This window comes from Chitinophaga sp. CF118 (assembly GCF_900112615.1).
Lineage (GTDB): Bacteria > Bacteroidota > Bacteroidia > Chitinophagales > Chitinophagaceae > Chitinophaga.
Genome location: NZ_FOMK01000002.1, coordinates 980,415 through 1,038,085 on the forward strand (window position 1 = coordinate 980,415; position 57,671 = coordinate 1,038,085).

The following is a 57,671-nucleotide window of genomic DNA, read 5'->3' on the forward strand; positions in this document are numbered from 1 at the left end:
CCCGGTGCTACTAAAATAGCGGCTAAAACTGTTGTAGTAACAACTGCAACGGCAAAAGCCAAAGAGGAAAAACCCGTGAAAGAAAAGAAAGAACCAGCTCCCAAAAAAGCAGCTGCAAAAAAGACTAAAGCGAAAGCATAGAATCAGGTAGTTGTACCCTACCTTTGGACATAATTCCGGGGCTGACTAGCTTTTAGTCAGCCTCCTATAGTTTTACCAATAGCACCACATGTCCAAAAATTTCACCCTCGGTATAGAAGAGGAATATATGGTTATGGACCCGTCCAGCCGCGAGCTGAGGTCACATGAACAAAAGATTGTTGAACAGGCACATAAAGTACTGCCAGACAAGGTAAAGGCCGAATTTCACCAGGCCGTAGTGGAAGTAGGTACCCAGGTATGCAACAATATAGAGGAAGCCTGTGCGGATGTTATGCTCCTTCGTAAAACCATCACACAGATTGCTGGCGATCTTGGCTTTAGCGTGGGCGCTTCCGGTACACATCCCTTTTCCAAATGGGAAATGCAGCTGATCACAGATCATCCCCGGTATTCCGACATAGTGAATGAAATGCAGGATGCTGCCCGCTCCAATCTCATTTTTGGATTACATGTACATGTGGGCATGGAAAACAGGGAAATTGCCCTGCACATTGCTAACTCGGTCCGTTATTTCCTCCCACATATATTTGCGCTGAGTACCAATTCTCCTTTCTGGGAAGGCAGAAATACAGGCTTCAAATCATTCCGCACAAAAGTATTCGATAAATTTCCCCGTACCGGTATTCCGGATTATTTCGGGAGCATTGAAGAATATGATCGTTATATCGAGCTGCTCGTAAAAACGAATTGCATAGATAACGCTAAAAAAGTATGGTGGGACCTTCGGGTTCATCCCTTCTTCAATACAGTGGAATTCCGTATTTGTGATGTTCCATTAACTGTACGCGAAACCTGTACCATAGCTGCGCTGTTCCAGGCACTCTGTGCTAAGATCTACAAACTGCGTATGCAGAATCTCAACTTCATCATTTACAACCGGGCACTGGTTAACGAAAATAAATGGCGGGCTTCCCGTTATGGTATTGACGGCTATCTGGTAGACTTCGGTAAGGAAATGGAAGTGAATACCCGTTCACTCATTTATGAGTTGCTGGATTTTGTAGATGATGTGGTAGACGAGCTGGGCAGCCGCGCCTATATAGATCATACCCGTTATATCCTCGACAATGGTACTGGTGCGGATCAACAGCTGGCAGTATTTAATCAGTCGAAAGATCTCATCTCAGTAACAGATTTTATTACATCAGTTTTCCTGAAAGATTGCTGATTATTACCTTTGCAGTATGACACCTACGAAACAGCACTGGAAAGTGGCAGTACTGGACATGTATGAAGAAGTACCGAATGAAGGTATGCGTTGCATCAGGGAAGTCCTGACGCAATACGCTAAAACACATGCCCTGCAACTGGAGTTTCACGAATTTGAAGTAAGGGTGAAGGAACAATTTCCTGACCTCTCCTATGACATTTACATTTCTACCGGTGGTCCTGGCAGTCCGTTGGACAGCGAGGGCAGCAACTGGGAGCTCCACTATTTTTCACTCATGAATGATATCATGCAGTGGAATAAACAATCCGATGAGAAAAAGCAGATCTTACTGATCTGTCATTCTTTTCAGCTCATGTGCCGTTACCTGGAATTAGGGACTGTATGCCGTCGCAGATCTCCTGCCTTTGGCGTTTTCCCGGTACACAAAACCAGCGCAGGCGAAACCGAAACTGTTTTCAGCGAATTACCCGAACCATATTACATTGTAGACAGTCGCAACTGGCAGGTGATCCAACTCGATCAGCAAAAACTGGAAGATGTAGGAGCCCGCGTACTGGCTATTGAAAAGGAAAGGCCGCATGTTCCCCTGGAACGCGCTACTATGGCTATCCGCTTTAATGAATATTGCATAGGTACACAATTTCATCCCGAAGCTGATGCTGCCGGAATGCGGATGTACCTTCTGCAACAGGAGAAAAAGAACCAGGTGATCACCAACTATGGTGCTGAAAAATACTACAGCATGCTGGAACAATTATCCGATCCGGATAAGATCATGCTGACACGCGAATCCTTCATCCCGGCATTCCTGGACAAAGCGATCTTTAATCTGCCATAAAGCTTCGACATTCATTTACAATTATGATCCCTTCACTGCGAACATATTATAACCAGTATTTTACTCAACAACATTATCAGGATTTCCTGAATGGTATGGCGAAAGAAGCTGGTGAAGCACCTGCTTTTAAAGTAGCTGAAACACCCGTGTTCGTTCCGGGACAACTGACGGCTAAACTGATCCAGGCGTGTGAGGAAATAGTAAACGTGATTGTACAACCCGACTTTAAAACCCTTACCAGTGGCGCGATCCCCGCTGATATGAATGTTCCGGATGAAAACGATCATCCTCATTTCCTGATCATCGACTTTGCGGTATGTAAGAACGAACAGGATGTACTTACACCTCAGCTGATAGAACTACAGGGATTTCCTTCTTTATATGCTTTTCAGGAACTGATGGCTCGTCAGTTCCGCGAACAGTTTAATATACCCGGTACAGTTAGTAACTACTTTAACGGGATGAATGATGATTCCTATTTATCACTCTTACAACAAGTGATCACAGGGCCGTACCAGTCCCATGAAGTAGTCTTACTGGAAGTAAAACCACACGAACAGAAAACGCGTATCGACTTTTACTATACTACACATAAGCTGGGCATTGCTACTGTATGTATTACAGATCTTATACAGGAAGGTAAAAAGCTCTTCTACTTGAATAATGGTAGTAAAATACAGATCAAACGTATATACAACCGGGTTATCTTCGATGATTTGTTACGTCAGCAGGAAACCCTAGGTGAGCATGTTGATCTCTTCCAGGATCTGGATGTGGAATGGATCACACATCCCAACTGGTTTTACCGTATCAGCAAGTATACCATGCCTTTCATACACAGCGAATTTGTACCCGAAAGCTGGTTCCTGCATCAATTACCTTCCCTCCCGTCAGACCTCGAAAACTATGTCCTTAAACCGCTCTTCTCCTTCGCCGGACAAGGAGTTGTGATAGATATTACTCAACAAGATCTTGATAATATCACCGATCCGGAAAACTGGATCATTCAACGTAAAGTACAGTATGCCCGCGCTATCGAAACTCCTGATGGCCCCGCCTATTGTGAGATCCGTATGATGTACCTCTGGCCGGATGGTGCTGAACGTCCGCTGTTGGTCCATAACCTCGCCAGGATCAGTAAAAGTAAAATGATAGGTGTTACGAAAGATAAATCAGATACCTGGGTGGGGGGAAGCTGCGCTTTCTTCGAAGCTCCGTAATCTTTACATGGATTGCATTGATCAATAAATACACTGCATCTGCCTGTTTAGTTTTTTAATTTGGCTTTAGAATATGATTATAAATTAGATCATTATTATACTTCACCTGTTTTCACGGCAGATAAGGTGTATTTATCGATCAATTGCAATCACATTCTATCTGGAGTTCGTAATGCGCACTATATTTGTATTGGGTTATGTTATATTATTTTGCAACTGCCACAGCCGTTTCGGTTTTCGAAAGTTTTATCAGGTCCAGCAGATAGTTGACCAATTCGTGGATGTTACTGTAGGCCGAAAATTGATAGGGTCTACGGCCTCCGTCGAGGTCAGACTGGTTTCTTGCCAATGACCATTCACTGTTCGCCAGTCCGGTTGTCATAAAGGGGATTAATGTCGAGAAAATATCCGTTGCCTTTTGGTAGTCCGGCAAATGCTCTTTTACATCGGCAATAATGTCATCACATTTTGCAAATGATTTGGTGGTTCTTACAAAATGCAGCAACACAAAATATTCGAAACATTTCGCGGTGAATGCTATCCGGATTGGCGGTCTTGAGGTGAGGGCCTGCTCAAAGGTATCGGCTACATTTGCATGGCCATCAAGATCAAAAACTATCCAGACGAAATCATAGGGATCGTCCTTTTTGGCGGCTTTCATCTTTGCCTTTGCCTCCGTTACCAAACCACGCGGCGAATGATCTTTTGGCTTATATATTTCGACGTTGATCGCTGCGAATTGCCGTCTGTATTCTTCTTTAGTAGTTAAACCCTTAAAATAAAGTTCTTCCGTTTCTCCTTCACAAAGTATCAGCCCGCGTTTCAGAAAGGAAACCCTGGGTCTTGGTTTTCTGTAGTAGCCCATCTCAAAACTTAAAGTCAAGGTTATAATCAGAAATAACTGGTATGCCGCCGAAGCGACCATTCATATACCACTTATCCAATGGAATGTCTTTTCTAATGCCTGTGATATCCGCTACAGAATAATAATGGCTACAACCCTGATATTCTTTTTCGGAAATCCAGATCTGGTCTCTCCGGAACAAATTATTATCCAGCAAGGAAACATCATGGGTAGCAAATATCAGTTGTGCATTATTTGGGTTAGTCTTAGGCTCATTAAAAAGATTGATCAGCGCTCTGGTTAGCTTAGGATGCAAACTTTTATCCAGTTCGTCAATCAATAAAGTCTGACCATCTCTTAATGTTTCAATGATCAATCCGCCGATAATAATTAATTTAAGCGTCCCGGTAGATTGATCCGTTAGTTTTAGTTCCGTCAATCCGACTTCTTTATCCGAATCAAAAAGCTTATGACTGGTTCCTGCCTGGAATTTATACCGGTCAATAAAAGCACGTTTTTCGACTTCGCTCATGCCTTCCGGCAAAGTGTCAGGGTCAATTTGATTATCCCGGAAAATAAATGATTCAATATTGATATCGGCAGCCTTAATCAGCTTTGTTAAATTATCACTGAAAAGTTTGTGATTTTCGCTACCAAGGCGTGCGCTATACAAATGTATTAAGGTGTTCTCTATTGATGAATCATGATCCAGGTAGGAAAAAAGTAACTGCGAGAAAAACTGAAAAGGATAATAAAGCGACTGCAATTTCTCTGAACCAACTTTAGAAAGATAAAGTTGGTTTTCATAAAGGGTATGTTCAATATCTTTCTTCCGGCCGGTTAATCGATCACCATACACAATCTGCATACCTTCCCGTTCGAATAATTTAGCACGTTGCGTCTTCGGATAAAAATGTAATTTTTCATACTGGATCGCCGTTTCCGTATAGCCAATCTCGTAGCGGTATTTAATATTATCCTCAGCGATAAATTCAATTTTAAATTCGACTGGCTCCGCCAGATTTTTAACGTCTAATTTGTATGGCTCATACTCAGGTATTTTTGACCCTACCTTATTCCGGGACGACGTTATAACCAAATATTGTAATGCAGTTATCGCCTTTAGCAAATTGCTTTTACCGGACGCATTGCGCCCATAAATTATAGCCGAACTTAAAACGTGAACATTGTTTTTTAAAACGACAGCATCCTCATTTCCACTAGTGGCCTTATCCGCAAGTAGACTGAAAACCTGCCAATCTCTTACAGATCTGTAGTTCCGAAACTCGAATTGTAGTATCATATACCTAAATTATACATAAATATGCATATTATCTACAAATTTCATAACAATTTCGGTAATTATAAGGGATCTATTCTAAAATCCTGATGCAAATCGAAAGCTATAAGGGGGTTAAATAGGGATTTACTTGCAAATGAAAGTTAGGTACTCATGCAACAGTGTGCCTTTATTAAAGTCAGTTGAATAGGGATCTACCTACAAAGGAAAGGGCTCTGAAGCATTCGCTTCAAAGCCCTTTCCTTTGTAGGTAGACTACAGAGTTAAATTATATAGCATATTGCTACAAACACAAGGCTCTTTTACCGGAGCCATATTGTTAGTAGCAATATGTTCTTAAATTTCTGAGTTATTATTTACCGAACTTCTCCTGCCATGCCAGTACTCCGCCGGTCAGGTTCTTGATGTTCTGAAAACCCATTGTTTCCAGCACCATAGCTGCCTGTCCGCTACGGGCACCACTACGGCAATACACGATTACTTCTTCATCGCGCAGTTCATCAATCTCATCTACCTGCATAGCACGGATATCACCCAGGGGAATCAATATTCCTCCAATGTTGAATTCCGCATGCTCATGAGGTTCCCTTACATCAACAATATGCAGCTTTTCGCCGCTATCAATACGTTTTTTCAGAGTTTCTGCTGTGATATTTTCCATCACTTTAAGTTTTAGTGTAAATGATTGTTTATTAATTTTCCTCTGCCGGTGCCGCAACTTCTGAATCCTTTGAAGGTCTGGTATTTGATAACCAGATATCTATACTTTCTCCCGCTCTCACTTTGTTCGTTTCATTCAGATTATTCCTCGGCATCGGGCTTTGTTTTGTTACATAAGCATTCAGTGTATCACCTACGCCCGGATCTATTAACACCGTACCTATTGAAAGGTTGCTGGCACTCAATGTTTCTTTTGCTTCCAGGAAGGTAAGTCCTATCAGGTTAGGAGCCGGATTTTCTGTACTACCGGTACCACTGCTCAATACCAGGGTAATATTACTTCCTTCCGGAATCATTTTTCCCGGTTTCAGCACCTTACCATTCAGCAATTGCTGTAATACGGTATTGGTAGCAAAATCCGGTTTATAAATAGTATCTCCCACATTCAGCCTAAGACTGCGAAGCATCATTTCAGCACTGCGGAAGGTAAACCCTTCCAGGTCTGGCATGGCTACCATAGGAGGTACTACTTTATTGATAGTCAGATAGATAGTGCGACCCACCTTTACGGTAGCTCCCTTTTCAGGTGTTTGCTCCCATACTGCCAGTGCAGGTATACTGTCTATATATATAGAGTCTCTCACATCAACATTAAATCCTTCCTTCTCCAGGATCATAGTAGCCTCCTGTACATTCTTTTTATATACATCAGGCACTGTCAGTGTATCTCCATGCTTGGTGATTACACCCAGCGATAAGAAGAACACCAGCCCCAATAGGAGAATTGACCCCACTGCCACAGCGAGATTAAAGCCAAAGGAGCGTTTTGTTATTGATTTCAACACAAACTTTATTTTAACTTTTAATTGATCTAAGGAAGGCATTTATAGGATATGAGTTGATGTAAAATTAAAACCTTTTCAGGCAGTCTTCAATTAATGTGCCGTAAAACTCCTGGAGCGTTTTACCTGCGGCCCTAACCATCTGGGGAACGATGCTGTTCTCTGATTGTCCGGGCATTGTATTGACTTCCAGGAAAAACAGGCGCTTACCGGATTCTTCCCAGATAAAGTCCATCCGCACAATACCACGGCAATTTAACCTGTTATACAGTTCTTCCGCCGTTTTACCAATGAGGGTAGCTACTTCTTCCGGCACTTCTGCGGGAGTTACCTCCTTAGACATACCGGGTACATATTTCGCCTCATAATCAAAGAATTCTTTACTGCTGATGATCTCTGTCAGTGGTAATACAGTGAATTCGCCATCTACCCGGTACAATCCGCAGGTGATTTCCCTTCCTTTCACAAACTCTTCTATCAGGATCTGCGCATCTTCATTAAAGGCTTTGGTGATAGCATCCTGTAATTCATCTGCTTTATTCACCTTAGACATGCCGATGCTGCTGCCTCCTTCTGCTGGTTTTACAAATACCGGCAGTTTCAGTTCCTGCAGGATAGCTTTTGTATCGTAAGGTTGATCTTTGAATATATGTACTGATTTTGAAACGTTTACAACGTTTAATGCAGCCACTACCTTGTTACAATAACTTTTATTAAAGGTGAGCGCAGAGGTTACCATACCACAGCTGGTAAATGGAATACCAAGCATTTCAAAATACCCCTGTAAACGGCCATCTTCGCCCGGTGTACCATGAATGCCGATGAATACCGCGTCGAATTTTACCTTTTTACCGTTGATTGTCAATGAAAAATCGTTCTTGTCTACCGCAATTGCTTGTCCGTCAGGGCCTATATGAGTCCAGCTCTCTTCATAAATAACTACCGGTCCGTCAGGGCCTTTATCAGCCCAGCTCTTTTTGCTGATTTCTATCTTATATACATTATAGATATTACTGTCAATGTTTCTTTCAATTACGGCCGCACTTTTCACGGATATTACATATTCTCCGGAGTACCCGCCGGCTACAAGGGCGATGTTCTTTTTCATATGTTATTTAATAATAAGCGGCTAAAGTTAATAGAAAATTGGGGGATGTCCAGTTTTTTTGCTTCTAAAAGCAAAAGGGAGAAGCGGATTTTCTCCACCTCTCCCTTTTTTGCTCCGGCATGCGTTCCGATTTACATCGATGACCAGTTACCGGGAAAATTCCTTAAGCTTCCTGTAATTAAATGTGTAATTTTTCTTTCTTAGCCAACAGTTCGTCCACAGTTTCCTGGTACATTTCATCCGGAACACAGCAATCTACCGGGCAAACGGCAGCGCATTGAGGTTCTTCATGGAATCCCTGGCACTCAGTACACTTGTTGGGAACGATATAATAATTGTCTACACTGACAGGTGCATTACGTTTTTCGGCATCGATGCTAGTTCCATCCATAAGCACATAAGTGCCCTTAATAGTGGTTCCATCGGACATCGCCCACTCTACGCCACCCTCATAAATAGCGTTATTTGGGCACTCCGGTTCACACGCACCACAGTTAATACATTCATCTGTTATCTTAATTGCCATGTTATAAACTTTTTGTTTAAGTGGTAAGCCATTAATTTTGTGACAAAAATAGAATTTAAAAAGCTAATTATATATACATTTTCATGAGTAGTACAGAAAAAGTAGCAGCACTGGTTCGATTGGGCCAATACCTGGCAGGAAATGATCAGGCGCTTCAGATCGCTAAGGATAAGGCTTCCCAGGCAAACGGATGGTTCACTCCCGAGTTCATAGATTTGGCTTTGCAAAATATTTGCCGTTATTATCTGGATGAGTCTAAGCTGACCGCCTGGCTACAATCCTATTCCGGGAATGGTACCGTACAAGCGCCACGGTTAGTGGGGATTGTAGCTGCCGGCAACATTCCGCTGGTTTGTTTTCACGACTGGCTCTGTGGTTTCCTCAGCGGTCATAAGGTACGCCTCAAGCTCTCTTCCAAAGATGTAGTACTGATGCAACACATTCTTGACAAGGTCAACGAATGGTACCCCGCATTTGCAGAACAGACCGTGGTAATGGATATGCTGAAGAATTGTGATGCCTACATCGCCACCGGTAGTAATAACTCTGCCCGTTATTTCCAGTACTATTTTGCCCAATATCCGAATATCATCCGCCGGAACCGGACTTCCGTAGCCATCCTGGATGGTACCGAAACACCGGAAGAGCTGACAGCCCTTGCAGATGATGCTATGCTCTACTTTGGCCTTGGCTGCCGGAATGTGACCAAAGTATTTGTTCCGGAAAATTACAATTTTGAACCACTCCTGAAGGCTTTCCGTAAATATGATTACCTGGCAGATTATCATAAGTTCAAGAATAACTATGATTACAACCTGGCCCTGCTCCTGCTAAACAGCAGTCCTTATATGACGAATGACTGCTTGTTGCTTCACGAATCGCCATCCCTGTTTTCGCCAATCAGTATGCTGCATTATAGCTATTATACGGATTACGCAACCCAGGCACAGGAATTACAAGGGCATGAAGACCTGCAATGTCTTGTAGGTCATGGCTTTACCCCTTTTGGTACAGCCCAGCAGCCCAGTTTGTATGACTATGCAGATGGAATAGATACGATGAAATTCCTTGTGGATCTGACTAAAGAGTAAATAAGGCGTTGAGAACTGATGGGTTAATCTTTTGGGCCAGGAGTATAACGGTATTCATCCTTTATGCCAGGAATTGATGGGGGTAATCTTTTGGCCAGGAGCATAAAGGTATTCATCCTTTTATGCCAGGAATTAGTGGAGGAACCTTTCGGGTTTTGATGTTTATAACATTTTGTCTGATTTTAACGTTATTCTGACAGTAGCTATGATATCCTGTCATACCTTACATAGCTACCTATTAAGATGATATTAACTTTTCATATAAAAATGTGTTAAAGTAATAGGAGCGGACGCCAACGGATTCATCCGCGCCCTTAAATTTGTATGAGAGGCATGTAAATTGATACCATTCCTTATACATTAAACACCCAATAACTTAAACATTTACAGTATGAAATTCAGGCAAATCGCGGCAACTGTTCTAATCAGCGCGGCAACTGCAATTGCCAGCATATTTGTTTACAACAGATATCAACCCAGGCTGGCAGGCCCTTATCAAAACGGATCGGAAAACATCCCTGTTAACTATGCGAGCTATATGCCCGGCGCGGAAGTGAAAAACGCTACTCCTCCTACGGACTTTACCCTGGCAGCGAAAACAGCGACTCCAGGTGTGGTACACATCAAAACAAGGATTAATCCACGGGAAGTGAATAACAACCTTCAAAGAAAGAGATCCGTGTTACAGGACTTTTTTGGCGATGACTTTTTCGGGGAAGAATTCCAGGGCGAAGGTGGTGGACGTAAATATTATGTTCCGGGACAAATGGCTTCCGGATCTGGTGTCCTGATCTCTGACGATGGTTACATTATCACCAACAACCACGTAGTAGACGATGCCGATGAAATAGCAGTTACACTCAACAATTATAAAACTTACAAAGCAAAGGTGGTTGGAACAGACCCAAATACAGATCTGGCAGTGATCAAGATTGATGCAAAGAGCCTGCCCTACCTGTTATATGGTAATTCCGACGAGGTAGAAGTGGGACAATGGGTATTGGCAGTCGGTTATCCGCTGAACCTGGAAACCACCGTTACAGCAGGTATCGTAAGTGCCAAAGCTCGTACCATCGGTATCAATAAACAAGCAAGGCGCAATGCCATCGAGTCCTTTATTCAAACCGACGCGGCCGTGAACCAGGGTAACAGTGGTGGTGCATTAATCAATACCGCCGGTGAACTGGTAGGGATTAATTCTGCTATTGCCTCTCCTACCGGTGCATATGCTGGTTACTCCTACGCCATACCGGTGAACCTGGTAAAGAAAGTGGTGAACGACCTGATGAAGTATGGTAATGTACAGAGAGCTTATCTCGGCATCCTGTACCAGGACCCCAGCTCAATTCCTGAAGAAAGATGGGAAGAAGCAGGTATCAGAAGAGATATTAATGGTGTAGTGGTGAATGGCGTAACAGAATCCGGCGCGGCAGCAGCTGCGGGAATCCGTAAAGGAGATGTAATTACCGGAATCAACGGGATTGTGACTCCTTCTATTCCACAGATGACAGAACAGATTGCCCGTTACAAACCAGGTGATAAAATCAGCATCAACTACCTGCGCGACGAAAAAGAATATACTACCAACACTGTATTGAAAAATGCAGATGGTAATACAGATATCGTTAAGAGCACCGTACTGGATGCTTTGGGCGCAGACCTTTCCTCACTGGATAAAGGCAATGCGGCCAAACTGGGAATTCGTGGAGGTGTATATGTAGAGAATATCAGCAGTGGTATCCTGAAAAAACAGACTTCAATGAAACCTTCATTTATCATCCTGAAAGCCGGTGGAGAAACCGTTGCTTCCCTGGAAGATCTGAAGCGTGTACTGGCAAAACAAAAGAAAGTACAACTGGAAGGAGTTTATCCTCAATTGAACGGGGTCTATTACTATAATATAGACCTTGCCAATGGTGAAACCTTCTGATAAATAGTCTAAGGGTTTGACTTAAATGCTTCAGTAAAGGCTTTTAGTAAGATCAAAGATATAAACAACAAGGTCCGGCAATACGCCGGACCTTGTTGTTTATATCTTAAAGCGAAAGTCATCAGCAAGGATTTATCGCTTGAAAAAAGAGAGTGTTGCCGGACTTTGTTGTTTATATCTTAAAACGAAGGAGATCAAAAGTTTAAATAAAGTATCGGGGGTATAAGTTACCTGAATAAGAAAAGCCTGTATTTTAAGTACAGGCTTTTCTTTTATAAGTTGATCACACCTTTCAGTTGTGCGAAGAATTCATCTTTTTTCCTGGATGATATCGGGATATTCTTCTGATCGCTCATCACTACCGCAGTACCCAATCCCTTGATAATCTTAACGATGTGGTGAATATTGATCAGGAATGATTTGTGTACCCTGTAAAAACCCTTGTCTGACAACATTTCCTCATACTCTTTCAGAGACTTGGATATAAGATGTGAAACATTGTTGATCAGCTGTATTTTGGTATAACTGTCAAAAGCCTCACAGTAAATGATATCTTTCAGATCAATTACATTATATCCATCGTTTACAGGTATTACTATCTTGGAGAAAGCATTATCATTATTCTTTACGTAGTCTTTTAGGATAGATGCCAGTTCATTCAGTCTTCCCTTTTTACTCTTCTTCACCTTTTCCAAAGCATCTTCTACCTCACTAACCTTGATGGGTTTGAGCAGATAGTCAAGCGCGGCAAATTTAATTGCCTGTAAGGCGTATTCCTGGAAGGCAGTAATGAAGATAACTTCGAAGTTTAGCACAGGAAACATTTCCAATAACTGGAATCCATTATGTGGCGGCATCTCAATATCCAGAAATAGTACGTCTATCTGGGTATTTTTCAGCATTTCCGCCGCTTCCTGAATATTCTGCGCCTCCCCTGCTACTGTAACATCCTTACAGTAATTTTCAAGAATATTTCGCAAAATGTGGATGTTGCGAACTTCATCATCTACGATCGCAGCTTTTATATTACTCATAACATCTTAACAATGGGAATCAGAATTTCAACCAGAGTACCCTCCTTATTGCCGAAACCGAACTTAAATTTATCAATAATTTCTAACTTTCCAATATTTCCATTAAAAGATTTTATAATCTGCAACCGTTCGCGGATCACGCTCAAAGCTGTTGATTCGTGTTTGATCAGCCTGCTACTTTTAATATTATTAGCACGCTCCCATCCTATTCCATCATCATCCACAGAACAATACAGCATATCGTTCTTCAGTATCAGCTTCACTTCCAGCCGGCCATGACCATTTTTTGGAGCCAACCCATGTTTGATCGCATTCTCCACAATCGGCTGTATGATCATAGGCGGAATATAGATAGTATAATCTTTTAATTCGTCGTCCAGGATAAACTGATAGGTGAAAACATCTGCAAAACGGATCTTTTCCAGCTCAATATACCGGGTCAGGAAAGCAATCTCCTCCTCCAGTGAGAGGAAGGACTTACGCGAATTATTCAGCATCTGGCGCATAAGGGTGGCAAAATCTGCCAGGAAATTGAGCGCCTGCTTCTCTTCCTTCTCCATAATCAGGTGTTGCACCGAATTAAGGGAATTAAAGATGAAGTGAGGATTCATCTGGTTGGTAAGGGCTTTCGCCTCCAGTTCTGCAATACGGCGATTATATTCAGTTTTACGCTTTTCCCCTTGTTTTATACGCCGTACTATATACCGTAAAACGAAGAACACCAATGATACTGAGAGTAAGATCAGGATACCGCGGGCCCACCATTCCTGGTACCAGCGGGGCAATATTGTAACCGTAATAGCTATCGGTTTGCTCCAGTCACTCTTGTATTTCCTTGCTCTGACCTGTAATTTGTACGTTTCCGGCTGCAGGTTTGGGAAAGGCACAATGTTGGTCATAGTGGTGATCCAACCGCTGGAGGTATCGCTGGAAAAGTTATACTGGTATTCTACCAGCTCAGGCAGATCGTAGGCGATAGCGCCGAATTCCACTTCAAGAGAAGCTTTGCGCTGGTAAAGATGCACAAAGTAGTCTTTATCCGGGCGGAAGGTACTATCCCCATACTTTACACTATTAAGGTAGATTACCGGAGGAATGGTATCTACCGGCATGTTCCTGTCGCTAAAATAACTCAGCCCGTTGGAGGTAGCTATATACAGCATGCCCTGCTCATAATATACCCCTCTTGTATCATCACTCATCAACCCATCATTGGAAGTGATATTACGGATCAGCTTTTTTGTGTTGACATCTATTACAGATACACCTTTGTTGGTAGCCACATATAACCTGCCCACTCCATCATAGTATAACTGCTGACAAATATCGCTCACCAGGGTATCTGCCGTGCTGAGATGTTTAATCACCTGGTTATCCTTCAGCACATAAATACCCTGATCACTGGTTCCTATCCAAAGATTACCATTGATCCATTTAAGGTCTTTAATGCTTTGGTGTAATGCTATATCTGTTCCTGGTATAACCAGTTGTCTCATGCTATCGGTACCATAAAGCAGCCCCGCATTTGTACCAATATAATAAGCAGAATCATTAATACTTGTTATAGAAGTAACCAGTGCATCCGGAAGCCGGGTACTGTATTCTTCTGTAATTAAGTGATCTTTTGATACTACCCTTATCTTTCCGTTGGTACCAATGTCTACATCCTTTAATGTTTTGATAGCTTTTAACAGGGTAACCTTATGATGCAGGGTATTAAAAGTAAACAGGCCATTATCAGCCCCTATCAGCATCTCATTATTTTTGTAAGGCAGGATACTAAGAATGCTGTTACGGCCACTGGTACTATCCAGATTGAACTGCCGTACCACATTATTGCTGTCTATCGTATTCAGCATTCCTCCATTTTGCCCTACGAGCAGGGTACCACTCTTAGGATCTTTATAAATACTGAAAATGGAGTGAGAGTAAAGACCGTTGGTATTATCGAGGTAGTTAAAATAAAAGTCTTTGTAGGGGATATTATATACTCCGTCTCCGAAGGTAGTGATCCAGATATTGCCATCCCTGTCTTTAAGCAAAGAAGTGATGTAGTGGTTATCCAGGAGGCGGGTGAGTTTGCGTTCACCTTTAAAGAAGTCTTTCAGGTAATATAATGCTCTTGGAGTACCTATCCAGAGGTTATTATTATCCAGGCAGATATTACTGATCTCGTCGTGAATTCCCCAATCGGCACCATTAAAGAAGCAGATGACATCTTTAACATGATAAGAGTATAAAGAATTTTTTATGATGATAACCGGGCTTTTGTACACGCGGGAAACGAACTCAGTATCATCCAGCGGAAATGGATTTACCGGTAAAATCTTTTGATCAGAGTTATTGGGATCTTTTAGTGTGCTGAGGTTAAAGTAAGATTGTAGGGGTGTAAAAATAGCATCGTTCCGGAGGAAATAGAAGAGATCTGTTTTGAGTGCACCCAGTTTATCATATTTGGTTTCCTTGTCATTATACTGGACAATGTGATTATCAGTATTCAGGAACCAGATGTAACGCGCACGGTCTTCAAACATGTACTGCATGTACTGGCCACGGGGATCCAGTGCCAGCGTAGAATCATTAGTGCCTTTATGAATAATGTATTTGCTGTAAAAACTGGGAAGACCGTTAAGAGTGGTGAACCAGACTCTCCCTTTAGAATCTGAATGTAATTTTACAACATCGTTGTCGGTGAGGCCATCTTTTTTAGAGTAATTGCGAAAGCCTTTCCCATCAAATTTACTTACGCCGGTGGGAGTAGAAAACCAGATAAATCCTTCTTTATCCTGTACAGCGGAGTATACTGTAGCATTGGCAAGACCGTCCTTTACATTATAATTGCGAATCAGCAACCCCTGAGCTACGACGTTGCTAACGGAGCAGGCAACTAATATCCACCATAAAAATATGTAACGGGCTCCAAGCATCATCTATAAAGATAGGATTTTGTGCTTTGTTAACTTAAATTAAGTAAATCAACATTAACAATTGATTGTTAAGATCATTATTGATCAGGGAGCGCTGACAAACAAAAAAGAACTGCCCGAAAAGTTTGTTCGTTGCTATAGCTGATATGCTATAATACAACATTTTTTACACACTTTAAGGGCAGTTCACTGATATCTTAATATGCCCTGGCAAATAATACCCGTTGTACTGAAGGTTTCCCTGTCAATATACAAGTACCATCTTCCTGCGGATTATTCAGAGGAATACAGCGGATAGTAGCCTTTGTACGTTCTTTGATCTGATCTTCCGTTTCAGCGGTTCCATCCCAGTGAGCAGAAATGAATCCACCTTTTTCATCGAGCAAACGTTCAAATTCTTCAAATGTATCTGCACGGGTGATGTGAGAATCACGATAAGTCTGCGCTTTATCAAACATCTGCTGCTGGATTTCTTCCAGTAAACCACTGATCTGTGTAGCCAGTCCGTCTAACGACAAACTTGTTTTCACCTTTGTATCGCGGCGGGCAACTTCAGCTACATTATTTTCCAGATCTCTTGCACCAATAGCAATACGTACGGGCACACCCTTCATTTCATATTCCGCAAATTTCCAACCCGGACGCTGGTTATCAGAATCATCGTATTTAACACGGATGCCAGCTTTTTTCAGGTCGGCAATAATTGCATGTACTTTTTCGTCTATTTTAACTTTCTGATCATCTCCTTTATAAATAGGAACGATTACTACCTGTAAAGGAGCAATACGTGGAGGCAGGATCAAACCGTCATCATCACTGTGGGTCATTACCAGTGCTCCCACCAGGCGGGTAGATACACCCCAGGAAGTAGCCCATACGTAATCCAGGGTATTCTCTTTATTGGAGAATTTCACATCGAAAGCTTTAGCAAAGTTTTGTCCCAGGAAATGGGAAGTACCTGCCTGCAAAGCCTTACCATCCTGCATCAGTGCTTCGATACAATAAGTTTCCACTGCACCAGCAAAACGTTCCGAAGGAGATTTTACACCTCTGATAACAGGCATAGCCATATAGTTCTCAGCAAAGTCCGCATAAATTTCCAGCATCAGTTCAGCTTCTGCAATTGCTTCAGCTGAGGTAGCATGAGCGGTATGCCCTTCCTGCCAGAGGAATTCTGCAGTACGCAGGAACAGACGGGTACGCATTTCCCAGCGCACTACATTCGCCCACTGGTTAATCAGCAGCGGCAGGTCGCGGTAAGACTTAATCCAGTCCTTATATGTATTCCAGATAATTGTTTCTGATGTAGGGCGAACGATCAGTTCTTCTTCCAGTTTAGCTTCGGGATCTACGACCACGCCACCGGTTTCAGGATCGTTTTTCAGGCGGTAATGCGTTACAACGGCACATTCCTTTGCAAAACCTTCCACATGGGCAGCTTCTTTACTCAAAAAGCTTTTGGGGATGAAGAGGGGGAAGTAGGCGTTCTCATGACCAGTGTCCTTGAATTTCCTGTCAAGAACATCTCTCATACCCTCCCAAAGGGCATAACCGTATGGTTTGATTACCATACAACCTCTAACAGCAGAATAATCTGCCAAACTACCCTTTAAAACTAAGTCATTATACCATTTTGAATAGTCTTCAGACCGGGCCGTAATCTCTTTACTCATTGTTATTATTACTAAGTTATTGCAACTAAATACCTGAAGTAAGCCAACTCAACATTGGCCTAATATTTGCATTAAACATATTACCAAAAGGTAAAATGCCACAAACCTACATGAAAATCAGAAACGTACAAATTCTTTGCTGAAATATTATAAGTGGTCACGTATTATTGTAGCATTTATCCTTTCTTTACGTTAAAATACTGTAAATTTACTATAGAAATCAGGCTAAAAATTCCTTAAAATGAAATCAGCTCCTTACCTTGCCGCGTTAACGCTGCTTATCCTAAGCAGTTGTTCCTCAGCATATAAAACCACGCAAACTCCGGATGATGTTTATTATTCTCCGAGAGTTCAGCACACTTATGCTTCAGATAACAATAATCAGAAGAACGACAACGTTTCCTCATCAGATGCAGATAATCAGGGAGACGGATCATACGTAACTTATGATGATGAAGATCAGGGTGATTATTCACGCCGCATAAACCGCTTCAATAACAGTGGTTATAGCGGAAGTTATTATAACGACGGATACTACGGTTCTCCTAACGTATACTCAGGTATGTATGCAAGTCCATACTACAGTTCCTTTGGTTACGGTTACGGATATCCTGCCTACAGCAGTTTCTGGGGTCCATCTCTTAGCATTGGCTTAGGGTTTGGCTATGGTTACAGCTCATGGGGCTACAGTTCATGGGGTTACAACCCGTGGTACTATGGTTATAGTCCAATCTACTATGGCGGTTACTACGGTGGCGGCTATTATGGCGGAGGCGGTTATTATGGGCATGGCGGAGGCTATGGTTATGGTTACCCTTTAAGAGGCCGTCGTACACGTGATGCTTATGGTTCCAACACCGGAGGTTCTTCAGGTGGCCGTATTGGTGGCAGCTCCGGCAGTTACAATCCTGGAGGTCGTGTTGGTTCATCCGATTATCGTCCATCCAGAGTTTCTTCTGGTAATACTGATAACAGCGGAGGTCGTGTAGGCAGCGGTTCTAACGGTTCTTATCAGCCTTCTAACGGTACTTATCAGCCAAGGCGTGTTTTCACTCCGTCATCCAGCGAAAGACCATCTAACGTTGGCGGACGTACAAGTGAAGCTCCTTCAAGAGTATATCAGCCTCAATCTCAGCCTCAGCGTAGCTATCAGCCTTCTTACACACCTAGCAGAAGCTCTGGTGGTGGTGGCGGTGGTTCATATGGTGGCGGCGGAGGTGGCGGAAGCCGTTCCGGTGGAAGCAGAGGCCGCAACTAACTACTAATTTGATCTGATCATTGATATTCTTAAAACTGTACCCTGGTCATGGCCAGGGTATTTTTTGACCCTTAATTCTACCATATGTTAAAGAAAATGGTATTAGCCATTACTATGACCGGAGCCTGCTATGCCCTCCGTGCACAAAATATTGATGATGCGCTACGATACAGCAGCAGTATTCCGGCAGGTACCGCACGCGCCCAGGCCGTTGGTGGTGCACTGGGCTCCCTTGGAGGAGAAGTATCTTCTATCTACGTAAACCCGGCCAGTACAGGGTTCTTCAGAACAAGCGATTTCTCCTTTACTTTGGGTTTCCAGGAAGCCAGCAGTAAAGGTACTTACCTGGGTAAGACCGGAACAGATAATAAAGGCAACCTGAATATCACCAATGCCACATTAATCTTTGGCGGCAAAAGGAAAATACCTGGAAGCAAATGGGAGAACTTCAGCTTCGGGCTGGGTATCAACCGTACCAATAACTACAATAACAGAGTATACTATTCAGGAAATAGTGTCAACTCTTCCCAGTCTGTAAACTATTACCTTGATGCGCAGGCGAATGTTACTGATCCTACCTCACAACTGGGAGGTAATCAGACAATCGGCTCCCTGGCACATAGTGCTGCACTGGCCTGGCAGACTTTCCTGATTAGTGATACAACCATTAATAATCAACTGATCTTTTATTCTGCGGCAGAATCTGTAAACAATACCATTAACGTAAAGCAGGAAAGTATGCAAACCACAGGTGGTTCTGCTAATGAGCTCTCCTTCGATTTTGGTACCAACTACAATAATACCTTGTATCTTGGAGGTAGTGTAGGCGTGCCTGTAACTCATTATACCCGTGATAAAACATGGAAAGAAACCAATATCAATACAGATAATACTAATCTGAACACTTTCTCCGTAACAGAACATCTGACTACAGATGGTACGGGTATAAATGTAAAGTTGGGTGCAATTGTTAAGCCTGTACGGCCGTTAAGCCTGGGTGTTACACTCCACTCTCCTTCCTGGATCTGGCTTACAGATACCTACCGTACGGATATGACCACAATTACTAAATCAAATGGACAGAGGAGCTTCTCCTCCGTAGATACTAACAATGGAGATGCGGATGAATCCAAATACATGGTGAGAACTCCATGGAAAGGAATTGTTAGTGCCACTTACCTGTTCAGTCCATCTGCAGACACTCGTAGGCCCACAGGCTTCCTGACTTTCGACTACGAATATGTTGATTACGCTTCTATGAAAATGCGTTTCAATAACGATCCTTCTTACGATAAAGAAGATGGTGATTTACGTAATTCAGCTATTAAAAGCACTTATCAGGCAGCTTCCAATATCCGCATAGGTGGAGAACTGAAACTGCATGTTATTGCCCTAAGACTGGGTTACGCTCTGTATGGCAATCCTTACAAAAGCAGTGATATGGATGCTACCCGCCATTATTATACCGGTGGCATCGGTTACCGTAACAAAGGTTTTTATGTTGACTTAGGTGTGGTAATAGGCGATAGCAAACGTCAGGAACAACCTTATGTAACACCAACCAATGCCCAGGGTTACATAAGTTCTGGTATTGCACAAATCAAAGGTAATACAACGAACGTACTAGCCACCTGCGGCTGGAAATTCTAAAAAGATATAGATTTAAGTACAGGGGCTCCGGTTGGAGCCCTTTTTTTTGCCTTTTACTCCCATATACATTGGATATTAATCCGGTTATTTTTAATTACTTTTACAATGTTATATATATAATTTATCTCCATCTATGAACGCGTTGTCCTATTACCCATCCATCAGGTACATCCTATGCCTGTTTATCGTATTTGCCGGGCTCAATATCTCCCAGTTACAGGCGCAACAAAAAGATGATGATAATATAGAACTATACAATAGCGAAGAAACCTATGAGTATCAATACAGTAGCAAGCAACGCCAGGTTACTGTAAGTGAGCTGATAGAAAAGACCTATATCTGTAATTCTTTCCGCTCTACCATCCCATATGGGGAAACATATAATAACCAGGAAGAAATAAAGGATATCCGCATCATAGTAGACGGTAAAAATGCCAGAAGCATTAAGCCTACCTGCGATTACATGAACATCAACAGCTACTTTTATACAGATGCCAGGATGTGTTACTTTGATCTCCCCTTTGTTCAAAAGGGATCGATGAGCAAGGTGATCATTGAAAAAGAAATCAAAGATCCCCGGTATTTGTCTACTGCCTACTTCACAGATAATTACCCTGCAAGAGTAAAGAAAATCACTGTGATAGTCCCCCGCTGGATGGAAGCCGATATACACCCTTATAATTTCGAAGGGCAGAATATCACTGTCAAAAAACAATACGATAGTAAAAAGGACGCAGACATATATACCTATACGGCCAATAATATGCCGGCCATGAAGAAGAATCCGATGAGTCCCGGCGCCAGCTGGTTATGGCCGCATATCATGATTTGCAGTAAAGCTGCCAATAATGACGGCAATAAATCCGAATACTTTGCCACTACAGCAGACCTGTATAAATGGTATCATAGTCTTACGCAACAACTGAACAGTGATACTGCCGTACTGGATGAACGTGCTAAAAAAATCACCGAAGGCATTACTGATAAATGGGAACAACTGAAAGCTGTCTTTTATTGGGTGGAAGATAATATTCGTTACATCGCATTTGAAGATGGCATTGCCGGTTTTAAACCAGACGAAGCGCACGAAGTAATGCGCAAAAAGTATGGTGACTGTAAAGGCATGGCAAATCTTACCAAAGCCCTGCTGCAGCGTTGTGGCTTTGATGCAAGACTTTGCTGGATAGGAACCAATCACATCATGTATGATTACAGCATCCCGTCATTGTGTGTTGACAACCATATGATCTGTGCCGTGAATTATAAAGGTAAATGGTGGTATCTGGACGCTACAGAAGGTTATATGCAACCGGGTGTTTATGCAGAAAGAATACAGGGAAGGCAGGTGATGATAGAAAACGGTGACAAGTTCCTGCTGGAGCATATTCCTGTTACAAAACCGGAACAGAACAGCCGGCTTTTTAAAGAAGAATTACGTGTAGACGGGAATAACATGACCGGCAAGATCCTCTATAAATATGATGGTGAAAGTAAAACAGATCTGCTGAACAACATCCACAGTCTCAAAAAGGACCGGTTGCAGACAGCCCTCGAAAACTATATCACCAACAGTAATATGCATTATAAAATATCCAACATGCAAACATCCAGTCTGGATCAGCGTGATGGTAACCTGGAAGTGAACTTCGATCTCGTTTACCAGGATGCGGTATCCTCTTTCGGACAGGAAATGTATATCGACATCGACTATAACAAAGAATTCAATAATGCTATTATAGATACCGTCAAGAGGCGCGTTGACCTGAGGTTTAGCAGTAAGGATAACTTTATTACTGAAACAGACCTCATCATGCCTGCGGGTTATAAAGCAGCTACACTGCCGGAAAATCTGCACATTGTAAATCCCAAGTTTACATTTGATGTAACCTATGCCGTAAAGGACAATAAGATCTGTTATCGCAAAAAGCTAACGATCATCAATACTTATCTGCAAAAATCGGACTTCCTGGAATGGAATAAAGCAATCGCTTCTCTTTCCAAAAAATACCTGGAACAAATAACACTCGTTAAACAATAAATATTAGTCCCAATGCACCATTTGAAAAAAGCAACATTCCTCCTGCTGTTGATATACACCGGATATACCAGTGTGGGGCAGTCAAAACAGGAAAGAGAATACCAGGAAGAATCCGAAGAAGTGAAGCATGAGATCTGGGATGATAAAGATGCAGCATTCAAGGTTACGGAAGTACCTGAAAAATACAACAATGAATCGGCTGTAATACTGGCATTGAAGTTCTCTATGGGAGCGGATCATAGCCGTCGGCAGGAACATCTTGCCACTACCCTGCACCAGCGTATTAAGATCCAGGATAAAGCTGCATTGGAAGAATATTCGGAATTCAATATTCAGAAGCTGAAAAACAGCAGCTGGTCGCGCGGTTTTAAACTGGTATCGTACATGGGTATCCGGATAATAAAACCTAATGGTCAGCAGCGTGATATCGATATGAAAGAAGCTGTGAATGTGAAAAATGAGTCGGGAGACAAAAAGCAGAAAATAGCCATTTCCGATTTGCAGGTAGGTGATATCATCGATTATTACATGAGGATTAATAAAGACGAAGCTGCGATACCGGATCCACTGGATTATTCCATTGGTGAGAGATATCCTATCCTCAATTTTTCACTGGATGTAAGAATAGCCAGGAAGATGGGCATCTACTGGAGATACCTGAATGCAAAGGATTCAGAACTAAAAAGATCTAAAGATGAGGATGGAAACAATGTGTTTACTATCAACAAAAAAGATATTCCAAAAGTAACCGACGAACGCTGGTTGTACGAAAAAAGGACTTTACCTACATTGCGGATCTTCTATATCCGCGATGGTAACACAGACGTAGTAAATGGGATTAATGAAGAAGATATAAAAGAATATCTGACTTACCAGATCATCAGTGTTGGCACCCTCGAGTATGGTGCTAACTTCCAGATGATGAAAAGAGAGTTTCCAAAGATTAAAAATAACTTTCTGAAGGATGAAAATCTGAAAACACTTACGCCCGAGCAATTGACAGAGCTCATCTATTATTACATCCGTTATTGTACTCTTTACCGTGACTATACAATGTCTACTATCGACGTTGGGCAGAACCGGAAGTATTATACGCCCAGATCGCATTATATCGCCAATTCCATGAGGTTATTACTACAGGAGTATGATATTCCATGTGTACTGGCAGCAGCCGTTCCCCGCAGTGAGGGCACGTTGAACGACGCAGTGTCTGTCAATGACCTGGAATACTTCATTATTGCTAATCCGGAAGGCAGCAAGCCTGTTTATTGTTATATGGGCAGTATGTTCTGTTATCCCGGAGAGCTGCCATCTTCCCTGGAAGGACAGGAAGCATATACCGTAGCGGTAACGGGCAGCAAAAGGGAAAAAGAAAATTCTTTTAAAAGAATCACCTTGCCGTTCAGTAAAAAAGAAGACAATATCAGCGCAGAAACACTCGATATTACTTTTAAAGCAGACAACCTGCAGCAGCTGAACTTTGTGCGTAACATTTCCGCAAAAGGCCAATACCGTTACACGTATATGGATATGCTGCTGTATGAAGATATGCTGAAACAGGAGCGCAATCGCGTGCATACTCCTACTATGCTGAATGAGGATCTGAATGCGCAGGGAGCATTACATAAACGTTATCCGGAATACCTGGAAGCATTTAGTAAGGCCCGCAAGGATATGCAGGAAACTGTAGTTTCCAACATTAACACTGATTACGACATTAAACCAACCGATAGCACTACGTATGAGATTATTGAACAGGGATTACAGCATCGCTCCCCTCCTTTTGCAATGCGTCAGAACTTCACACTGGACGGGCTTGTAAAAAAGGCAGGTAATAATTACATAGTGGATATTGGCAAACTGATAAGCGGACAGATTGAATTAACAACGGAGCAGCGCACACGCTCTTATGACATCAATATGTCTTTTGCCCGTACTGTTGCTTACCAGGTAACAGTGAATATTCCTGAAGGATATAAGCTGGAAGGGAGTGAGAACCTGAATAAATCAGTGATCAATGATGCGGGTAGTTTTGTAAGCAGCACCAAACAGGAAGGCAATACGCTTGTTCTTACTGTTCGTAAATGCTACAATCATGCCTATGAGCCTGCGGCCAGCTGGCCGCAGATGATTGCATTCCTGGATGCTGCTGCAGACTTTAATAAACAGAAAGTATTGCTGAAAAGGATTTAACTAATTCCTCTTACAAGAGTTTTGTGAGAGATTATATTATTAAAAGGGCCTGTATTCTAATTAGGATACAGGTTTTTTTTTGGAGATGATATACTATCTGATTCAGGTGGGATTGCGGACTGAACCCATTTGGACGTAATTCTATTTTACGTTATCAAGCGTATGGGCTTTAGAATATTTATTGGATAATATCAAACGTGGGTCAAATGGCTAAGGCCCGCAATTACCACCTGAATCCTCCAATATCCAGACCACCTGCTGATGTTGGCTTTAATCAGGTATTTATTAAGCCTGCAGTTTTCCTGGCAATAGTGGATATAATCAGTTGTTTATTAAGCTTGCAGTTTTTCCCGATAATAGTGGCTTTAATCAGTTGTTTACTAAGCCTGCAGTTTTTCCTGATAATAGTGGATATAATCAGTTGTTTATTAAGCCTGCAGTTTTACCTCGTAATAATGGATAATTTATTAAGAATTTCAGTAGTATCATCGGGGCTAAACCATTGCATAGCGGGGTCTTTCCTAAACCAGGTCAGTTGCCGTTTAGCATATTGGCGGGTATGAATAATGATCAGCGCAATTGCTTCTTCCAGTGTGGTTTTTCCATCCAGGTAATCAAAGATCTCCGTATAACCCACTGTCTGTAACGCATTGTGATTACGGTAAGGTAATACGGAACGTACTTCTTCTACCAGCCCTGCAGCTATCATAGCATGTACGCGCTGTTCTATATTAGCATGTAATTGTTCCTTTGGAACGGTAACGCCTATCTTAATAATGTTGAAATCCCGTGCAGCAGTATTGGCGGTTCTGAAAGTGGTAATGGACTGACCGGTAGCATATAATACTTCCAGTGCCCTGATCAGCCTTTGTGGGTTATGGATCTCTGCTATTGCGTAAAATGCAGGGTCTTTTTCCCGGACCTCCTGTTGCAGCCAGGAGATACCTTCTTTTTCATACCGTTCATTGATCCCCTGCCGGATTTCGGCTGGAGCAGACGGTATATTATCGAAGCCTTCGCAGAAAGCCTTGATATACAATCCGGTACCACCACACATTATGGCCACATCGCGTTTTTGCCAGATATGAGCAGCGTACTGTAATGACAGCCTTTCGTAGATGCCGGCATTTACCTCTTCTTTAATAGAGTGGGAATCAATAAAATAATGGGGAACAGTCTGCAGTTCCTGCAGACTGGGTTTAGCGGTACCAATACTTATTTCTTTGTAACACTGGCGGGAATCTGCAGAAATAACAGCAGTATCAAAGTGACTGGCTAAACGTATAGCCAATGCAGTTTTCCCCGCCGCTGTAGGGCCAGCTATTATAATGACCGTCTTTCCCAATTAGAACATCTCTTCAGTATTATTATCTTCACCTCCGTCATCATCTGCCTCTGAAGTATCTTCTTCTCCTTCTTCGCCAAAGCCATCTTCACTCATACCTTCCTTATTCAGGTCGTATTTTTCTTCCATTTCCACCAGTTTGTCGCCTACTAATCCCTTAGTACCGTACTGACTGGGAGCCAATCCTTCCTTTCTTACGCAGTAAGGATAAGTAGCTCTTGAATTCTCATCTTTGGAAACGCCGATCAATTCTACCAGGAATACCCAGTTTTTGGCATAATCGTACAGGTAAATGAATTTCTGATTGGGTGTTTTCACCGCAGCAGCAATAACAGTTTCATTCATCATAAGTGGATCAACTTTGCGGGGAGTATTATCCTTTTCAAGAATAATTTCCCTTCCCCGTTGCCAGTTGTCGTTGCTACGGAAAAAAGTGGCCTTATGTTTATTGTCAAATTCGAATGACTGTAAAATAACTTGATGAAATTGTAAAAATGTCTGGTCCGGTTTAATGGAAATATCCCTGTACACGCTTTCGTCTTCTTCCCAATAAACTCTGAATTTCAAAACAGGCATGACAATAAAGGTTTTTTACTTTTGATGTTTGAAGAAACAGGTTTTGGTGTGCTATTTAAGAACATTAAACCTCTGACTTTAAGCATTTAACATTATTTAACGATACTAAATTAACATTTTTATTTAACTGGAGTCAAATCCAATAGTTGAGCTTTTCCAACAGGAAGGCAAATACAGCCTTTTTATTTGAATATAGGGCAGCTACTTTATTTAACCGGGGTCAAATCCAGCGCTTGCGCTTTTTCCAGGAGGAATGCATAAGCAGCTTCATATGTGTTTGGAATTACTCCGTCCAGGATCGCTTCACGGATTGCGTTTTTCAGATCTCCCACTACTCTTGAGGGTTTCAGTCCAAAAGTCTCCATAATCATCTCCCCGGTTACCGGAGGCTGCCAGTTGCGGATCCTGTCACTTTCCTCTACTTCTTTCAGTCGCTGACGTACCAGTTCAAAGTTTTCAAGGTAACGTTTTACTTTCACCCTGTTTTTGGAAGTGATATCGGCCTCACAAAGCATCATCAGTCCTTCAATATCATCCCCGGCATCAAACAGCAGCCGTCGTATAGCAGAATCCGTGATATTCTCTTTTGTCACACTAATAGGCCGCAGATGCAGTTCTACCAGTTTTTTCACCAGCCGCATACTTTCGTGTTGAGGCAGCTTCATTTTGGCAAAGATCCGGGGCACCATTTTACCTCCCACCGCATCATGACCATGAAATGTCCAGCCATGCCCCTGTTCAAAACGTTTGGTAGCAGGCTTTCCTATATCGTGCAGTAGTGCCGCCCAGCGTAACCAGAGGTCGTGCGTATTGCGGGAAATATTATCTACTACCTGCAAGGTGTGATAGAAATTATCTTTATGTCCTTTTCCTTCCACCATCTCCACTCCCACCAGGTCTATCATCTGTGGCAGGATAATTTTCATGAGCCCCGCCTTATAGAGCAGATCCAGTCCTACGGAAGGCACTGCCGACAGCATAATTTTGTTAAACTCGTCGGAGATACGTTCCTGGGAGATGATCTTTATTCTCTCAGCATTGTCCTGAATAGCTCTGAATGCCTCATCGGTGATTGTAAACTGCAGCTGTGACGCAAACCGGATGGCACGCATCATACGCAGCGGATCATCTATGAATGTTTGAGCAGGTTCCAGAGGTGTGCGGATAATTTTAGCTTCCAGGTCTGCCAGTCCGTTGAAAGGGTCAATCAGCGTACCATAATCATCCTCATTCAGACTGATAGCCAGCGCATTGATGGTAAAGTCGCGGCGCAGCTGATCATCTTTTAAAGTACCTGGCACTACTTCCGGGTTACGTGAATGTTGGCGGTAGCTTTCTTTACGGGCACCCACAAATTCAATTTCCAGTTCATTCCACTTTACCTGAGCAGTGCCGTAGGTCTTGAAGAAATTCACAGGCACATTATCAAAGTGAGTGGCCACCTTATGAGCAAGCGCAATACCATCCCCAACGCAAACAACATCCATATCTTTAGTACGCCTGTTCAACAACTTATCCCGCACAAAGCCCCCTATCAGGTAGCATGGCAAACCCAGTTCGTGGGCAGCTAACGCTATCTGTTCCAACACTTTCCGTTCCTGTAAGGTACAGGGAATATCTATAGGCCTTTTGCTGATCATAAACGAATAAAACGGCAAAAGTAGTTTTTTTAGTTCATAGAAGCTAGTCTACTCTCGGATCACCTGAACGGAACCATCCTTGAGCATCTTAATAATACGGGAAGGCCGGGAAGGCGTTAAATCTGTTTGCCGGTAGTTTACTACATAATCTACGCCACTTTTTATGATGGGGTCAATTTCTGCAAAGGAAGCCGGCGAAGGTTGACCACTTATATTAGCAGAAGAGGAAACCAACGGTTTACGCAGTCTTTTCACCAGATGGCGGCAAAAAGGCTCCTGCACGAGTCTGATAGCCACGGTACCATCTTCATTGATCACACTCGGAGCCAGATCCAGCGCCCCCTCATAGATCATTGTAGTAGGACGGTCAAACCCCGCGATGATCTCTGCAATATCCGGATGAGGATGAGCCACATATTTCAGCAGGTCGCGCACATCTGTCAACAATATTACCAGGCTTTTCTTTTCCGGCCGTTGTTTCAGTGTAAATATCCGCCTTACAGCCGCTTCATCTGTCGCATCACAACCTATCCCCCATATTGTATCTGTAGGATATAAGATCAATCCCCCGGAGCGCAATACCTCAAGGGAGGCTGTAACATCATTTTCAAAATCAGTCATACTTTATAAACTTTCATACACTTTTATAACTCCCGCAGCACATTTCTCTCTTGTAAACAACTGAGCATGAGCCCATCCCTTTATCTTCAGTTCCTCCACATATTCAGTATCTTCTACAATCAGTTTCATCCCTTCAGCCAACGTTTGCGGTTGTAACGGATCAATGTAAACAGCCGCATCTCCCGCCGTTTCCAGGAAACAGGAACTTTTCGAAGTGATCACCGGCGTACGGCTCCACAATGCTTCCAGGATGGGAATACCAAAGCCCTCAAAGATAGAAGGATATATTAAAGCCTTCGCCCCCTGGTATAATACCGGCAGGTCATCGTAGGCAAATTTCGCCTGCTCATTCAGCCATATTACCCTGTCGGACAAATCATGTGCCGCCACAAATTCCTTTACCTTCTTCTTATACCCGCTACCATTGCCCAGCACCACCAGAGGAATATCTATGTTTCCTTTCAGTTGGAGCATAGCCTTCATAATGGACAACAGGTTTTTACGCTCAATGATAGAACCCACGTACAGGAAGTAAACCGGAGGAAGCTTGTATTTCGTCCGCATTTCGCTGATCCTGCTTTCCGTATGTTTTATTGCAAACATTTCATCACAGCTCTGATAAACGACTGTAATCTTATCGGCCGGTGTATTGTAATAATTAATGAGGTCTTCTTTAGTCTGCTCACTGATAGCGATGATCTTATCAGCGTACTGGCTGGCATACTTAGCCTTACGGCGATAGGTAAGAACATCTATCGGGTTATATTGTCCGGGGTAGCGTTCAAAGATCAGGTCGTGCATAGTCACCACGCTTTTCACTCCACTTTCGTGAATCCCGAAAGGGATTTCATGACTCAGCCCGTGATAGATGGAAATATTCTTCTTAGCCAACTCTCCCACCACATATTTACTACGCCAGGCACTGCGGAACCAGCGGTGTAACCTCTTCTCTGGCAATACAGTATGCATATTCCGATAGGTATCCGTAGCATACATTCCCGTCAGCTTAGGCGCATATAAATAATAATTGTGGGTAGGATAGTACGTAGCAAGAGAACTGATAAGAGTACGACTGTAATTTCCCAGGCCTGTATTATTCTGAAAAGCCCGTTTAGCATCAAAGGCTATATTCATAGTTGTATTTAAAGGGAGGTGAAGTTACTAAAAAGCTGAAAGGTACAATCACCCCCTTTTCTTATCCTTTAGGTTTTCTTATGTTTGTAGCAAAATTATTTCAAGATGGAGCAAAAAGAATTAATTCTGGAAGCCTGGAGCAATCGTACCCTTTTGCAGGAGTCTAAGTATAGTGACGCTGTAAAATGTGTGATTGAGGCTGTAGATAAAGGGAAAGCAAGAGTGGCAGAACCAGGAGAGAATGGCTGGACGGTAAATGAATGGGTAAAACAAGCCATATTGATGTACTTCTCCATTCAGCCAATGGAGACCATAAGCCTCGGTCCCTTCGAGTTTTATGATAAAATGAAGCTGAAATCCAACTATAAAGACCTGGGAGTACGTGTAGTACCACATGCAATTGCCCGTTATGGTGCTTTTATTGCCAAAGGAGCTATCCTGATGCCTTCTTACGTGAACATCGGCGCTTACGTTGACGAAGGTACTATGGTGGATACCTGGGCTACCGTTGGTTCCTGCGCACAGATCGGCAAGAACGTACACCTGAGTGGTGGCGTAGGTATCGGTGGCGTACTGGAACCTCTTCAGGCTGGTCCGGTAATTATTGAAGATGGTTGCTTTGTAGGTTCCCGCTGTATCGTAGTAGAAGGTGTGATCGTAGAAAAAGAAGCAGTATTAGGAGCTAACGTAGTACTCACCAAGAGCACCAAGATCATCGATGTAACAGGCACGGAACCCGTTGAATACAAAGGACGTGTACCAGCCCGCAGCGTAGTGATTCCTGGTTCTTACACCAAGAAATTCCCTGCCGGCGAATATCAGGTTCCATGCGCATTGATCATCGGTCAGCGTAAGGCATCAACAGATCTGAAAACGAGTTTGAATGATACATTGAGAGAGTTCAATGTTGCAGTATAAGGATATTCCAAAAAAAGGTGCAGAGGAAAAAATCTGCACCTTTTTTTTGGAATATTTGAAAAAGTATTTACCTTTGCAATCCGTTAATACGGAGATGCCCAGATGGCGAAATTGGTAGACGCACTGTGTTCAGGTCGCAGCGTTCGCAAGGATGTGCTGGTTCGAATCCAGTTCTGGGCACTTAAAAGCCTGTAAATCATAGATTTACAGGCTTTTTTTATTGTGGTGAGTGTCGTAAAAGTGGATCAAGTTGAATTCTTGGGGGATTATTTATGTAATGATATTTGTATTAAATAAAAAAGCACCCATCAAGGCGCTTTACAAATTTTATTTTTTCACTTACACGATCGAGTAATCAAATCATGTTTAGCCGTTGACTTAAGGATATTGAAACAACCCGCTGATCTTCTTCAAGCTTAACCAGATCACCCTTTTTAACCTCTGATGTAAAGATAAAGGAGGTTATTTTATTCCGAACTTTAAGCCAATTTGGGATATAATTAGCTTCCTTCACATTTATAATAACAGGAGTTATTTCATTTTCATTTTGGAAGCTAAGAGCACCCGATATTTTCGATCGTATCATTTTTCTCTTTTCCATAACTTAAAGATACGAAACTTTATGTTTGATCAAAAAATATAATAACCACACAAATTGTTGATTAACAGATGATTAATAAAAAAAGATGCCTTATTACCTTTCCCATATGATTTATGCAACAACATTGGGACTAAGAGAACCTATTAAAGAAGCAAAATCCGGTATAAAAATTCTCCCAAATCCAAATCTTGCATCCCAGACACTTACAGGAGGTTGTATGCGCCCCATCCTCTTTATAATGTCACGAAGCTCATCTATTGGGAGAGATTTACCTGTTGTTAAGATTGCCGAAAATATCAAGGCTATAATACCTGTAACCGCCGGTGCCGCCATACTGGTTCCAGATTTTAATACCTGGCCATTTTTGCTTTTTGATGCTGCGGCAAATACATTGCTGCCTGGAGCAGATATTTCAGGTTTTTCACGTCCATCTCTTGTAGGCCCTGAACTAGAGAACCATGCAATAGGAAACCCACTTGTAGTGGCATCATAGGCTCCAACAGTGATGGCTTTATGGCCGCATGAAATGGAACCTAATGTATGGGTGTTGTCTGGTTCGCCAACAAATTTTGATTGCCCCCGATCATTTCTTTCGATCCATCCATGAAATGCAACAGGAGTATTACCCCTATTAATCAATCTTACGCGCCATCTACCAGCGTTGTGTTCTTTCAACCAGATCCCAATAACATTGTCATTATTATTGGGATCAGTAAGTCTATTACTAACTACCAATTGCAATTGATTGGTAGTATCCGTCACTTCACCCGTTTCCATTGGAGACACTCCACCAAGATTTGTATTTGAAGGATCGATAATTTCGACATCCAGTTCCCCACCTGCCTTATACCATATTTCCATTTCACTTTCGGTTGAATTATTTACAAGCCACATAAGATCAAAATACCCACCAATCGGAACCTCGCCAGAAGCATGTATACTATCATCGTATGAATTAGACGCTGCTAACACAACCGCTCTGTTAGGTTTTTCTGTCAACATACCGTCTATTGCTTTTTCGACGGGTGTTGAACCATCATGAGGACCTCCATTGGTGCCAAGACTAATATTAATAACACACGGCTTGTCCCCTGCCTGGTCAAAAATGTACCGTACTGCATCAAGCAGATTGACAGAATCTCCAAAGTTTTTCTCTACCGTTTCAGGCCCTTGCAATGGGATACTACTGGAGCTTGGCTGTACAAATAAAATATCTGCATGAGGCGCCACACCTGGTGCACCTGTGCCCCTTCCATTTCCTGTTGCAATATCCATAACATGTGTACCATGAGCATTGGTTTCCAGTTCATAGGATAATGCAAAGTAAGGGTCACCACTTTTTAACGCATTGTTAATTTCTTCAGCATGATAAAGTCGCCCGTAAGATACATTGCCTATGTTGTCTACTGCGGTCTGATCCCAAAATTGCAAGAGTCTTGTGTGGCCAGTTTCTGTTATAAAATTTTCATGAGCACAATCACATCCAAAATCTATGATACCAATTAAAACACCCCTACCTCCCTGCAAATCCGAAATTCTTGTCAGAAACTTATCAGCTCCTATATCTGGCACTGTTTGTTTTACAGCCGCACCTAACTTTCGGGCTGCCTTAAGGCTTTTTACAAAAGATAAGCTATGAATATATTCAATCCGCTTCACCGGTATTCGCCCCGTCACAATCGTTAATCCAGAATCAATTATTGCAATCCGATTGGGCAATCTTACTTCCGTCAGGGCAGCCCATGCATCTTCATCACTAACACTGGCTACAACGGCAATTTCATCCTCACCCGTGGAACTTGTAGCCAATTTGCTTACTCCATTTTTCTTTAAAAGGATAGCTTGCTGCAATTTAGGATCCATGGCCTCTAGCTTTCCGTCTCCCCTCTTGTTAAATGACAAGGATATTGGCATATATCTGGATCCTTCCAGAATAACATTAGTGACATTTGTACGAATATCTTCAGTTGCGGTGTTAACAATTGCACGATGCATATTTTCTTCTGGTATTTATTATTTTGGTTATTAAACATTGAAGGGATGTTCAATGCAAATCAACAATGTCAATATTATTAATCCCCTTTAATTTGGCTTATAAAAGTTTATGCAATTCCGGAGAAATAAATGACTAACGGAATAGAAGCGTAAACTATTGGTATGAGGGTTACGAAATAATGAAATGTTTTTCTGAATAATGTTAACACGGAGTTAATGCAGTAAACTATCTGGATTATTTACGTCAGACAATCAAATTGTTCCGAAGATTATTTTTACTTCTACACTGCACTTTGGGGAACGTTTGTAATCAGATTCTGTTTAAAAGTAGAATTGATAATTATAGTTATGGTTTGAAACTATAGGCTTATTTCGTAAAATATTTATTATCAGCTGTATTGATAAATATATAATAATCAATCATTTATTAGACAGGAACAATATCTGGTGCAGAATTCTTTGGCCAATCCCACTATCTAATTCATTATTCTGATCCAATATATTACATGTAGCAACTGAACAATTATTTGTCGCTATTTCTTGTTGACTGAAGCTAAAGTAAGTGCCTGTTTCAAGATGATATTGAACAGCAGGATATAATAAAATGCTATGATTACATTTCCAATATAAATTATAAACAAACATTTGTTTCAGATCTTCATCTGTTGGTTTATAATCCGGAATCAATTTCCATTTTGTATCAAGGATAGTAGTCTGATTTCCTTTCCGGATAACAATATCAGGCCTTACGGATTTAGGATAAAGGGTGCTACTACCCTGCCAGAAATGTTGTGATTGCTGTCTCTTTATTTCTACGCCATCTTCATTGAGATGTTGTAGCTTCCTAAAAATATATTCCTCCCAAAGCTCATTCATGTCGAATAGAATAGCTATTACACTGTTGGAACCTCCTGTAATATCCGGTCTATAACTGAGAAGTAACATTTTGGCAATATCCAAAGCAGGCTTATAATGCATGCATTTCCTGTCATACTGGATCTTTTCAAAAGTAGTAGATGCTATCTTTAATCTGGATAATTCCGGAAAGTCAAGCATAATTCTGCCGAGTTTATCATTCAGAGAGGTATTGGAAATTAGAAACGGAATAATCCTCAGTGCTTCACTAATGATCTGATTAAACAGGTTTTTATTATCATAAATGGAATGTTGAACAAAGAATCTTTCTTTATGGATCAGATTAGCAGTGATATGTTTGCCGAACTCAAGTTTCCCTTTAAGTGTAGTAAGATTAGCTGTATGTTTCTGATATTTTTTAATTAATCCCCGACGTAATAACCCTTCTACTTCCTGCAAGAACATTGCAATATAGATATCTAGGATGGAATTTGATTTCAGTTGCAAATTGGCGTTCTCCATATGATCTACTTTAATCAACCTGCACTCCCGTAGCATTTGAAGAAGAATATTGTGCCATCTAGCCTTCTCTTCCCTGGAATCCAACTTTTCACGATCAATCTTAGGAAGTATTTCAATTGTCAGGTTTCCAGCTTGTATCACTCCTACATAATTTGAAAACTTAATACCATTATGCAATAAGGTAAAATACTTGTTCCCATATTTCTCATTATATAGTGATAATGCTTTCCAGTGCCTACTTTCAAAAGTACCATCTTCTTCAAACAGCAGCTTTTGATATTCGAATACCTGAATAACTTTCCTTTTATTCATCAAAGACATGCTAATCGTTATAAATTGATTCAAAAGATTTTGAAGTCCACTTATCCGCCGGCACAAGTAGATAAGTCACGCCCTCTGCCAATTCCTCTTTATTCTCATACTGAAAGCCTTTAGGAAATTGCACGGTTCTTTGCCTTACTTCCACGAAAGCACTTCCTAATACCAAACCGATTTTTCCATAATCATTATAAAAATATTCCTGTAGCAATGGAATGATCTTATTGTTAAATACTGATTTCAATTCGTCCTCTGTAGAGATCCCAATAAAATAGGAATGCCCTATCTGATGATCCCGATCCAGCAATATCGCAATTCTCTCATTAATCCTGGTTAATAAATCCCCCAGATTGATATTATCGATTACATCCTCATTCAGAACCGCAGTATCAGGTGGCATACTTTCAAAACTAAATCTGCGACGAAGCGCTGTATCCAGAGACTCCACACTTCTATCAGCGGTATTCATTGTACCAATAATATAAAGATTGCCAGGTACAGCAAAAAGCTGTTGTGAATAAGGAAGCATGATATCAGTTATCTCATTAAGGGCTCCTAATCTCTTATCCGCTTCAATTAAAGTGATCAATTCTCCAAAAACAGCAGATACATTACAGCGATTAATTTCATCCAGGAAAAGCACCATAATATTATTCTCCCGAATTGCTATCTCAAATTTCGCTTTTCTGTTATCAGGTGTATCCTGTATACATTCATCCAGAGATGCATATCCTGCCAGCTGACAAGCCTTATTACAGGCTTTATAAAAGATGCCCTTTCTTACCTCATATTGTACATTAGCTGTATTCAGCTCATTATCTGTTGTGTCTCCATCTACTAACTTAGGTTTGATACCTTCAATAAAATCTTCGTAAGAAAGACTCTGATGACAGGTTGTAAATATGTATTTCCTAATCTCTTTCTTTTTACTATCCTGATTTTTGAATTTATCCCAGGCTTGCACTAATTCAGGAAAGGATGATCTGAATTCGGGTTCATTATCTAATCTCCAGATGGAATCGGCTTCTTTATAAAAAACAAGGCTTGTACCTGTTCTGGCTTGTAATGAAACATTAGGGCAATCGAGCACAGTATGATTTTGCAAAGTACTCCAGAGTCTTGACCCTGGATTCCTGATATTACTAATATTAAATTTTGCCTGAACAAGCGGGTGTAATCTCAATTGAGGCACACTGGTCTTATTTTGATCAAGCAAAGCCATTGCTAATAGTTCCCACCAACTATATTCTTCTACAAACAATTCGTAATTGAGTTCTGAAACGTCATTATTATCTATCAGCTTCCAGTCTTTAATTATTTGTTGCAGCTTAAAGGTCTTACCAGTACCAGGCGGGCCAAATAAAATGGTATTCAGATGCATCTTGTCTTTATTTAAAATGGCTGTTATATTATCTTCTTGAATTGGTTTATTCTGATAACCTAAATAATCATTGATCCCATCAATACTATATGGATATTCAAATTTCCACACCGAAGTCTGTAATCCTTCACTCATCTTAAAATCATTAATATTTTTCTTTAACCACTCTACGCAACGACAATGGGAAAATGCAAGATCTTCTTCATAAATGTAATGGTATGAAGCAATCTTACCAATCGCTTTTATAGACTCCCCATCTGCCACTAAGACAAGATCACCGGGTAACAATTCATGATAAAAACGCCAGATTTCACCTGCTTTCCTCGAAATAACCGAATTATTACCACCATAATAACCCTTCTCTTTCATTTTATTTTGGATCCCTGCTTTTGAAACAGGTTCCATGAGTTCAATATCTCCAAGATCACTCCATCCTATGGAAACTAAATTATTGTCTTGCATATCTTCCAATCTGGATTCTCCATTTTCAGTTGAACCAATACGATAATAGACTGGTATCCGGTTTGCATATTGTTTATGTATATATGCTTTAAAGGAGATCTCATGAAATGGCAATTTTACTACCTCTCGGATCTTTTCGCACAATTGTTTAAATTCAGTATAAGAATTGAATTCAGTATTAATACCAAACTTCTCTTGTAAATAAGGCTTAACCGCACCATTCAGACATAAGTAATCCGCCGGCTTAACCATATACATTACTTCAGATAACTTCGTCTTCCCTACACTGTTAATCTGTAATACATCGGAAAAATCAGCATCTGTAAGTTCGCCAGTAAGCAACTTTTCAAAGAAGTTCCATAACCGATCGATTTCGTTGTTTGTTCTTTGTCCTTTATAGGGGAATAACCAAAGTTTCCTGGCATCCGATGTCGGCACACCGCAACTATCTTTAGGCAATGGAGAAATCCCTAAGAGATTGCACACATCCATAAGGATCTTCTTTCTCCTGATGTCCCCATATTTATTGAGGCAGCATAGAAATGTAAAAGGATCAATATCTATTAACGGGATTGCATTACCCGATTCATCCTTATCATTAAAACCATCTACACCAGCTTCCTTCAATATTTCAATTAACCCAATCTGGTTATTATGGTAAGATGTGATTTTTTCAACAATTAACCTGTAGGCAGGGAGCCAAGTATAGATAAATTCCATTATTTTATAATTGCTTAGGTTTGGGGAATAAAATTATTTAGATCTTAATGTATCGGAGATTAATTTATTACTAAATATAGTGATTCCAAATTTCTCTTAAACGTGTGCGGGCCAAATTTATGTAATAAGCATGAGATAAAAATTGTCGTGTCTATTATTATTTAAACCCAATCTTTGTAACTCACAGGTAACCTATTTAATTTATCCCGTAATGTTTTCCACTGAGGCATAAATTTATCCATATAAAATAAAAACCGATCATTGTGGTTACGTTCCAACAAATGAACCATTTCATGCACAATAATATATTCCAAACATTCAAGTGGCTTTTTAGCCAATTCAAGGTTCAACCAGATACGCCTGGCTTCAATATTACAGGTTCCCCATTTAGTTTTCATTTGCTTGATGCCCCAATCCATCACTTCAACCCCCATTATCTTCTCCCATTTATGAATCAAAGCAGGCACTAACTTTTTCAATTCAGTTCTGTACCATTCATTTATAATAACCTGACACTGCTCAATTTTAGTATCTGGCCTTATATGCAGGTCGATATGATTTTTGTGCAAAACAACTTTGGCAGGCTTATCTTCTTTAATAATCCTCAATAAATATTTTCTGCCCTGAAAATAATGCGTTTCCTTATTGAGGAACTGCCTTTTACTTTCCCGGACCTGGCTTCTGATCTTTCTTTGCTGGCTCTTTATCCAGGACAATTTAGATATCGCATACAGCCGGATGGTTTCTTCGCTTAAATGCACAGGCGCAGATATACGTACAGCTCCCTGAGGCGGCAGTATACTCAAATGAACATTCTTTATATTCTTTTGAATCAATTCAATCTCTATATCTCCCAGGAAAATATTCATTACCTCAAAAATTCATTATGCCCTCTTATGACTTTAAATACCTTTTCAGTTTCCTCATCATTCTGCAATTTCTTAAATATTTCCTCTTTAATTTTATTTTCTTTTGCAGTATCATCAAACCATCCACTGGGAGCATATTCTTCTACAATGTCGTGCACCATTAATGCCATTGCTGCATCATTACCAAAATGATGATATAATGCTACTTTCGCTGGGCTATTCAATTCTTCCGGAGTATCGTTGGTTTTCCCTTCCTGCACCTGTTTGGCCAATTGAGCTATTTTCTTCAAATATTCTTCGTATTCAATAGCTTTAGATTTACGTTGTTTAATAATTTCAGCTAATAAATAACTCATCTTTTCGAAGAATGTTGGATCGCTTAAATGCTCTTTAACAATTTTTGTCCGAACATTATTTTCAATGGTTTCTGCCATCGCTTCCCGGTCATGCCTGATATTCTCAGGCAAAGTATCTGCTGCCTTATCAATGCCCAACTTTACAATCAACTCTAATAAAGGAAGGCTTTCAAATTCAGATATTTTACGCGGCTCATCAGCCTGCAGATAATTATCTATCAAATGACGCATATCGGCTTCGTAATCTTTAATATCAAGTTTTTCAGCACTGGCATTTTTAATCGTTTCTCTCAGATCTGTATAAAAAGATAATCTGTCGCCAATATGCAGTATCTCACCTGCACTATAACCAGCCAATTCCATTTCATCAGAAAGATTGGCGTAAGCCCTGATAAATGCAACGGTATTCTTGTATAACTCTTGTCTTAGATGTTCCCTGTCTTTAAGATCTCCAGGTAATTCTGTGTTACCGCAAAAATAATAACGGTAATCGGCATCACTCTTTGGATTGGGAACAGGTTCACAAATCAACTCTAACTGCTCCAAGGCAATATCAAGTCGCTCCCTCCCCTTTTCAAGCCTTGTTTCTAATAATATATCACAATCCTCCTTTTTGAATTGGTCATAATCCAGATCTGATGTATATACCTGGATAGCCCCTGTACCTTTATCATTTACAAGGTTCCTAAAGAGATCCTTATAATCCACGATGTATCCTAACTCCTTATCTTCAGTATCCAAACGGTTAACACGACAAATAGCCTGAAACAATCCATGATCCTGCATGGACTTATCTATATACAGATAGGTACAACTGGGAGCATCAAAACCTGTAAGTAGCTTAGATACCACTACAAGCAACTTCATTTGAGACGGGTGGTTGATAAACAACTCTTTGCTTTCATCTTCGTATTGCTCTGTAGTTCTTTTACCTAAGATCTTCGTATATATGTTGTAAATGGCCTGTTTTTCTGTTTCTGTATTCTCTCCTGTTTCTTCATTTACTATATCACGATGACTGGGATTATAACTGGTAATGATAGCACATTTCTCTTTTAGCGTTGTTTGCTGAAACAATTCAAAGTATTGACATGCTTCATAAATACTTCCCGCTACCAAAATGGCAGTCCCTCTATCATCATTTAACCGTGGTTTTACACTGAAATCTAAAAGGATATCATTTACCACCTTACCCATACGGCCTTTTGAACTTAAGACCTTCTGCATAGTACCCCATTTAGCCTTAAGTGCTGCTTTCTGGAAGTCATTCAGTCCTTTGGTCTTTGCGTCAAACCATCTATCAATATGATCCTGAGAGCTTATTTTTTGATCTATATCCCGGGCCTCATATACCAAATCTAATACAACACCGTCTTCTACAGCTTCATTAAATTTATACGTATGAATATACTTTCCAAATACTTCTAAACTGGTTTGTTTATCTTTCTGTAAAAGAGGAGTACCTGTAAAGCCGATGAACACCGCATCAGGAAGGATTGCTTTCATTACCTTATGTAATCTTCCACTTTGTGTGCGGTGACACTCATCTACAAATACAAATAGTTCTCCTTTAACCTGGGGAGGGTTATTTTGAATTTGTTTGATATATTCGTCAAACTGTTTGGTAGGACTTTTCCCGAATTTATGTACAAGACTGCACATCAAACGAGGTTCCGGCTGGCTTAATTTGAGCATTAAATCCTCTCCACTTTTAGCTCTTACCATGGTATTTTCTCCGGCATTAGCAAATACCCCTTTTATCTGAGAATCTAATTCCGTACGGTCAGTAATAATAGCAATACGTGCATTATGGTTGTTTGCCAAAATCCATTTCGCCAGGAGTACCATAGTGATACTCTTACCCGATCCTTGTGTATGCCAGATAATACCACTTTCTTTATTTACAACATGCTTCTGCGCTTCCTTGATTCCAAAATACTGGTGATACCTGGGCAGCTTCTTTTTCCCTCCATCAAATAATACAAAGTCATGTATAATCTCAAGAAAACGTTCTTTATTACAAATCTTCTTGAGATACTTATCTAATAACTCTGGTTCATAACTTTGTTCATCCTCCTTCCATTGAAGATAATATTTTGCACTGGTGCCTATAGTACCGTAACGTAAGCCTTCGCTATCATTACCCGCAAAGCAGAACTGTATCGTACTGAAGAAATCTTCTATCCAATCTGCCTGTTGGTTGGTAAGGTTTTGGCGAATACCTTCTCCTATATCTCTACTGCTCTTTTTAAGTTCCAGTACTGCCAATGCAATACCATTGACATATAAAACAACATCTGGTCGCTTTTCACGATTCCCCTTAATGGTTACTTCCTCTGCAATATAAAAGTCATTGTTCAGTGGATTTCGCCAATCGATCAGGTGAACAGTATCAGTATGTTTTCCGATACTTTCTTTTACAGCAACACCATAATGTAAAAGATTATACACGGCCATATTGTTGAAATACAATGACCGCTGATGATTGACGGATTCACCTTTAAGCTTTTCTATAGCTTTGTTAATCAATACATCAGAGTATCCCTGTTTTTCTAAAAAAGAGGCTAACGGTAGGGGTTCAATATTACTGTTTTCATAACGGTCTTGAAGGTTACCACCAAACAATGGGATATAACCTAATTGTTGTTGGAATAGTTTTACTACGCGGTTTTGGGTTATTCTTTCGCTATTCATACTAGCCGTATTTTGCCGGTTAAAAGGTTTTGCATCATACCAGTTTTTATCTTCTTATATTTTTCAAGTTTATTTTCCAAGGCGGTTATTTCTGCGTCCATTTCGGAAAGAATGGAGGCTATCCTTTTCTGCTCTAATAATACTCTTGGCAAAGGAATTATTGTAGAATTTATCAAATTTGTATTTAAATTCATTTGGGAGCCTGTTTGTCCATTTTTCCCCCAATTACTCTCAATAAACATTAAATAATAATATAAGTATTCTTTGTCAATTTTTAAATTATCAAAAAAAACAAAACCATCATGAATACAAACATCCAAATTTGTAATTATGGGTCTTCCTACAGTGGCACATATACTCATTATTAAACTACCTTTCTCTACATATCTGCTATTCTTAATTCCGAGTTTAGAAAGACTTTGTATTGTGCTATTTAAATACTTTTTAGATTTTGTTACATCAGAAATCCTAACCCATCCGATTTCCGAATTCTCCTCAAACCAAATAGGGTTTTCAATTGGCCTTGGAGAAGCACCTCTCTTAATTTCAGTAATTTCTTCAAGTCTTTTCAGTTCCCAATCAGGTTTAAAAGTTAAAAGTTTCTGCATTGCACCTTGCTTGATGTTTCGCTTTTTAGAAATGAGATTTTCTATACTATTAATAAGTGCATCTGTTTCAGATATGACATTGGCAATTGCCGTTTGCTCTACTTTTGAAGGAATAGATATATAGGTATTATAAATGCTACTGTTTGATGTATGTCGAACTGTTGAACCCGTGGCAGTTTCTTTCATTCTCCTAGAAAAAAACTCTGAAAGAAAAAACCAATATAAATAATCTATGTGAATAAGTGTGCTTGTTAACGAGATTTTCCCAATTCGCTGATTATGTAAAATAATTTCATTTAACTTCACATAACCTGGTTTCCCTAACAAATTACAATCAGGTGTTAAATCCGTCATAACGATAACCAGATCTCCATATTTAAACTGCATAGATGATGAATAGCTTCCAGAATACCTATTAGTATTTTTATCATTGAAATTTAGCCCTCCATTAAGCTTAAAGTTTCCAGGTGTTATTACTATTGGTCCTTCATTCGAAAAATAATTACTACTGAAGGCATAACCACTTTTAAGTGTAAAAATATCTCGTAACCTCTTCACGTCCCAATCATTCGGAATAACGCCAACTTCTGTTTTCTTATATCCTTTTCTTACTTCCATGAAAAGCCCATTTTTTCAAGGTGAAGAAATACTTTGTTTTCTAATGCCATGACTTCTTCTGTCGCCTTCGATAAGGGCGTTTCATATCTCTCTGTTAACTCTTTAATTCGTCGTGTTATTCCCTGGCTTATCCTTTCCAACTCCGTCTTAATATCCTTCTCAATCGTAGTCATCCATTTATCATCAACGACAAGTATTTTTATTTCTTCTTCTGTAAGTGTTTTATACCTGGAAATTACTTTTTCATCCAAATTAGATATAGCAGATTCAATCTCCTTTTTCATTACATTCAACTTATCCGTCAATTTTAAATATGCTTCAAGCACGCCCATTTCTTCTTTCGCCTTTTTATCTCCATGAATTTCCTTTAATCTTTTCTGGACATTTACTTTGCTTACCTTATCCATTTCGGCGAAATACCCATCCTCCGCACTATGTTCTTCCGTCATTTCCTCTATCTGTGTGGTAATACTTTCTTTGTTGATTTCTAACTGTTCAATTGCCTTTTTATCCACCTTAAAAAAGCGATCTATTACCAACGTTTTCGGCAATAAATCACAATCCAGGATAATTTCCTTTTTCCCCTTATTAATATTTGTCAATTCTGCCTTCCAACCATTATCTGCAATCAAATAGCAATCATCCTGCATAGTTGCGTTCCAAAATGTCATCAAATGCTGATAGACATCATACTTATCAATTAAGTTCTTATTAGTATAGCTTTTCAACAAATCTTCGGAGATTACGCCTATAATTTGACGGGGTTTAAATCCAGCAGTGAGATCCTTCAGCAGTTTGATATTTATAATGGACCCCAAAAAAAGGACCGGCAGTTAAGATAAAATTTTTAATCTTAAATTGCCTACAGAATGACTAAAAAAAGCAGACGTAAATTTAGTGGGGACTTCAAAGCGAAGGTCGTGTTAGAAGCCCTTAAGGAGCGCAGCACAATGGAAGAGCTGGCGCGCAAGTATGAGTTGCATCCTACTCAAATTAATACCTGGAAGAGAGAAGCGGCTGCGAAGCTGGCTAGTGCATTTGATACAGAAGGAGCGGTCTCCAATACTGAACAACAAGAAGACCAGCTGGAAAAGCTTTACGCCCAGATCGGTCAATTAAAGGTAGAGAATGATTTTTTGAAAAAAAAGTTGCGTTGAAATCAGTATCGTTACGTAGAGAGATGATTGAGCCTGGGCATTGTGGGTTAAGTATGCGTCAGCAGTGTCGTTTATTAGGCCTACATCGCAGCGGTTTATATTATAAGCCGGTATCAGAAACGGCAGAGAATTTGAGGATCATGCGCCTACTCGATGAGCAATATTACAAGACTCCATTTTACGGTGTGAGGCGATTAACAGCCTTTTTACAAGAAGAAGGGTATCATGTCAATCGAAAACGAGTAAAGCGCTTAATGGGGCTAATAGGATGGGAAACGCTATATCAGGAACCTAATACGAGTGAGCCAAATATTGCACATAAGGTTTATCCATATTTACTGAAAGGATTAAAAATAACAAAGGCTAACCAGGTATGGGCTACGGATATCACTTATGTTCCAATGCGCAAGGGCTTTATGTATTTGTGTGCAGTAATAGATCTCCACACCCGCTATGTTTTAAATTGGAGTATAAGCAATACAATGACAGCGGAGTGGTGTAAAGATGTCGTAGAAGAGGCTATAAGGCTTCATGGGAAGCCTGAAATCTTTAATACGGATCAAGGTAGCCAGTTCACAAGTGAAGTTTTTACAGGGCTACTTAAAAGTAATGAAATACAGATCAGTATGGATGGGAAGGGACGCGCCATCGATAATATTTTTATTGAGAGGTTGTGGAGAAGCGTGAAGTATGAAAATATTTATTTGAATGTCTATGAAGACGGAGTAAGTTTGTATCAAGGCTTGAGCGAGTATTTCAATTTTTATAACAAGGAGCGATTACATCAATCCCTGGGATATAAAACTCCTGAAAAACTTTACACCCGGATCGCCGCCTGATCCCCTGCCGGGGGCTTGTACCAATTGCTTAGATGAGTAAACTCATCCAATCAATTGGCACCTGTCAAAGCGAAGAAAGACCAACTGCTGGTCCTAACAATTGGGTACACCATAATTTCCTTTTCTTCCAAGCTGCAAAAATTGCGTTCATTTCCTGGCTAAAGGTTTCAAATTCAGGATGACTAAAGATCACTGTATTGATTTCTTCTTTAGCAATTTTAAGTTTGCTATATTTTTTCCTTTTGCTGGCAGAAAATAATTCTTTCTTTAAGGTAGGGTATACACTCCAGTAATTCTCCAAAGCTTCAATATCTACATTGGGGATATCACCCAATAAATGAGCCTCAATATCCTGGATATCCTCTTCTTCCTGGCCGTCGATATATCTGGGTATATTCAGATTATAATCGTTCTTAGCATCACTAATTTCCTCTAGCAAAACCATACGGCTATATTTAGCAACTTCTGATTGCTTATTAAATACATCCACAATTTTATGAATATCCTGCTCACGAAGACGGTTTTTGTTGCCGTCTTTCATAAACTCCTTCCCGGCATCAATCATAAAGATGCCCTTTCTTTTTGCAGCATTTTCCTTATCAATAACGATAATACAAGCAGGAATACCTGTACCATAAAAAAGGTTAGCCGGTAATCCAATAATGCCTTTAATATATCCTTTGTTAATAAGGTTCTTTCTGATTTCGCCTTCAGCGCCACCTCTGAATAAAACACCGTGAGGAAGAATAATGGCACCTTTACCATTTGCTTTCAAAGACTTGACAATATGCAGTAAGAAGGCGTAATCTCCATTTTTATCAGGGGGAATACCAAAGCCAGAGAAACGATTAAATTGGTCTACGACTGCTTTAGTTTTATCATCAATCAAACCGTTTGTCCAGCTACTAAACGAAAAAGGAGGATTGGCCACTGCATAATCAAAGGTTTGTAATGTATCATCCAGATTTTTAAACTTTGGATCAGAAATAGTATTTCCTTGCCTTATACCATGAAGATTCTGAGCCTGGTTATGTAAAACCATATTCATACTTGCCAAAGCTACGGTGGCAATATCCATCTCCTGTCCGTATAAAGTAACCGACTTTTCAGCCTCCTCTCCTGCCTTGATTAACAAAGAACCGGATCCACAAGTAGGATCATAAATAGTGGTACTGGCTGTAGAATTGCCTTTATTTATACCAATAATCTTGGCTAATACCCGGCTTACCTCAGAAGGTGTGTAAAACTGTCCCTTTGATTTACCTGATTCAGTGGCAAAGTGACGCATCAGGAATTCATAAGCGTCACCCAGAATGTCATCATCGTCAGCCCTGTTTTTAGAGAAATCCAGATCGGGATTCTCAAAGATAGCAATGAGCTTAGTGATCTTATCCACTTTATCCTTTCCAGTACCAAGCTTTTCATCATCATTAAAATTGGCAAAATCGCTCATCTTATTGGCATCCCTGATTGGAGCAAAGATCTTTTTATTGACAAAATCACCAATTTCAGGCTTGCCTTTAAGCGCTACCATGTCTTTAAAGGTAGAACCAGGAGGGATAGTAATGGGGGCAAACCTCACTCCTGCATACTTATCACTTACATATTTAATAAATAACATAGCCAATACGAAATCTTTGTATTGGCTAGCATCCATTCCGCCTCTTAACTGGTTACAACTTTCCCAAAGGGTACTATAAAGTTCCGATTTCTTGATTGCCATTATTTCTTCTCCTTGTATATTATGGGTTTTTAATTTATTTACCGACACCTGTGTCTCTTCCAGAGTAACTTCTTCATTTATGGCAATTACCTAATAAGATAAACATAACGCATCCAATTATTTTTTATTGATCTTTATAATGTCAGATAACTGGGGGAATATCTGCTCGTTTTCACCTCTTTCAATCTTGCAGAATAAGAGTATCCATATCTAACAGATCCGCAACCTCTCTTTTGCAACAAGCCTTGATTTCCTTTAAGATAATTTACCCTCCAAATTGATTGATTATAACACAAACTGATTCTTTAACTTGTCAAATTTCGGTAAATATAGCAAAGTATCAGAATTTTAAGAAGAGGCCTCATTGTCATACATTTCAGAATACATTTATAAGTTTCATATATAACCGAATCCTTTACAATATCGGCATTTCTTCTTAAATTAGTTTTACTCCACCTTTTTACTTTTGTTTGATAATCATTGTTATACCCAAAAAACCTTCTTTATGAGATGTAATCAGGAAGACTATCAGAAAGCACGTAGGATTGCCAAAGCAATCCAGGATTACTTCAGAATGACTCTTCCCAGTAAAGCTAGAAGTAGTGACATCTATCATCATTTGGCAAAACACAATCTTATTGAAAAAGATCGCCATGAAGGAATTCATTTTAGGGCGTTCCTCCAAAAATTAAAGGCCAATAACCTATTGCACCTTATTCCTCAGTGCAAATGGCAACCTTCTCCATCAGGTGGCAATGAATGGCATTTTTACCGGATTTCTGATGAAAAGATGGAGGAGGCAAGTAATACTAAGACGAATAAAAAGGTAAATATCTCACACAGACCAATTACTGCAGAGAAAGAAATTGACCGTCTAATAGAGCTAGCGAAACATGCTATTGAAAAACTACCAAAGACCGATCCTTCTCGCTTTTCTTATCAACAGCTAGAAATTAGAAAAAATTACCAGAGAGCTTATGAAGAATGGAGTGAACGAGAAATTGACATTATGAAAAGGGCTTATGCAAAGTTTGGAAGAATTGATAAAGTGGCAGAGTTGTTAAAACGACAGCCTAGTGTAGTACAAAGGAAATTATATGAGCTTAGATTCCGAGGATAGGTTCTACCATATAGCGATCAATTTACCTCACCTCAATGATTAGGTTAATTACTGGCTTAACCAGTTAACTTATAAATCAGTCTTCACCCCCTTTGGGGAATACATCATTAGGCTCAACCTTCAAAGCCCAAATCAATTTTATAGCTGTTGATAATCTAATATCGCTTTCTCCCTTCTCTATCTCGGTAATTTGTTTGTGTTCCATGCCAGCCAAAGCCGCCAAACCTCTTAGGCTAAGTTTCCTTTCCTTGCGATACTTTTTAATGTTTTTACCAAATTCCTTTAATTCTATCTTATTAGTTGTGCTCATTTGAACAAAGGCAGAAGTTTTTTTTGGCACAAATGGAGTATCATGATACTCCATTCAAATATATCTCTTATATTTGTTACAGAATGATAAATGGTCAATTGGAATGATCACATAAGTAGAATACATACTTTTGTGATCCTAATGACTACAGGCATTCCTGTTCAGTTACGCCGGGTAAAGTTGGAATTCAAAGCGTAGTACTGGTTGCAGGAGAATGTCCATGCATCTTATTGCGTGGGCTTCTTGTCAGCACGTACTACCGCCCCTCCAACGGGCACCCGGCGTCGGCAAGGAGTCTCACGCATTTTCTTTTGCGGTCTCTTTTGCTCCTCTATAGTTTTCACCCAAAAGCAATTATTATGACCGCAAAAAAAAATCAAACTGCTCTTGATCTTTATCAGCCAATGTTTATTGAATACAATCTATTAACAACGGATGAATTATCCCCACCGGATCTATTTTCTTATAATTTCTTGCACAATATCTGCAAAAAATTGAAGGTGCGTTTACTTCCTGGCTTATTAAAATTTGCCTAAAATCTCTTATAAATAAAACCCATTCTTTTACATTTAAAAACATCCATTATGTTAACTACAATTGAAAAAATCGAACAATACATCGATTGTTACGGTGATTGCGAAGAACCACAAAAAATTCTTGACGAGCTTCACGACACAGCGATGTCTAGTCCAGATGCTGATATTTGGACATCAGATAAGCGTTCTGATGTAATCCTTTTTTACCGTCAAACTAAGCAACTATTGGATGCAATTTTTTCAATTGCGCCATCTCTGATTGCAGTATCCAAATGATATAAGAATGATGACATCTCAAGGTTTGTAAAAGCCTGCTGCGTCATGATTACGCGATAATAGTACTGCTAATAGTAGACTTGAAGCCACCCAAAATTGGGATTGGAGCGATACCTCATTGCCTTATTAATTTAGCTAAACCTATAATTTTATGATACAAAAAACAAGAAGGACAAAAATATCTGGCAAAACAGCCATCAGAAAATGGGAAAAATCTAAAGTTGTTTCGTGGATTTCATTTTCTGGAATATGGATTGGAAATGCAGGCTTTAATGAAGGAGATTCCTGTGAGATTAAAGTACGTAAAAACAAACTTATAATAACAAAAGTTAAATCTCAAATTAAATAATTTTAGTGGCTGCAATACCTGCCGCTTATTAAGGAAATAATTAAGTAAATCTATGAAAAAAAGTTTTCTGAAAAGTAATCAAATATTTCCTCCTTATTTAGTTCCATACAAAGATGCAATGTATCAGGATCACTTCGACATAGACTATATTAGAAAAGAAATACAGGAAGATAAAGAACTATCGAGGAGGATTGAACAAAGGCGGTTAGAGTCTGAGCGTATGCAGTCAAAATCTGTTAATCCTCCTTCAATATCCAAAGAAATTCATAAAGGCATCCAAGTGACTGATATAACTGCAGAAATAAATAAAACAGATAAGGGCGATGTGAATGGACAATCATTTCAGGCAACTGATGATGACTGGTTTGACGATTGGTAAGAATTGAGAAATTATTGAGGGATTAAGGTTGTCAAACAACTGCTAAGGGTCCTTTTTTCTTTCCCATTTCAGCTTGTTTGACAAAATTAGAATCAATGTGAGCAGCCTTTCTACGATCATCATTTTTTTTAGACTTTTTTAAATTAAGTGTACCCGTAGGTGTATGTGTGACTATAGTGTCTTCGTAGTGTCTCCGTAGTGTCTCTGAGGGCATAACGCTCCTGATTCGCTCTTGAGTTGCTCCAAGGTCGCACTCTGGTCGCTCTTGGTTCGCTTCTCCTTAAGCGAATAAACCGCGACCAGAGTGCGACCTTGGAGCAACTCAAGAGCGACGCAAGGGCGATACAGTTATACACTCTCCCCGAACACACCCCGAACACTCCCCGAGTCTCCCCATTGCTCATTGACCGGGATGTGGAATTGATCCTAGTGTCAAGTCTACTATGTAATGTCGCATAAACAGTAATATATTCATGGTTAATGAGCCATTGTTGAGAAAACGCTATATCAAGATAACGGATAGGAAGATGAAAGGAGAATATTTTTTTAGCAGCACTTTTAAAGAGCCTGGCTAAAGCTTAATAAGTGTAGATGCTAAAATTCTGCAATAAAAACATAATTAGTTGAATAGCTATGAAACATACAGGTAATGACAAGGTAGGAGAAAATCAGGCTCCAAAATATAGATAAATAAGTTATTTTTGTCAAAATACACTTTAAAGTAGATATGCTAAGTGAATTAGATATAAACAATTTCACAGCCTTTGAACAAGCCAAATTCAAGTTTTCTCCAGGGCTTAATGTAATTATTGGCGCAAATGGAACTGGCAAAAGTCATATTCTAAAATTAGCCTATTCAGTCGCTAAAACGAGTTTTAATCAAAATGATCCTCACCGACAAAGTAAAGCTGTATGGCAAAAGGCAATTGCAGATGACCTCATTAAGATATTTAGGCCAGAGAATCTTGGTAGACTTGCCCGAAGACAACAAGGAATAACTAAAGCCCAAATAATTGTAAAATTCGAAAAGCCGAAAGAGGCCAATTTTTCTTTTAGTTTTTCAACTAAAAGTAGTACTGATGTACAAATGGGCAACGATGTTCCTTCGAAATTTGCTCCTGCTACTCCAATCTTTATTCCAACTAAAGAATTACTTTCTCTGTTCCCTGGATTAAGAGCATTATACAATAGTAGAGAATTATCTATCGATGAAACTTATCCGGATTTATGTGAGAGACTGGAGCATCCTTTGCTTAGAGGACCAAGATTGGAGAGCATCAGGAATATTATAGAACCGCTTGAGGAAATGGCAGGTGGAGAAATTAAGAATGAACACGGCAAGTTTTATCTATACCAAAAAGATGGGGGGAGATTAGAAATAGATTTGGTAGCAGAGGGATTAAGAAAACTTTCTACTCTTGCATTCTTACTTAAGAATGGCAGTCTCACTGACACAACCGCGCTATTCTGGGACGAACCAGAATCAAACCTCAACCCCTTACTAATTAAAAAGCTAGCTAAAATGCTAATGCTTCTTTCCGCTAAAAAGTTTCAAATAATCATTGCTACCCATAGTCTATTCCTTCTCAAAGAGTTGCATATTTTAAGCAAAGAATCTGAGGCTTATAAGGTTCGTTATTTCGGGTTATCCTCAAACGAAACATTTACAACCGAGGTCAGCTCTTCTGATGACCTTGAGACTCTACCCAACATTCCATCACTGGATGCAGAGCTCGAGCAGACAGATCGTTTCTCCGATGCATTAAACCAAGAAGATGTCGACAATAATTGATGAAGGTAGTTTACGATTTATTTTTCCGACAAATTGGCCTGTTATTAAATATGATGAGACCAAATTCTATAGACAGAACATCATCCCTACTGCATCTAACTCAAAAGCAGTAGACATAATAGCAGTACCTAATCCCGAATTAAATAAAATATTGATGATTGAGGTAAAGGACTTTCGTGGGTATGCTACCGAAAACAAACATAGAATTATATCAGGTGAATTGGTAGTCGAAGTTATTCAAAAGGCTATGGATACATTAAGCGTGTTGTACCTAGCAAACTACTGCAAGAATAATGAATTTGCAAACTTTGTTACAAATCAGCTAACCCCGCCAATAAAAATAGAATTAGTGTTGTTCATGGAAGAGGACGCTGTCACAATCCCTCAGGGAAATGATACGAGGAGCAAACTGCGTATTCAAAATAAAAATAAACGCATTGAAGAATTAACAATTTCATTGAGACAAAAATTAAAAGGAACGGTTAATATACGAAGTAAAGTACTTAATACAGATCGAATAAATGCCAGAGATGGATTCATTGTTAAACATATCTAGCTATTTCGCATCTCTCCGGAACCGTTAATATTTCATTCAGACAGAGGTGTCCAGTATGCTGGTAGCGATTTTAACGGATCAAGCTGAAAAGTTGGGGGAAGTTAAAAAATCCACTTAAACCACGGCTGTAGCTTTTGAGATTGATCATAAAAAAAGCTGCAATTGCAGCTTTCAGAATATTTAATAAAGGTTATGAAGTTAAAACCACCCTTGAAGCGCTTAGCGCCGAGCGGCTGTCTTTGATTTGAAAATCTCGGCGAACTTTCTTTACTTTCTGATTGATCCGATTCGCCTCAGCTCGATGAGCCAGTGAATTCATCCTCTGAACTCCATTCTCCCCGGCCAATTGTTCCCTCATTTCCTTGGTTCGGTTAATTATTGTTGTCATTAGAATCCATTTAAGTTATTGAGATACATGTTAAATGTAGTCAAAGTTAAGTTCACATAAGAGAAAGTAAAATTTTAAGAATATATCATTAATTATGTCCGTTTCAAACTGACAATTTTTTCTATCCTGTCTCGTTCTGTTATAGCAGTACAGATTTATTATTCTACACAAAAATCAATCACTATACACCAGTGAGCACTTGACCAATATATATACTGTTGATACATTGTATACGATTTTCAGATACAAATGACAAATAAATTTCTCCTACGCTCCCCTTCCAGTCTTTTGTTATAAACCAGATTGCGCTGTCAGTTCCGCTATCATACCAGAGGCATTTTTATTTTGCGGAAATATTTCGAGTGCTTTGCGGTAATTCGCCAGTGCATCTGTCTTATCACCTTTGCTGCGGTAGCATTCGCCAATCAGCTCATAGCCGTAAGAGACATCTTCAGGCCGTCCCTTAAGCTGTACGGCGGTCTGAAACACCAGGATGGCGTCATCATATTTATTACGGCGCTGTAAATATTTGCCTGTACTGATCAGGTCACCGATCTCAAAACTGAAATCATATTGATCCTGCCCATTTGCTTTCAGCTCCTGGTAGTACTTCAGACCTTCATTCACATTTATCAGCATTCTATCGCGAATGGTGAGGTAAAGTGATTTCCTGGGAACAGTGAAAGGTTGATGGTGCAGGATATTCAGGATGGTTGTTTTCAGCGACCATACTTTCATTTGCTGATTATTGGTCATCATCACGATGGCAATTCCTTCTGGCAAATCGCAATAAAAGGCCGCTTCATAGTTGTAGTTGGATCCCTGATGCTGGTGCCAGATTAGTTTGTCATCTTTGAAGCCAGTAGTACCCAGGCTGCTTTCTCCTCCCGGAAAATTTTCGGAGAGTATATTGAGAGACGCCGGACTAATGATTTTGTAACTGTGCAGGGCCTGCGTCCAGCGATAAAGGTCATCTACCGGTAGTCTTATCCAGCCTTTGGTACCTTGCGCATAAGGTGTATTATTTCCGGCACCATCAAAAGCCCTGGCCATACCTGGCCCGTCTACCGGGTAGTCTACAAGAGATGCGTTCATTCCGGCAGGCTGCAACAGGTTTTGTCGTACAAAATCAGCATAGCTTACTCCGCTTACTTTTTCAATAATCAGGCGCTGCAAAAATACGTTGACATGGTTATAAATATAAACGGTACCTGGTTTGGCCACCAAAGCTTTAAGACTGATAAGACTATTGTAAATCAGCGGGTCGGTACTGTCGGCTGCGGGCCCCAGCATGGGGATACCACTGGTATAATTAATCAGATGCCTGATTTTAACCTGTTTCGCCCAATCCGGAAACGCGGGAAAATATCTGGTCAGGCTATCGTCCAGCGACAGTTGGCCTCGTTGACAAAGCAGCAGAATGGCAGATCCGTTAAACTCCTTACTGATTGACCCGATATCAAATTTCATGTCTTTGGTCAGCGGTATATTTTTACTGCCTTCTGCAAAACCCAGCGATTTTTCATAAATAATCTGACCTTTCTGTGCTATAAGAATGTTGCCATTGAAAATGCCACGCTTGTATGCTATCTGCATAACCGAGTCAATTTGCCTGATTTCCTGTTCCTGCGCTTGTACTAATACAATGTTGCAGAGGCAAAAGGCTAAGACGATGAGTTGTTTCATGTGGTGAAAATTAGCAATCGTTTTGCGGACGGTATCTGCAAATTGTTAGAGTATACTTAATGTTCCAATAACAATTGTAGTGTCGTTATTTTCGCATTTTGGAAATGCTATTCATAGCATTTTGGAACAGTTCACCTGCCAGTTCAGGATCAACTCCGGCTTGCTTTGCAAGCTCCGCCAGGTCGGGCGACTGACCTGAGTTTATATATGGAAGTGCAAGTTCCATGAACAGATTGAGTTTCGACAATTCCTCCTGGCTTTCTTTTGATGTTTCGATTTCAAATAATCGGCTGTATGGATTAAGATCCAGCGTCCGTTTGAGCGCCTTTTTAATAACAATACCCATTGGAATGTGCAAACGAATATCGGGTTCGGCAGGAACTTCCATTCCATAGGCATTTAGAATGACAAATACTTCCCGGTAACCCCGGTCAGTAAGGGCAAATAAGAGCGTTTTACCCGTCTCCTCTTCGTAGTATGCTTCTGCGAAGTGTGGCGGATTACTCCAAATCTCATGACTTAATTTAAACACCTGTTCGGCATATTCAATCCGGAAGTCTTTTTTCAATGCCTGCACGTCGAATCCGATAGCAGTTCCCTCGCCGGTCACCTGCACCACTTCATATTCCTGCTGAACAACCAGCGGGTAATTGGAGCCGCAGGCCAGTACCATATACCGGACCGGGTTGTCATCAAGATCGGCCATCATATCAGTTTCCGATTCAATAGCAGGGTTCAACTCAGTTGCATAAAAGAAAATATCATCGGAATTAAAGCCCTGAAACGTCGTTACCGGGCCATAGGTTTGCCAGCAGGAACCATTGTAGCCTATGAGGTTGAACCATAACAACACAGAATGAGTGGATAGTATGCGGGTAATGGAGGGCGAATACAATAGAAAAACTTCGCCGGTAAAAACATCTTCCATTTCGTAGAAGTCGGAAGCCGGGCTGCTGCGGATCTCACTGAAGCTAAACCGCCAGGGATAAGTTGCCATGGTCCTGAGGAACTCTTGTTCTTCGGCATTACGTGCTTTAATAGCAGCACTATTCAGGTATTTACGGATAAGGCCCCGCTCCTTAAAAACCCGATGGGCAATATATTGGGATTTGATCAATCCCTTCCAACTGGACGGCATTTCCCTTTCAATTTCCCTGAAGCGGGAAATCCTGGTCTCGAATTCACGTTCTACCTTGTCTTGCCTGGCTGCGTAATACACTAAAAAATTATCTATAAGCGACGCGGAAATTTCATTAACGTACCTGCACCGATCAAGTAAATGATTATAGTCTGGACTCATAAAAGTATTTTGAATTAGCGTCTGCAAAGATATTGTAATAGTATTTATTGTGCCGTACGGGATTCCTTAGAATAAATGGCAGCCTTCCCCTTCAGGAGGAATGAGCGGCACTATCACAATACTACCCGGCAACAGTTAGTTCAAATATTCCTTTTAGTTCTTTATTACTCAGATTACCGATCCAATTTTCACCCGTGGCAACGGTCAGATTTGCGAGATGTTTCTTCTGTTGAATCATTTCATTGATCCTTTCCTCGAAGGTGCCTTTTGTGATGAACCGGTGCACCATTACATTACTTTTCTGTCCAATCCGGTATGCTCTGTCAGTTGCCTGCGCTTCTACCGCCGGATTCCACCACAGGTCAAAATGGATCACATGGTTGGCAGCTGTGAGATTTAACCCGGTGCCAGCTGCTTTAAGAGAAAGAATAAATATCTTTTCTGCAGGATCCTGCTGGAACTTCTCCACCATTTCTTTTCTTTGTTTAATCGTGCAGCCACCATGATAAAACAGCGGATTTTCGCCAAAGTGATCTCCAATGAAACGTTGTAGTAAGTTTCCCATCTCGGTAAACTGAGTAAAGATGAGCACTTTTTCATTGCTTTCTACAATGCTGTCCAGTTTATTAAATAACAATTCCATTTTCCCCGACAGGGAGGGATCCAACGCTTTATTTTTCAGAAATTGTGCGGGATGATTACATATCTGCTTTAACGACAGGATCATTTGAAGAACAAGCCCCTGACGGGTAAACAGGGATTTCCGGTCAGTACCTTCCGTACCTTCGATTGCTTCCATCGCTTTTTCCAATGTTTTTTCATACAGGCTGGCCTGCTCTTTTACCAGGTGACTGAAACTGTCCAGTTCTATTTTATCAGGTAGATCACTAATAATTGTTTTATCACTTTTCATACGTCGCAGCAGAAAAGGTGCTGTGATGGTTTTTAGTTTGTTTGCGACTTCGATATCATTCTGGTTTTCGATAGGCACAGCAAAGTTGTCCCGGAATTGTGATAAAGTGCCTAAAAAACTGCGATTGCAAAAATCCATTATACTCCATAATTCGCTTAATCTGTTCTCTACTGGTGTACCACTCATAGCAATGAAAGTATTAGCACGAATGCCTTTGATTGCTTTGGTTTGCGCCGTGTCGTGATTTTTAATATTCTGCGCTTCATCAATAATTACTGCATGCCAGTTTTTCTTTTTCAACTTGTCAATATCCGTCCGGGCAATCCCATAAGAGGTAAGCAGCACATCGTATTTATCCTTTTTAGAATCATTACGTCCTGTTCCGTGATATATTTTATACAGTAAAGAAGGAGCAAACTTTTCCAGCTCTGCCTGCCAGTTGGTTAATAAACCTGTGGGGACTATTACAAGTGCTTTTTGTTCATCCAATAAGCCATCCTCTTTATATTTAAGCAAGGTGGCAATTACCTGTAAGGTTTTGCCTAATCCCATATCGTCTGCAATTACACTCCCGAATCCGATCCTGGTATTTCTAATCATCCAGGAATAGCCACGGGATTGATAAGGACGTAATTGAGCCTTTAAACCTACTGGAAGAGGGATGTTTTGCTGGGATGTAAGCTCTTTGATCAATTGCTTCACTTCATTAGTGAGCGTAATTTTTGCCCCGAAATAATCATTGCTCAGGGCTGCCCTGAGAATTTCAAAAGGGGACAAAGTATTGGATTGTGCAAAGTGTTTGTGCAGCTTTTCCAGATCTCCAGGGCTGACGTAAATATAGCTGGCCTTATATTTTACTAACCCATCAGCCGTTTTTACCAGTTTCCGGAAATCGATTTCATCCAGAACGGTATCGCCTATAGCAACCTGCCAATCAAAATCCAGTAGCTTGTCCAACCGCATACCAGATGTTGCCCCTGCTTTCTGCCTGATACGTATACTGGCCCGGGGGCTCAGGATATTCTGCAGAGATTTGGGCAAAAGAATAGATATACCCAATAACCGGATGGCAGGAATCGCTTGCATCAGGAAAGGGGTGAATCCTCTCCTATCCATAAATATTGCATCCCGCGCTGCCGTATTAATATAATGATCCAAACCTGGTATAAAGTGACTCAGTTGGGAGAGTGTCTGTAATATATCAAAGCGGTTTTTTTCGTATTTTTTTGAAGATAAGATATCCTTCAGGGGAATTGAGGTATCGAATGATGCCGCGCTGTTTTGAATGTTAACCGTCAGCTGAAACTTTTCGGGTCCTGACTCCTCCACTAATAGAGCCGGCTTGTGATTCCCCTGTGTCAGATAGTAACGTTGCAGCCAGGATTGGATACCTCCGGATAATGCTTCCTGTCCCGGTTTATTGAATGAATGGGTGTAATTGCTGAAGAAGAGGTCCAGAAAGATGTCTGCTGTCCGGACTTCAGACAACCCATGTACAATGGCATTCAGAAAGACTGACAAGAGATTGAGAGCTATACGGCTCCTGTCTATTTCCTCTTCATCCAGCCATAAAAGACCTGCAGGCATAGATTGCTGTAACTGGCTGACAACGGCGCATACTTCCCCGCTTAATAGCGCTGGGAGCCAGC

The 57,671-nt window shown here is 40.5% G+C and carries 45 protein-coding genes and 1 tRNA gene (2 of these 46 cut by a window edge); 19 read left to right on the forward strand and 27 right to left on the reverse strand.

Annotated elements, in window-relative coordinates; all coding sequences use genetic code 11:
• From BM176_RS12110 to BM176_RS12125, 4 genes are all read left to right on the forward strand, one after another.
• Positions 1 to 141 carry the 3' portion of an ATP-grasp domain-containing protein gene (locus BM176_RS12110; protein WP_090103214.1) on the forward strand. Its footprint begins 957 nt before the window's first position, so only the last 141 of its 1,098 coding nucleotides appear in the window; the start codon falls outside the window, past its left edge; it ends in the stop codon at positions 139 to 141.
• An 88-nt stretch (positions 142 to 229) separates the two neighbouring features.
• On the forward strand, positions 230 to 1,330 hold the full coding sequence (locus BM176_RS12115; RefSeq protein ID WP_090103216.1) for a carboxylate-amine ligase: 1,101 nt from the start codon (positions 230 to 232) through the stop codon (positions 1,328 to 1,330).
• 16 nt (positions 1,331 to 1,346) lie between these two features.
• Positions 1,347 to 2,171, forward strand: coding sequence for a type 1 glutamine amidotransferase (locus tag BM176_RS12120; RefSeq protein WP_090103218.1), 825 nt, complete (start codon positions 1,347 to 1,349; stop codon positions 2,169 to 2,171).
• Between the two features lie 23 nt (positions 2,172 to 2,194).
• Complete coding sequence (locus tag BM176_RS12125) at positions 2,195 to 3,391, forward strand: hypothetical protein (protein ID WP_090103220.1); 1,197 nt, start codon at positions 2,195 to 2,197, stop codon at positions 3,389 to 3,391.
• Positions 3,392 to 3,596: 205 nt separating this feature from the next.
• On the opposite strand, the gene BM176_RS12130 is transcribed toward BM176_RS12125, so the two are convergent.
• The 6 genes from BM176_RS12130 to BM176_RS12160 all read right to left on the reverse strand — a co-directional run bounded on the left by BM176_RS12130 (position 3,597) and on the right by BM176_RS12160 (position 8,671).
• Positions 3,597 to 4,256 (reverse strand): RloB family protein, encoded by a 660-nt coding sequence (locus BM176_RS12130; protein ID WP_177230377.1) that lies wholly within the window; start codon positions 4,254 to 4,256, stop codon positions 3,597 to 3,599.
• A gap of 1 nt (position 4,257) precedes the next feature.
• Positions 4,258 to 5,538, reverse strand: a complete 1,281-nt coding sequence (locus tag BM176_RS12135; RefSeq protein ID WP_090103224.1) for an AAA family ATPase — start codon at positions 5,536 to 5,538, stop codon at positions 4,258 to 4,260.
• A 349-nt stretch (positions 5,539 to 5,887) separates the two neighbouring features.
• Positions 5,888 to 6,196 (reverse strand): rhodanese-like domain-containing protein, encoded by a 309-nt coding sequence (locus BM176_RS12140; RefSeq protein ID WP_090103225.1) that lies wholly within the window; start codon positions 6,194 to 6,196, stop codon positions 5,888 to 5,890.
• A gap of 31 nt (positions 6,197 to 6,227) precedes the next feature.
• Complete coding sequence (locus BM176_RS12145; RefSeq protein ID WP_177230378.1) at positions 6,228 to 7,040, reverse strand: PASTA domain-containing protein; 813 nt, start codon at positions 7,038 to 7,040, stop codon at positions 6,228 to 6,230.
• 64 nt (positions 7,041 to 7,104) lie between these two features.
• Positions 7,105 to 8,145, reverse strand: a complete 1,041-nt coding sequence (locus BM176_RS12150) for a D-alanine--D-alanine ligase (protein WP_090103229.1) — start codon at positions 8,143 to 8,145, stop codon at positions 7,105 to 7,107.
• A 178-nt stretch (positions 8,146 to 8,323) separates the two neighbouring features.
• Positions 8,324 to 8,671, reverse strand: a complete 348-nt coding sequence (locus BM176_RS12160; RefSeq protein ID WP_090103233.1) for a 4Fe-4S dicluster domain-containing protein — start codon at positions 8,669 to 8,671, stop codon at positions 8,324 to 8,326.
• 83 nt (positions 8,672 to 8,754) lie between these two features.
• Here BM176_RS12160 and BM176_RS12165 point away from each other — a divergent pair, with 83 nt between their 5' ends.
• Entirely contained in the window at positions 8,755 to 9,762 is a 1,008-nt protein-coding gene (locus tag BM176_RS12165; protein WP_090103235.1) for an acyl-CoA reductase, read from the forward strand.
• 391 nt (positions 9,763 to 10,153) lie between these two features.
• Positions 10,154 to 11,692: a S1C family serine protease gene (locus BM176_RS12170; RefSeq protein ID WP_090103236.1), complete on the forward strand. Its 1,539-nt coding sequence runs from the start codon at positions 10,154 to 10,156 to the stop codon at positions 11,690 to 11,692.
• A 272-nt stretch (positions 11,693 to 11,964) separates the two neighbouring features.
• Here BM176_RS12170 and BM176_RS12175 read toward each other — a convergent pair whose 3' ends face one another.
• The 3 genes from BM176_RS12175 to proS all read right to left on the reverse strand — a co-directional run bounded on the left by BM176_RS12175 (position 11,965) and on the right by proS (position 17,326).
• Positions 11,965 to 12,726, reverse strand: coding sequence for a LytR/AlgR family response regulator transcription factor (locus BM176_RS12175; RefSeq protein ID WP_090103238.1), 762 nt, complete (start codon positions 12,724 to 12,726; stop codon positions 11,965 to 11,967).
• Entirely contained in the window at positions 12,723 to 15,656 is a 2,934-nt protein-coding gene (locus BM176_RS12180) for a sensor histidine kinase (RefSeq protein WP_090103240.1), read from the reverse strand. The genes BM176_RS12175 and BM176_RS12180 overlap by 4 nt, the downstream gene beginning before the upstream one ends.
• Before the next feature lie 194 nt (positions 15,657 to 15,850).
• Positions 15,851 to 17,326, reverse strand: coding sequence for a proline--tRNA ligase (gene proS / locus BM176_RS12185; protein ID WP_090103242.1), 1,476 nt, complete (start codon positions 17,324 to 17,326; stop codon positions 15,851 to 15,853).
• 241 nt (positions 17,327 to 17,567) lie between these two features.
• Here proS and BM176_RS12190 point away from each other — a divergent pair, with 241 nt between their 5' ends.
• From BM176_RS12190 to BM176_RS12205, 4 genes are all read left to right on the forward strand, one after another.
• Entirely contained in the window at positions 17,568 to 18,584 is a 1,017-nt protein-coding gene (locus BM176_RS12190) for a hypothetical protein (protein ID WP_090103244.1), read from the forward strand.
• A gap of 84 nt (positions 18,585 to 18,668) precedes the next feature.
• Entirely contained in the window at positions 18,669 to 20,234 is a 1,566-nt protein-coding gene (locus BM176_RS12195) for a hypothetical protein (protein ID WP_090103246.1), read from the forward strand.
• Between the two features lie 133 nt (positions 20,235 to 20,367).
• Positions 20,368 to 22,272 carry a transglutaminase-like domain-containing protein gene (locus BM176_RS12200; protein ID WP_090103248.1) on the forward strand — a complete coding sequence of 635 codons (1,905 nt, stop codon included), beginning with the start codon at positions 20,368 to 20,370 and terminating at the stop codon, positions 22,270 to 22,272.
• A 12-nt stretch (positions 22,273 to 22,284) separates the two neighbouring features.
• Positions 22,285 to 24,465, forward strand: coding sequence for a DUF3857 domain-containing protein (locus BM176_RS12205; RefSeq protein WP_090103250.1), 2,181 nt, complete (start codon positions 22,285 to 22,287; stop codon positions 24,463 to 24,465).
• A 442-nt stretch (positions 24,466 to 24,907) separates the two neighbouring features.
• Here the strand turns inward: BM176_RS12205 and miaA are convergent, their stop codons facing one another.
• From miaA to BM176_RS12230, 5 genes are all read right to left on the reverse strand, one after another.
• A complete protein-coding gene (gene miaA, locus BM176_RS12210) occupies positions 24,908 to 25,810 on the reverse strand; it encodes a tRNA (adenosine(37)-N6)-dimethylallyltransferase MiaA (protein WP_090103252.1) in 903 nt (300 codons plus the stop codon).
• Positions 25,811 to 26,386, reverse strand: a complete 576-nt coding sequence (locus BM176_RS12215) for an IS1096 element passenger TnpR family protein (protein ID WP_090103253.1) — start codon at positions 26,384 to 26,386, stop codon at positions 25,811 to 25,813.
• Between the two features lie 206 nt (positions 26,387 to 26,592).
• Complete coding sequence (locus BM176_RS12220; RefSeq protein WP_177230379.1) at positions 26,593 to 28,026, reverse strand: CCA tRNA nucleotidyltransferase; 1,434 nt, start codon at positions 28,024 to 28,026, stop codon at positions 26,593 to 26,595.
• A 48-nt stretch (positions 28,027 to 28,074) separates the two neighbouring features.
• Positions 28,075 to 28,647 (reverse strand): L-threonylcarbamoyladenylate synthase, encoded by a 573-nt coding sequence (locus BM176_RS12225; protein WP_090103259.1) that lies wholly within the window; start codon positions 28,645 to 28,647, stop codon positions 28,075 to 28,077.
• Between the two features lie 3 nt (positions 28,648 to 28,650).
• Positions 28,651 to 29,781 (reverse strand): glycosyltransferase family 4 protein, encoded by a 1,131-nt coding sequence (locus BM176_RS12230; RefSeq protein WP_090103261.1) that lies wholly within the window; start codon positions 29,779 to 29,781, stop codon positions 28,651 to 28,653.
• Between the two features lie 105 nt (positions 29,782 to 29,886).
• On the opposite strand from BM176_RS12230, the gene BM176_RS12235 reads away from it, so the two are divergent.
• Together BM176_RS12235 and BM176_RS12240 are read left to right on the forward strand one after the other, a co-directional pair.
• Positions 29,887 to 30,699 (forward strand): 2,3,4,5-tetrahydropyridine-2,6-dicarboxylate N-succinyltransferase, encoded by an 813-nt coding sequence (locus tag BM176_RS12235; RefSeq protein ID WP_090103263.1) that lies wholly within the window; start codon positions 29,887 to 29,889, stop codon positions 30,697 to 30,699.
• A 96-nt stretch (positions 30,700 to 30,795) separates the two neighbouring features.
• A tRNA-Leu gene (locus BM176_RS12240) sits at positions 30,796 to 30,879 on the forward strand.
• Between the two features lie 175 nt (positions 30,880 to 31,054).
• Here the strand turns inward: BM176_RS12240 and BM176_RS12245 are convergent.
• The 8 genes from BM176_RS12245 to BM176_RS12280 all read right to left on the reverse strand — a co-directional run bounded on the left by BM176_RS12245 (position 31,055) and on the right by BM176_RS12280 (position 43,516).
• A complete protein-coding gene (locus BM176_RS12245) occupies positions 31,055 to 31,300 on the reverse strand; it encodes a hypothetical protein (protein ID WP_090103265.1) in 246 nt (81 codons plus the stop codon).
• Between the two features lie 111 nt (positions 31,301 to 31,411).
• Entirely contained in the window at positions 31,412 to 33,295 is a 1,884-nt protein-coding gene (locus BM176_RS12250; protein WP_090103267.1) for a S8 family serine peptidase, read from the reverse strand.
• A gap of 420 nt (positions 33,296 to 33,715) precedes the next feature.
• Positions 33,716 to 34,993: an McrC family protein gene (locus tag BM176_RS12255; RefSeq protein ID WP_090103269.1), complete on the reverse strand. Its 1,278-nt coding sequence runs from the start codon at positions 34,991 to 34,993 to the stop codon at positions 33,716 to 33,718.
• Position 34,994: 1 nt separating this feature from the next.
• Complete coding sequence (locus BM176_RS12260) at positions 34,995 to 37,553, reverse strand: AAA family ATPase (RefSeq protein WP_090103271.1); 2,559 nt, start codon at positions 37,551 to 37,553, stop codon at positions 34,995 to 34,997.
• A gap of 161 nt (positions 37,554 to 37,714) precedes the next feature.
• A complete protein-coding gene (locus BM176_RS12265; RefSeq protein WP_090103274.1) occupies positions 37,715 to 38,422 on the reverse strand; it encodes a M48 family metallopeptidase in 708 nt (235 codons plus the stop codon).
• A complete protein-coding gene (locus BM176_RS12270; protein WP_090103276.1) occupies positions 38,422 to 41,472 on the reverse strand; it encodes a type I restriction endonuclease subunit R in 3,051 nt (1,016 codons plus the stop codon). Before BM176_RS12270 ends, BM176_RS12265 begins: the two co-directional genes overlap by 1 nt.
• The gene (locus BM176_RS12275) at positions 41,469 to 42,698 is read right to left on the reverse strand and encodes a restriction endonuclease subunit S (protein WP_090103278.1); all 1,230 of its coding nucleotides are present in this window, start codon (positions 42,696 to 42,698) and stop codon (positions 41,469 to 41,471) included. Before BM176_RS12275 ends, BM176_RS12270 begins: the two co-directional genes overlap by 4 nt.
• Positions 42,689 to 43,516 (reverse strand): hypothetical protein, encoded by an 828-nt coding sequence (locus BM176_RS12280; RefSeq protein ID WP_090103280.1) that lies wholly within the window; start codon positions 43,514 to 43,516, stop codon positions 42,689 to 42,691. The genes BM176_RS12275 and BM176_RS12280 overlap by 10 nt, the downstream gene beginning before the upstream one ends.
• A 51-nt stretch (positions 43,517 to 43,567) precedes the next feature.
• Here BM176_RS12280 and BM176_RS12285 point away from each other — a divergent pair.
• A protein-coding gene (locus BM176_RS12285) for an IS3 family transposase (RefSeq protein ID WP_090103282.1) occupies positions 43,568 to 44,694 on the forward strand; the annotation gives its coding sequence in 2 pieces (ribosomal slippage) (positions 43,568 to 43,853 and positions 43,853 to 44,694; 1,128 coding nt in all).
• A 64-nt stretch (positions 44,695 to 44,758) separates the two neighbouring features.
• Here the strand turns inward: BM176_RS12285 and BM176_RS12290 are convergent.
• Complete coding sequence (locus BM176_RS12290) at positions 44,759 to 46,417, reverse strand: type I restriction-modification system subunit M (protein WP_090103398.1); 1,659 nt, start codon at positions 46,415 to 46,417, stop codon at positions 44,759 to 44,761.
• Between the two features lie 505 nt (positions 46,418 to 46,922).
• Between BM176_RS12290 and BM176_RS12295 the strand changes: the two genes are divergently transcribed.
• Positions 46,923 to 47,537, forward strand: coding sequence for a hypothetical protein (locus tag BM176_RS12295; protein WP_090103284.1), 615 nt, complete (start codon positions 46,923 to 46,925; stop codon positions 47,535 to 47,537).
• 76 nt (positions 47,538 to 47,613) lie between these two features.
• On the opposite strand, the gene BM176_RS12300 is transcribed toward BM176_RS12295, so the two are convergent.
• Entirely contained in the window at positions 47,614 to 47,901 is a 288-nt protein-coding gene (locus BM176_RS12300) for a helix-turn-helix domain-containing protein (protein ID WP_090103286.1), read from the reverse strand.
• Positions 47,902 to 48,431: 530 nt separating this feature from the next.
• Here BM176_RS12300 and BM176_RS12305 point away from each other — a divergent pair.
• From BM176_RS12305 to BM176_RS12325, 5 genes are all read left to right on the forward strand, one after another.
• Positions 48,432 to 48,659 carry a hypothetical protein gene (locus tag BM176_RS12305; RefSeq protein ID WP_090103288.1) on the forward strand — a complete coding sequence of 76 codons (228 nt, stop codon included), beginning with the start codon at positions 48,432 to 48,434 and terminating at the stop codon, positions 48,657 to 48,659.
• 151 nt (positions 48,660 to 48,810) lie between these two features.
• Complete coding sequence (locus tag BM176_RS12310; RefSeq protein WP_090103290.1) at positions 48,811 to 49,008, forward strand: SymE family type I addiction module toxin; 198 nt, start codon at positions 48,811 to 48,813, stop codon at positions 49,006 to 49,008.
• A gap of 52 nt (positions 49,009 to 49,060) precedes the next feature.
• Positions 49,061 to 49,387, forward strand: a complete 327-nt coding sequence (locus BM176_RS12315) for a hypothetical protein (protein WP_090103292.1) — start codon at positions 49,061 to 49,063, stop codon at positions 49,385 to 49,387.
• A 727-nt stretch (positions 49,388 to 50,114) separates the two neighbouring features.
• Positions 50,115 to 51,179 (forward strand): AAA family ATPase, encoded by a 1,065-nt coding sequence (locus BM176_RS12320; protein WP_090103294.1) that lies wholly within the window; start codon positions 50,115 to 50,117, stop codon positions 51,177 to 51,179.
• Positions 51,163 to 51,735: a hypothetical protein gene (locus BM176_RS12325; RefSeq protein WP_090103296.1), complete on the forward strand. Its 573-nt coding sequence runs from the start codon at positions 51,163 to 51,165 to the stop codon at positions 51,733 to 51,735. Before BM176_RS12320 ends, BM176_RS12325 begins: the two co-directional genes overlap by 17 nt.
• 679 nt (positions 51,736 to 52,414) lie before the next feature.
• On the opposite strand, the gene BM176_RS12335 is transcribed toward BM176_RS12325, so the two are convergent.
• The 3 genes from BM176_RS12335 to BM176_RS12345 all read right to left on the reverse strand — a co-directional run.
• Positions 52,415 to 53,809 (reverse strand): serine hydrolase, encoded by a 1,395-nt coding sequence (locus tag BM176_RS12335; RefSeq protein ID WP_090103299.1) that lies wholly within the window; start codon positions 53,807 to 53,809, stop codon positions 52,415 to 52,417.
• 85 nt (positions 53,810 to 53,894) lie between these two features.
• On the reverse strand, positions 53,895 to 55,109 hold the full coding sequence (locus tag BM176_RS12340) for a hypothetical protein (RefSeq protein ID WP_090103301.1): 1,215 nt from the start codon (positions 55,107 to 55,109) through the stop codon (positions 53,895 to 53,897).
• Positions 55,110 to 55,230: 121 nt separating this feature from the next.
• Positions 55,231 to 57,671: the 3' portion of a DEAD/DEAH box helicase gene (locus tag BM176_RS12345; RefSeq protein WP_090103303.1), read on the reverse strand. It continues 1,099 nt past the right edge of the window; only the last 2,441 of its 3,540 coding nucleotides appear in the window; its start codon lies beyond the right edge, outside the window — the gene reads right to left on this strand; it ends in the stop codon at positions 55,231 to 55,233.

What these genes read in the sequence shown, in the direction of transcription:
- BM176_RS12190 (WP_090103244.1), top strand. Translation starts at nt 17,568, where the DNA reads ATGAAATCAGCTCCTTACCTTGCCGCGTTAACGCTGCTTATCCTAAGC.
- BM176_RS12225 (WP_090103259.1), bottom strand. Translation starts at nt 28,647, where the DNA reads ATGACTGATTTTGAAAATGATGTTACAGCCTCCCTTGAGGTATTGCGC.
- proS (WP_090103242.1), bottom strand. Translation starts at nt 17,326, where the DNA reads ATGAGTAAAGAGATTACGGCCCGGTCTGAAGACTATTCAAAATGGTAT.
- BM176_RS12295 (WP_090103284.1), top strand. Translation starts at nt 46,923, where the DNA reads ATGAGATGTAATCAGGAAGACTATCAGAAAGCACGTAGGATTGCCAAA.
- BM176_RS12160 (WP_090103233.1), bottom strand. Translation starts at nt 8,671, where the DNA reads ATGGCAATTAAGATAACAGATGAATGTATTAACTGTGGTGCGTGTGAA.
- BM176_RS12195 (WP_090103246.1), top strand. Translation starts at nt 18,669, where the DNA reads ATGTTAAAGAAAATGGTATTAGCCATTACTATGACCGGAGCCTGCTAT.
- BM176_RS12245 (WP_090103265.1), bottom strand. Translation starts at nt 31,300, where the DNA reads ATGGAAAAGAGAAAAATGATACGATCGAAAATATCGGGTGCTCTTAGC.
- BM176_RS12205 (WP_090103250.1), top strand. Translation starts at nt 22,285, where the DNA reads ATGCACCATTTGAAAAAAGCAACATTCCTCCTGCTGTTGATATACACC.
- BM176_RS12255 (WP_090103269.1), bottom strand. Translation starts at nt 34,993, where the DNA reads ATGTCTTTGATGAATAAAAGGAAAGTTATTCAGGTATTCGAATATCAA.
- BM176_RS12175 (WP_090103238.1), bottom strand. Translation starts at nt 12,726, where the DNA reads ATGAGTAATATAAAAGCTGCGATCGTAGATGATGAAGTTCGCAACATC.
- BM176_RS12180 (WP_090103240.1), bottom strand. Translation starts at nt 15,656, where the DNA reads ATGATGCTTGGAGCCCGTTACATATTTTTATGGTGGATATTAGTTGCC.
- BM176_RS12260 (WP_090103271.1), bottom strand. Translation starts at nt 37,553, where the DNA reads ATGGAATTTATCTATACTTGGCTCCCTGCCTACAGGTTAATTGTTGAA.
- BM176_RS12220 (WP_177230379.1), bottom strand. Translation starts at nt 28,026, where the DNA reads ATGATCAGCAAAAGGCCTATAGATATTCCCTGTACCTTACAGGAACGG.
- BM176_RS12305 (WP_090103288.1), top strand. Translation starts at nt 48,432, where the DNA reads ATGTTAACTACAATTGAAAAAATCGAACAATACATCGATTGTTACGGT.
- BM176_RS12230 (WP_090103261.1), bottom strand. Translation starts at nt 29,781, where the DNA reads ATGAATATAGCCTTTGATGCTAAACGGGCTTTTCAGAATAATACAGGC.
- BM176_RS12275 (WP_090103278.1), bottom strand. Translation starts at nt 42,698, where the DNA reads ATGGAAGTAAGAAAAGGATATAAGAAAACAGAAGTTGGCGTTATTCCG.
- BM176_RS12265 (WP_090103274.1), bottom strand. Translation starts at nt 38,422, where the DNA reads ATGAATATTTTCCTGGGAGATATAGAGATTGAATTGATTCAAAAGAAT.
- BM176_RS12290 (WP_090103398.1), bottom strand. Translation starts at nt 46,417, where the DNA reads ATGGCAATCAAGAAATCGGAACTTTATAGTACCCTTTGGGAAAGTTGT.
- BM176_RS12300 (WP_090103286.1), bottom strand. Translation starts at nt 47,901, where the DNA reads ATGGAGTATCATGATACTCCATTTGTGCCAAAAAAAACTTCTGCCTTT.
- BM176_RS12140 (WP_090103225.1), bottom strand. Translation starts at nt 6,196, where the DNA reads ATGGAAAATATCACAGCAGAAACTCTGAAAAAACGTATTGATAGCGGC.
- BM176_RS12250 (WP_090103267.1), bottom strand. Translation starts at nt 33,295, where the DNA reads ATGCATCGTGCAATTGTTAACACCGCAACTGAAGATATTCGTACAAAT.
- BM176_RS12165 (WP_090103235.1), top strand. Translation starts at nt 8,755, where the DNA reads ATGAGTAGTACAGAAAAAGTAGCAGCACTGGTTCGATTGGGCCAATAC.
- BM176_RS12125 (WP_090103220.1), top strand. Translation starts at nt 2,195, where the DNA reads ATGATCCCTTCACTGCGAACATATTATAACCAGTATTTTACTCAACAA.
- BM176_RS12215 (WP_090103253.1), bottom strand. Translation starts at nt 26,386, where the DNA reads ATGCCTGTTTTGAAATTCAGAGTTTATTGGGAAGAAGACGAAAGCGTG.
- BM176_RS12335 (WP_090103299.1), bottom strand. Translation starts at nt 53,809, where the DNA reads ATGAAACAACTCATCGTCTTAGCCTTTTGCCTCTGCAACATTGTATTA.
- BM176_RS12115 (WP_090103216.1), top strand. Translation starts at nt 230, where the DNA reads ATGTCCAAAAATTTCACCCTCGGTATAGAAGAGGAATATATGGTTATG.
- BM176_RS12270 (WP_090103276.1), bottom strand. Translation starts at nt 41,472, where the DNA reads ATGAATAGCGAAAGAATAACCCAAAACCGCGTAGTAAAACTATTCCAA.
- BM176_RS12315 (WP_090103292.1), top strand. Translation starts at nt 49,061, where the DNA reads ATGAAAAAAAGTTTTCTGAAAAGTAATCAAATATTTCCTCCTTATTTA.
- BM176_RS12200 (WP_090103248.1), top strand. Translation starts at nt 20,368, where the DNA reads ATGAACGCGTTGTCCTATTACCCATCCATCAGGTACATCCTATGCCTG.
- BM176_RS12135 (WP_090103224.1), bottom strand. Translation starts at nt 5,538, where the DNA reads ATGATACTACAATTCGAGTTTCGGAACTACAGATCTGTAAGAGATTGG.
- BM176_RS12170 (WP_090103236.1), top strand. Translation starts at nt 10,154, where the DNA reads ATGAAATTCAGGCAAATCGCGGCAACTGTTCTAATCAGCGCGGCAACT.
- BM176_RS12310 (WP_090103290.1), top strand. Translation starts at nt 48,811, where the DNA reads ATGATACAAAAAACAAGAAGGACAAAAATATCTGGCAAAACAGCCATC.
- BM176_RS12130 (WP_177230377.1), bottom strand. Translation starts at nt 4,256, where the DNA reads ATGGGCTACTACAGAAAACCAAGACCCAGGGTTTCCTTTCTGAAACGC.
- BM176_RS12320 (WP_090103294.1), top strand. Translation starts at nt 50,115, where the DNA reads ATGCTAAGTGAATTAGATATAAACAATTTCACAGCCTTTGAACAAGCC.
- BM176_RS12235 (WP_090103263.1), top strand. Translation starts at nt 29,887, where the DNA reads ATGGAGCAAAAAGAATTAATTCTGGAAGCCTGGAGCAATCGTACCCTT.
- BM176_RS12150 (WP_090103229.1), bottom strand. Translation starts at nt 8,145, where the DNA reads ATGAAAAAGAACATCGCCCTTGTAGCCGGCGGGTACTCCGGAGAATAT.
- BM176_RS12120 (WP_090103218.1), top strand. Translation starts at nt 1,347, where the DNA reads ATGACACCTACGAAACAGCACTGGAAAGTGGCAGTACTGGACATGTAT.
- BM176_RS12340 (WP_090103301.1), bottom strand. Translation starts at nt 55,109, where the DNA reads ATGAGTCCAGACTATAATCATTTACTTGATCGGTGCAGGTACGTTAAT.
- BM176_RS12325 (WP_090103296.1), top strand. Translation starts at nt 51,163, where the DNA reads ATGTCGACAATAATTGATGAAGGTAGTTTACGATTTATTTTTCCGACA.